Source organism: Lysobacter fragariae (assembly GCF_054779775.1).
Map to the genome: position 1 here is coordinate 1 of NZ_BAAGXP010000011.1, position 57,186 is coordinate 57,186.

48 protein-coding genes and 2 pseudogenes are annotated in these 57,186 nt (G+C 67.2%); 21 read left to right on the plus strand and 29 right to left on the minus strand.

Annotated features, from left to right (window positions below; genetic code table 11):
* Window positions 1–269 precede the first annotated feature (269 nt).
* The gene (tyrS, locus tag ACYVD7_RS10915; RefSeq protein WP_460762901.1) at window positions 270–1,505 is read right to left on the minus strand and encodes a tyrosine--tRNA ligase; all 1,236 of its coding nucleotides are present in this window, start codon (window positions 1,503–1,505) and stop codon (window positions 270–272) included.
* Window positions 1,506–1,770: 265 nt separating this feature from the next.
* Here tyrS and ACYVD7_RS10920 point away from each other — a divergent pair, with 265 nt between their 5' ends.
* Both ACYVD7_RS10920 and ACYVD7_RS10925 read left to right on the plus strand, forming a co-directional pair.
* The gene (locus ACYVD7_RS10920) at window positions 1,771–3,207 is read left to right on the plus strand and encodes a peptidoglycan DD-metalloendopeptidase family protein (RefSeq protein ID WP_460762903.1); all 1,437 of its coding nucleotides are present in this window, start codon (window positions 1,771–1,773) and stop codon (window positions 3,205–3,207) included.
* 155 nt (window positions 3,208–3,362) lie between these two features.
* The gene (locus ACYVD7_RS10925) at window positions 3,363–4,490 is read left to right on the plus strand and encodes an anhydro-N-acetylmuramic acid kinase (RefSeq protein WP_460762906.1); all 1,128 of its coding nucleotides are present in this window, start codon (window positions 3,363–3,365) and stop codon (window positions 4,488–4,490) included.
* Window positions 4,491–4,585: 95 nt separating this feature from the next.
* Here ACYVD7_RS10925 and ACYVD7_RS10930 read toward each other — a convergent pair.
* From ACYVD7_RS10930 to ACYVD7_RS10940, 3 genes and pseudogenes are all read right to left on the minus strand, one after another.
* Window positions 4,586–4,798 (minus strand): annotated as a pseudogene (locus ACYVD7_RS10930) (hypothetical protein); the annotation flags it as partial.
* Window positions 4,799–4,888: 90 nt separating this feature from the next.
* Window positions 4,889–6,190: an AmpG family muropeptide MFS transporter gene (locus ACYVD7_RS10935; protein WP_460762909.1), complete on the minus strand. Its 1,302-nt coding sequence runs from the start codon at window positions 6,188–6,190 to the stop codon at window positions 4,889–4,891.
* Window positions 6,183–6,959 (minus strand): exodeoxyribonuclease III, encoded by a 777-nt coding sequence (locus ACYVD7_RS10940; protein WP_460762911.1) that lies wholly within the window; start codon window positions 6,957–6,959, stop codon window positions 6,183–6,185. Before ACYVD7_RS10940 ends, ACYVD7_RS10935 begins: the two co-directional genes overlap by 8 nt.
* Window positions 6,960–7,150: 191 nt before the next feature.
* Between ACYVD7_RS10940 and pyrE the strand changes: the two genes are divergently transcribed.
* Both pyrE and ACYVD7_RS10950 read left to right on the plus strand, forming a co-directional pair.
* On the plus strand, window positions 7,151–7,822 hold the full coding sequence (pyrE, locus tag ACYVD7_RS10945) for an orotate phosphoribosyltransferase (protein ID WP_460762914.1): 672 nt from the start codon (window positions 7,151–7,153) through the stop codon (window positions 7,820–7,822).
* A 134-nt stretch (window positions 7,823–7,956) separates the two neighbouring features.
* On the plus strand, window positions 7,957–8,616 hold the full coding sequence (locus ACYVD7_RS10950) for a hypothetical protein (RefSeq protein ID WP_460762916.1): 660 nt from the start codon (window positions 7,957–7,959) through the stop codon (window positions 8,614–8,616).
* Window positions 8,617–8,873: 257 nt separating this feature from the next.
* On the opposite strand, the gene ACYVD7_RS10955 is transcribed toward ACYVD7_RS10950, so the two are convergent.
* From ACYVD7_RS10955 to coaBC, 3 genes and pseudogenes are all read right to left on the minus strand, one after another.
* Window positions 8,874–11,174: a phosphomannomutase/phosphoglucomutase gene (locus ACYVD7_RS10955; RefSeq protein ID WP_460762919.1), complete on the minus strand. Its 2,301-nt coding sequence runs from the start codon at window positions 11,172–11,174 to the stop codon at window positions 8,874–8,876.
* 27 nt (window positions 11,175–11,201) lie between these two features.
* Window positions 11,202–11,660, minus strand: a complete 459-nt coding sequence (gene dut, locus ACYVD7_RS10960) for a dUTP diphosphatase (protein ID WP_460763407.1) — start codon at window positions 11,658–11,660, stop codon at window positions 11,202–11,204.
* 53 nt (window positions 11,661–11,713) lie between these two features.
* A pseudogene (coaBC, locus tag ACYVD7_RS10965) lies at window positions 11,714–12,972 on the minus strand (bifunctional phosphopantothenoylcysteine decarboxylase/phosphopantothenate--cysteine ligase CoaBC).
* A gap of 200 nt (window positions 12,973–13,172) precedes the next feature.
* On the opposite strand from coaBC, the gene radC reads away from it, so the two are divergent.
* From radC to ACYVD7_RS10990, 5 genes are all read left to right on the plus strand, one after another.
* Window positions 13,173–13,847, plus strand: a complete 675-nt coding sequence (gene radC, locus ACYVD7_RS10970; RefSeq protein WP_460762921.1) for a RadC family protein — start codon at window positions 13,173–13,175, stop codon at window positions 13,845–13,847.
* Between the two features lie 49 nt (window positions 13,848–13,896).
* On the plus strand, window positions 13,897–14,232 hold the full coding sequence (locus tag ACYVD7_RS10975; protein WP_460762923.1) for a GIY-YIG nuclease family protein: 336 nt from the start codon (window positions 13,897–13,899) through the stop codon (window positions 14,230–14,232).
* 64 nt (window positions 14,233–14,296) lie between these two features.
* Window positions 14,297–16,000: an arginine--tRNA ligase gene (argS, locus tag ACYVD7_RS10980; RefSeq protein WP_460762926.1), complete on the plus strand. Its 1,704-nt coding sequence runs from the start codon at window positions 14,297–14,299 to the stop codon at window positions 15,998–16,000.
* Between the two features lie 110 nt (window positions 16,001–16,110).
* Entirely contained in the window at window positions 16,111–16,947 is an 837-nt protein-coding gene (locus tag ACYVD7_RS10985) for an SPOR domain-containing protein (protein WP_460762928.1), read from the plus strand.
* 247 nt (window positions 16,948–17,194) lie between these two features.
* The gene (locus ACYVD7_RS10990; protein WP_460762930.1) at window positions 17,195–17,947 is read left to right on the plus strand and encodes an SDR family NAD(P)-dependent oxidoreductase; all 753 of its coding nucleotides are present in this window, start codon (window positions 17,195–17,197) and stop codon (window positions 17,945–17,947) included.
* Window positions 17,948–18,048: 101 nt separating this feature from the next.
* Here the strand turns inward: ACYVD7_RS10990 and ACYVD7_RS10995 are convergent, their stop codons facing one another.
* The 3 genes from ACYVD7_RS10995 to speA all read right to left on the minus strand — a co-directional run bounded on the left by ACYVD7_RS10995 (window position 18,049) and on the right by speA (window position 21,439).
* Window positions 18,049–19,164 (minus strand): acyltransferase family protein, encoded by a 1,116-nt coding sequence (locus tag ACYVD7_RS10995; RefSeq protein ID WP_460762933.1) that lies wholly within the window; start codon window positions 19,162–19,164, stop codon window positions 18,049–18,051.
* Between the two features lie 110 nt (window positions 19,165–19,274).
* Entirely contained in the window at window positions 19,275–19,553 is a 279-nt protein-coding gene (locus ACYVD7_RS11000) for a YciI family protein (protein WP_460762936.1), read from the minus strand.
* Window positions 19,550–21,439: an arginine decarboxylase gene (speA, locus tag ACYVD7_RS11005; protein ID WP_460762939.1), complete on the minus strand. Its 1,890-nt coding sequence runs from the start codon at window positions 21,437–21,439 to the stop codon at window positions 19,550–19,552. The genes ACYVD7_RS11000 and speA overlap by 4 nt, the downstream gene beginning before the upstream one ends.
* 259 nt (window positions 21,440–21,698) lie before the next feature.
* Here speA and speE point away from each other — a divergent pair, with 259 nt between their 5' ends.
* Together speE and ACYVD7_RS11015 are read left to right on the plus strand one after the other, a co-directional pair.
* Entirely contained in the window at window positions 21,699–22,547 is an 849-nt protein-coding gene (gene speE / locus ACYVD7_RS11010) for a polyamine aminopropyltransferase (protein ID WP_460762942.1), read from the plus strand.
* Window positions 22,548–22,800: 253 nt separating this feature from the next.
* A complete protein-coding gene (locus tag ACYVD7_RS11015; RefSeq protein WP_460762945.1) occupies window positions 22,801–24,666 on the plus strand; it encodes a diguanylate cyclase in 1,866 nt (621 codons plus the stop codon).
* 228 nt (window positions 24,667–24,894) lie between these two features.
* Here the strand turns inward: ACYVD7_RS11015 and ACYVD7_RS11020 are convergent, their stop codons facing one another.
* Window positions 24,895–25,233: a P-II family nitrogen regulator gene (locus tag ACYVD7_RS11020; protein WP_460762948.1), complete on the minus strand. Its 339-nt coding sequence runs from the start codon at window positions 25,231–25,233 to the stop codon at window positions 24,895–24,897.
* 338 nt (window positions 25,234–25,571) lie between these two features.
* Between ACYVD7_RS11020 and ubiK the strand changes: the two genes are divergently transcribed.
* Both ubiK and ACYVD7_RS11030 read left to right on the plus strand, forming a co-directional pair.
* Complete coding sequence (gene ubiK / locus ACYVD7_RS11025; RefSeq protein ID WP_460762951.1) at window positions 25,572–25,853, plus strand: ubiquinone biosynthesis accessory factor UbiK; 282 nt, start codon at window positions 25,572–25,574, stop codon at window positions 25,851–25,853.
* Between the two features lie 10 nt (window positions 25,854–25,863).
* Complete coding sequence (locus tag ACYVD7_RS11030; protein WP_460762954.1) at window positions 25,864–27,372, plus strand: YifB family Mg chelatase-like AAA ATPase; 1,509 nt, start codon at window positions 25,864–25,866, stop codon at window positions 27,370–27,372.
* Window positions 27,373–27,760: 388 nt separating this feature from the next.
* Here ACYVD7_RS11030 and ACYVD7_RS11035 read toward each other — a convergent pair whose 3' ends face one another.
* The gene (locus ACYVD7_RS11035; RefSeq protein WP_460762959.1) at window positions 27,761–28,948 is read right to left on the minus strand and encodes a putative peptide maturation dehydrogenase; all 1,188 of its coding nucleotides are present in this window, start codon (window positions 28,946–28,948) and stop codon (window positions 27,761–27,763) included.
* Window positions 28,949–29,075: 127 nt separating this feature from the next.
* On the opposite strand from ACYVD7_RS11035, the gene ACYVD7_RS11040 reads away from it, so the two are divergent.
* On the plus strand, window positions 29,076–29,426 hold the full coding sequence (locus ACYVD7_RS11040; protein WP_460762962.1) for an NHLP-related RiPP peptide: 351 nt from the start codon (window positions 29,076–29,078) through the stop codon (window positions 29,424–29,426).
* Window positions 29,427–29,589: 163 nt separating this feature from the next.
* On the plus strand, window positions 29,590–29,937 hold the full coding sequence (locus tag ACYVD7_RS11045; RefSeq protein WP_460762964.1) for an NHLP-related RiPP peptide: 348 nt from the start codon (window positions 29,590–29,592) through the stop codon (window positions 29,935–29,937).
* Here ACYVD7_RS11045 and ACYVD7_RS11050 read toward each other — a convergent pair.
* From ACYVD7_RS11050 to aceB, 5 genes are all read right to left on the minus strand, one after another.
* Entirely contained in the window at window positions 29,880–32,540 is a 2,661-nt protein-coding gene (locus tag ACYVD7_RS11050; RefSeq protein ID WP_460762967.1) for a putative peptide modification system cyclase, read from the minus strand. The genes ACYVD7_RS11045 and ACYVD7_RS11050 overlap by 58 nt on opposite strands.
* Window positions 32,541–32,557: 17 nt before the next feature.
* Window positions 32,558–33,625, minus strand: a complete 1,068-nt coding sequence (locus ACYVD7_RS11055) for a diguanylate cyclase domain-containing protein (protein WP_460762970.1) — start codon at window positions 33,623–33,625, stop codon at window positions 32,558–32,560.
* Between the two features lie 142 nt (window positions 33,626–33,767).
* On the minus strand, window positions 33,768–34,172 hold the full coding sequence (locus tag ACYVD7_RS11060; protein WP_460762972.1) for a hypothetical protein: 405 nt from the start codon (window positions 34,170–34,172) through the stop codon (window positions 33,768–33,770).
* Window positions 34,173–34,374: 202 nt separating this feature from the next.
* On the minus strand, window positions 34,375–35,664 hold the full coding sequence (gene aceA, locus ACYVD7_RS11065) for an isocitrate lyase (RefSeq protein WP_460762974.1): 1,290 nt from the start codon (window positions 35,662–35,664) through the stop codon (window positions 34,375–34,377).
* Between the two features lie 83 nt (window positions 35,665–35,747).
* Window positions 35,748–37,433, minus strand: coding sequence for a malate synthase A (gene aceB / locus ACYVD7_RS11070; RefSeq protein ID WP_460762976.1), 1,686 nt, complete (start codon window positions 37,431–37,433; stop codon window positions 35,748–35,750).
* A gap of 106 nt (window positions 37,434–37,539) precedes the next feature.
* Here aceB and ACYVD7_RS11075 point away from each other — a divergent pair, with 106 nt between their 5' ends.
* A complete protein-coding gene (locus tag ACYVD7_RS11075) occupies window positions 37,540–38,508 on the plus strand; it encodes a LysR family transcriptional regulator (protein WP_460762979.1) in 969 nt (322 codons plus the stop codon).
* 93 nt (window positions 38,509–38,601) lie between these two features.
* Here the strand turns inward: ACYVD7_RS11075 and ACYVD7_RS11080 are convergent, their stop codons facing one another.
* From ACYVD7_RS11080 to ACYVD7_RS11090, 3 genes are all read right to left on the minus strand, one after another.
* Window positions 38,602–39,210, minus strand: coding sequence for a lysophospholipid acyltransferase family protein (locus tag ACYVD7_RS11080; protein ID WP_460762981.1), 609 nt, complete (start codon window positions 39,208–39,210; stop codon window positions 38,602–38,604).
* A gap of 158 nt (window positions 39,211–39,368) precedes the next feature.
* Window positions 39,369–39,788 carry an alternative ribosome rescue aminoacyl-tRNA hydrolase ArfB gene (arfB, locus tag ACYVD7_RS11085; protein WP_460762984.1) on the minus strand — a complete coding sequence of 140 codons (420 nt, stop codon included), beginning with the start codon at window positions 39,786–39,788 and terminating at the stop codon, window positions 39,369–39,371.
* A 177-nt stretch (window positions 39,789–39,965) separates the two neighbouring features.
* A complete protein-coding gene (locus ACYVD7_RS11090) occupies window positions 39,966–40,703 on the minus strand; it encodes a pseudouridine synthase (RefSeq protein ID WP_460762987.1) in 738 nt (245 codons plus the stop codon).
* Between the two features lie 254 nt (window positions 40,704–40,957).
* Between ACYVD7_RS11090 and ACYVD7_RS11095 the strand changes: the two genes are divergently transcribed.
* The 3 genes from ACYVD7_RS11095 to ACYVD7_RS11105 all read left to right on the plus strand — a co-directional run bounded on the left by ACYVD7_RS11095 (window position 40,958) and on the right by ACYVD7_RS11105 (window position 43,803).
* Entirely contained in the window at window positions 40,958–43,039 is a 2,082-nt protein-coding gene (locus ACYVD7_RS11095) for a hypothetical protein (protein WP_460762989.1), read from the plus strand.
* A 190-nt stretch (window positions 43,040–43,229) separates the two neighbouring features.
* Entirely contained in the window at window positions 43,230–43,550 is a 321-nt protein-coding gene (locus ACYVD7_RS11100) for a DUF1360 domain-containing protein (RefSeq protein WP_460762991.1), read from the plus strand.
* A 1-nt stretch (window position 43,551) separates the two neighbouring features.
* Window positions 43,552–43,803, plus strand: coding sequence for a hypothetical protein (locus ACYVD7_RS11105; RefSeq protein WP_460762994.1), 252 nt, complete (start codon window positions 43,552–43,554; stop codon window positions 43,801–43,803).
* A gap of 22 nt (window positions 43,804–43,825) precedes the next feature.
* Here the strand turns inward: ACYVD7_RS11105 and ubiB are convergent, their stop codons facing one another.
* The 5 genes from ubiB to oleC all read right to left on the minus strand — a co-directional run bounded on the left by ubiB (window position 43,826) and on the right by oleC (window position 49,421).
* Window positions 43,826–45,502, minus strand: coding sequence for a ubiquinone biosynthesis regulatory protein kinase UbiB (gene ubiB, locus ACYVD7_RS11110; RefSeq protein WP_460762997.1), 1,677 nt, complete (start codon window positions 45,500–45,502; stop codon window positions 43,826–43,828).
* On the minus strand, window positions 45,499–46,155 hold the full coding sequence (locus ACYVD7_RS11115) for a ubiquinone biosynthesis accessory factor UbiJ (RefSeq protein ID WP_460763000.1): 657 nt from the start codon (window positions 46,153–46,155) through the stop codon (window positions 45,499–45,501). Before ACYVD7_RS11115 ends, ubiB begins: the two co-directional genes overlap by 4 nt.
* Window positions 46,156–46,255: 100 nt before the next feature.
* Window positions 46,256–47,248, minus strand: a complete 993-nt coding sequence (oleD, locus tag ACYVD7_RS11120; protein ID WP_460763003.1) for a 2-alkyl-3-oxoalkanoate reductase — start codon at window positions 47,246–47,248, stop codon at window positions 46,256–46,258.
* Entirely contained in the window at window positions 47,245–47,721 is a 477-nt protein-coding gene (locus tag ACYVD7_RS11125) for an endonuclease domain-containing protein (RefSeq protein WP_460763005.1), read from the minus strand. Before ACYVD7_RS11125 ends, oleD begins: the two co-directional genes overlap by 4 nt.
* A gap of 50 nt (window positions 47,722–47,771) precedes the next feature.
* Window positions 47,772–49,421: an olefin beta-lactone synthetase gene (gene oleC / locus ACYVD7_RS11130; RefSeq protein WP_460763008.1), complete on the minus strand. Its 1,650-nt coding sequence runs from the start codon at window positions 49,419–49,421 to the stop codon at window positions 47,772–47,774.
* Window positions 49,422–49,579: 158 nt separating this feature from the next.
* Between oleC and ACYVD7_RS11135 the strand changes: the two genes are divergently transcribed.
* Window positions 49,580–49,924: a YkgJ family cysteine cluster protein gene (locus tag ACYVD7_RS11135; RefSeq protein ID WP_460763011.1), complete on the plus strand. Its 345-nt coding sequence runs from the start codon at window positions 49,580–49,582 to the stop codon at window positions 49,922–49,924.
* 26 nt (window positions 49,925–49,950) lie between these two features.
* Here the strand turns inward: ACYVD7_RS11135 and ACYVD7_RS11140 are convergent, their stop codons facing one another.
* Window positions 49,951–50,856: an alpha/beta fold hydrolase gene (locus ACYVD7_RS11140; RefSeq protein WP_460763013.1), complete on the minus strand. Its 906-nt coding sequence runs from the start codon at window positions 50,854–50,856 to the stop codon at window positions 49,951–49,953.
* Between the two features lie 264 nt (window positions 50,857–51,120).
* Between ACYVD7_RS11140 and ACYVD7_RS11145 the strand changes: the two genes are divergently transcribed.
* On the plus strand, window positions 51,121–51,906 hold the full coding sequence (locus ACYVD7_RS11145; protein ID WP_460763016.1) for a DUF3050 domain-containing protein: 786 nt from the start codon (window positions 51,121–51,123) through the stop codon (window positions 51,904–51,906).
* A 106-nt stretch (window positions 51,907–52,012) separates the two neighbouring features.
* On the opposite strand, the gene ACYVD7_RS11150 is transcribed toward ACYVD7_RS11145, so the two are convergent.
* The 3 genes from ACYVD7_RS11150 to ACYVD7_RS11160 form a co-directional block, all read right to left on the minus strand.
* The gene (locus ACYVD7_RS11150; protein WP_460763019.1) at window positions 52,013–53,029 is read right to left on the minus strand and encodes a 3-oxoacyl-ACP synthase III; all 1,017 of its coding nucleotides are present in this window, start codon (window positions 53,027–53,029) and stop codon (window positions 52,013–52,015) included.
* Between the two features lie 273 nt (window positions 53,030–53,302).
* Window positions 53,303–53,623: a DUF4156 domain-containing protein gene (locus ACYVD7_RS11155; RefSeq protein ID WP_460763021.1), complete on the minus strand. Its 321-nt coding sequence runs from the start codon at window positions 53,621–53,623 to the stop codon at window positions 53,303–53,305.
* Window positions 53,624–54,069: 446 nt separating this feature from the next.
* Complete coding sequence (locus tag ACYVD7_RS11160; RefSeq protein ID WP_460763024.1) at window positions 54,070–56,943, minus strand: M16 family metallopeptidase; 2,874 nt, start codon at window positions 56,941–56,943, stop codon at window positions 54,070–54,072.
* Window positions 56,944–57,186 lie beyond the last annotated feature (243 nt).

Sequence of the window (57,186 nt, forward strand, 5' to 3'; positions counted from 1 at the left end):
GCACATCATACAGCGAATTTCCGGGCCGTCAACACCTCACCGCACCCTTTTTTCGCCTCCCCTGCCTCGCCGTTCTGCCCCAAAGAGCGTCCCGGTTGGCGGGGCGCGCATTGTGCACAGCTCCGCACAAATTGGGAAGGGGAAAAGCAAATTTTTTTGTGTGCCTGCTGATTTGCAAGGCAGTGATTGCATTTAGTCGCACTCATCCACCCTGCGGACTCCGTCTCCCGCCTGCTCTATCGCTTGCGGGGGAACGGAAGAGTCTCCGATCAGGCCGTAATCAGTCGAACGCGCGCGAACGTACGCTTGCCCACTGCGAGCACACCCTCAAAGCCCGGCGCGAACACGCGCTGCGCGTCCTCGAAGATTTCATTGTCCACGCGCACCGCACGCTCCTTGAGCTTGCGATTGGCTTCCGAGTTGCTCGGCATCAGGCCCGCAGCCGTGAGTAGTGCGGCGATACGCAGGCCTTCGGCCGGCACCACGACATCAGTGAGCGGCAGCGAAGCAATATCGCCCTCGCCACGCACGACGGCATTCCAGCCCGCCACAGCCGTTTCCGCTGCAGCTGCGCCATGGAAGCGCGCCGCCAGCTCACGCGCCAGGCGCAGCTTCAGATCGCGGGGATTCAGCACGCCGCCTTCGATATCACGCTTGAGCGAAGCCGCTTCGTCCATGGAAATCTCGAAGCTGAGCAGCTCGATCCACCGCCACATCAGCGCGTCGTCGATCTTCATCGTCTTGGTGACGATGTCGATTGCCGGCTCGTTGATGCCGATGTAGTTGCCGAGCGACTTCGACATCTTGTTGACGCCGTCGAGGCCTTCCAGCAACGGCATGGTCAGCACGATCTGCGGCGGCTGGCCGAAGTGCTCCTGCAGACCGCGCCCCATCAGCAGGTTGAACTTCTGGTCGGTGCCGCCGAGCTCGACGTCCGCCTTCAGCGCGACCGAATCGTAGCCCTGCACCAGTGGATACAGGAATTCGTGGATCGCGATCGACTGCTGCGCGGCATAGCGCTTGGCGAAGTCATCGCGCTCAAGCATGCGCGCGACGGTGTGCTGTCCGGCGAGCTTGATCATGTCGGCCGCCGACATCTGCCCGAACCATTCCGAATTGAAGCGGACTTCGGTCTTGTCGCGATCGAGCACCTTGAATACCTGCTCGGCGTAGGTCTGCGCGTTGGCGAGCACGTCCTCGCGGGTGAGCGGCTTGCGGGTGACGTTCTTGCCGGTCGGGTCGCCGATCATTCCGGTGAAGTCGCCGATCAGGAAGATCACCTGGTGGCCGAGGTCCTGGAACTGCCGCATCTTGTTGAGCAGCACGGTGTGGCCGATGTGCAGGTCGGGCGCGGTCGGGTCGAAGCCCGCCTTGATCCGCAGCGGACGGCCACCCGCTTTCATGGACGCCCTGAGTCGGGTTTCGAGCTCCTCGCGCTTGAGGATTTCGTCGGCACCGCGGGCGATCAGGCCCAAAGCGGCCTCGATTGAAGGTTGTTCAGACACGATTCAGATTCCAGAGGGCCTTGGAGCGGTCTGAATGCGACCGCTGGCGTGAATTTCGTTAGGTCGAAGTTAACACAGTGTTAAACCGCGCCGCGCGTCGAAAATCCTTTATCCGTCAATGATTTGACGCATACAGCTCACGTGTCTATGGTACGGCCTCAACACGTATCTCACGTGCGAAAAACGCTTTGTTTCCGCGGATTTGACGGCATGGAGGCCGATCCGGTCCAGCGGCAGGTCATGATCTTTTGGGGGATGACATTCCATGAGCAAGTCCGGAATCGGTGCGGAACGCCGTTTGCGCCTCGCGGCGCTGCGTGAAGCCGCCCTGCATCGCCCCGTGCTGGCCCGCCATCTGTCCGACGGCTTCAACGGCCGCTGGTCGCGTCGCCAGTGGGTCCAGGCGAGCCTGTTCGCCACCATCGGCATGCTCGTTGCGGCGATCGTACCGGGCTTTGGCCCGACCAACGACACGCCGGCCGCGACGCCGTTCCATTCCATGTCGCTGGCGCTGCCGCCGTTGCCGCTGGCGCGCCTGCGTGGCGAAACCGGCGACAGCTGGCAGGTCGTCCACGTGCAGCGCGGGCAGACCCTGGGCGCGCTGTTCCGGCAGTACGACATTCCCGCCTCCACGCTGGCCCGGATCCTCAAGCATCCGGGTGCGAAGGACGCGCTGACCCGCCTCAAGCCCGGCACCGAACTGGCGATCGACCTTCCGGTCGGCGGCCAGCTGCGTGCCTTCCGCTTCGATCGCGACGCCGATCACCGCGTGGAACTCACCCTGTCCGACGACAGCATCGCCGAGAAGGTGATCGAGCGCGCGACCCAGGCCCGCACGGTTGTGCTCAGCGGGAAGGTCGGGCGTTCGCTGTTCCGCTCGGCGCGCAAGGTCGGCCTGACCGCGGCCAACGTGAACACGCTGACCGACGACATCTTCAAGTACGACATCGACTTCAACGAGGACGTTGGTGCCAACGACCGCTTCAGCGTCGTGGTCGAGCAGTTCTGGCGCGATGGCGAGCTGGTGAGCACCGGTCCTGTGCTCGCGGCGACCTTCACCACCGGCGACAAGCTGCACACCGGCTTCCGCTTCGAGCGCAACGGCAAGTCCGAGTACTTCACCGGCGACGGCCGTCCGCTGAAGAAGACCTTCATCCGCATGCCGATTCCCTATGCGCGCCTGTCGTCGGGCTTCGGCAACCGCTTCCACCCGGTGCTGGGCCGCATGCGCATGCACAAGGGCGTCGACTACGCCGCCGGCACCGGCACCCCCATCCAGGCGGCAGGCGACGCGCGCGTGGCCTTCGTCGGCAAGCAGAACGGTTACGGCAACGTGGTGATCCTCGATCACGGCCGCGGTTACACCACGCTGTACGGGCACATGTCGCGCTTCGGCAAGGAGCGCGTAGGCCAGCGCATCGCGCAGGGCACGGTGATCGGCTACGTCGGCAGCACCGGCCTGGCTACCGGTCCGCACCTGCACTACGAATTCCGAATCAACGGCGTTCACCGCAACCCGCTGTCGATCACGATGCCGCCGCCGGAGCCGCTCAGCGGCGTGGCCCTGGCGCAGTTCCGCCAGCAGACCAACGTTGCGCTGACGCGCATCCGCAAGGTCGAGAACATCATCTACGCCGACGTGTCGCCCGAGCCGAAGAAGCAGGTCGCACTGGCTTCGGGCAAGTCCGGCAAGAAGGGCTGATACACCCGCCGGGTCTGCCGGCAACCCAGACACAAGCGCGTCGGCCTGGCCGGCGCGCTTTTTTGTTGGTCGGCTTTTGAGGGGCGCACTTGTTGGGCGAGCTTCGGGCGCGCCTTGTCGGGCAAAGCAATCGAGGCCGACACTACAATCGGCGCATGCCCAATGAATCGAAGCTGTTCCTCGGCCTGATCTCCGGCACCAGCGCGGACGGTATCGATGCCGCACTGGTGCGCTTTGGCGATGTCCACTGCGAACTCGTCCATGGCCACACCTGCGCGTGGCCCGACGACCTGCGTGTGCGGCTGGTCGCGCTGGGACAGGGTGGCGCGGCGGATTCTATCGACGAGATCGGCACGCTGGACGTTCGCATCGGCGAACACTTCGCGCAGGCCGCGCTGCAGCTGATCGCCGATGCCGGCATTAGCCGCGAGCAGGTTCGCGCGATCGGCTCGCACGGACAGACCGTGCGGCACCGGCCGGCGGGCGCGGCATTCGATGGTGCGCATCCCTTCACGATGCAGCTCGGCGATGCGCACGTGATCGCCGAGCGCTGCGGCATCGACACGGTGGCGGATTTCCGTCGCCGCGACGTCGCCGCCGGCGGCCACGGCGCGCCGCTGCTGCCGGCGCTGCACAACGCCCTGCTGCACAGCGCCGACGAGGATCGTGCGGTGCTCAACCTGGGCGGCATCGCCAATTTCACGCTGCTGCCGCGAACGGGCGACGTGCGCGGCTTCGACACCGGGCCGGCAAACGCACTGATGGACGCGTGGTGCGCGTTGCACACCGGGCGTGCGTTCGACGCCGGTGGTGAATTCGCGGCGCAGGGCCGCGTGGACGAGGCGTTGCTGGCGCGGCTGCTGGCCGAGCCGTGGTTCGCGACACCACCGCCCAAAAGCACCGGGCGCGAGATCTTCCAATTGGCATGGGTGCGTTCGCGCCTGAGTGGTGATGAAGCCGCGGCCGATGTGCAGGCGACGCTGCTGGAACTGACTGCGCGCACCGTCGCCGATGCGTTGCGCATGACCCAGCCCGGAACCCAGCGGGTCATGGCCTGCGGGGGCGGTGTCCACAACGCCGGACTGCTGCGCGCGATTGCCGCGAACCTGCCGGGCGTGGTGGTCGAATCCACGGCCGCGCACGGCGTGGACCCGGACTTCGTCGAGGCGATGGGTTTCGCGTGGCTGGCGCGGCAGGCGCTGGCAGGTTTGCCGGGCAACCTGCCCAGCGTCAGCGGCGCGCGCGGACCGCGCGTGCTCGGCGTGCTTTACCCGGGTTCCTGACCCGGGAAGTTGATCGTCGCGAAGCTCATGTCGAGCTTGGGTTCGTCCAGGTCCTTCGGGCGCTCGACCCGGCCGATCATGGCGAAGCCCGGGTCGCTGGGGACGCCTTCCAGCGCGGCGATCGCGGCCTTGAGTGCGTCGTTGTCGTTATCGCTGAAGCGGACATTGATATCGGCTTCGACCACGAACAGGCCCTGCTCGAGCAGGTGCTGCAACGTTTGCGGAAGGGTCCAGCGACGCGCGTCGGCGACCCGGCGGATGCGGTCCGCCAGGACGGGGTCGATGTCGCGAAGGACGATTTCTGTCATCTGCCTGATGCTGGCACGGGTTGTCGGTGGCGCCAATACCCCGGGATATTACCGCCCCGACGGTTGCGGCGCCGGTCAGGTGGCGTCCGCTCAGCCCGCGGATCGGGTGGCCTCGTCGGCGCCGCGGAAGCGCGGCCACAGGTAGACGAACAGCAGCGTCGCCGGCAGCACCGCGAGCGTGGCGATGATGAAGTAGCTGCCGTACCCGGTGGCCTCGACTATCCCGCCGGCGAACACGCCCAGCACCTTGCCGGGCAGGTTCACCATCGAGCTCAACAAGGCGTACTGGGTCGCGGTGTGCTGGCGGTTGACCAGCGACGACAGGAACGCGACCGCCGCGGTACCGAGGAACCCCAGGCTGAGGTTCTCCGCCGAAATCACCAGGGTCAGCGCGGCGATATCGCCATGGTGGCCGGTCAACCATACGTACAGCAGGTTGCAGCTGGCGCACAGCACGATCGAGCTGATCAGCGGGCGGCGCACGCCCCAGCGCGCAATCGCCGCGCCCGCAAGGAATACGCCGAGGATGCCCATGCCGATGCCATATCCCTTGGTCACCGTACCAATCACGCTCTTGGTGAAGCCCATGTCGATGTAGAACGGACTCATGATCCCACCGACCAGCGCCTGCTCGGGGATCTTGAACAGCAGGATGAACAGCAGCGTCAGCGTCGCGGTCTGCCAGCCGTAGCGGCGGAAGAAGTCGGTGAACGGTTCGGCCACGCTCTCGTGCATCCACTGCGACCAGCTGGAAGGACGGGTGCGGATGACATCGGGCTCACGCGCGACCAGGGTGACGGCGACCGGCAGCAGCATCAGCAACGCCATCAGCTGGTACACGCCGCTCCAGGACATGTGGTCGGCCATGATCAGCGCGACCATGCCGGTCACGATCAGCGCGATGCGGTAGCCCAGCGAATAGGTCGCCACCAGCGCGCCCTGCGACGACGGCGGGGCGATCTCGATGCGGTAGGCATCCACCGCGATGTCCTGGGTCGCGCCGGCAAACGCCACCAGCAATGTGAAGGCGACAAACGCACCCAGTTGCGCGGGCGTCACCAGCGCCATCAGCAGCAATCCGACCACGACGCCAATCTGCGCCAGCAACAACCAGCTGCGGCGCTGCCCCAGCCGCGCCAACAGCGGCAGGCGCGTGTGGTCGAGCAGCGGCGCCCACAGGAACTTGAGCGCGTACGCCATGCCCGCACTGGCGATGACGGTGATTTCCTTCAGCTCGATGCCGTGGTCCTTGAGCCAGTACGCCAGCGTGCCGGCGACCAGCAGGAAGGGCAGCCCGGAGGCGAAGCCGAAGAAGAACATCGTCCATGCGGCCGGCTGGGTGAAGGCCTTCCACACCGATGGCTTGGCCGGCTTGCTGGCGGCGTCATTCATGCAGGTAATCCACGGCAAATGGGGCGTGATCGGAGAATCGCGGCGCGGGATGGACGGCGCAAGCCTTCAGCCGATCGCGCAGCGACGGGGTGACGAACTGATAGTCGATGCGCCAACCGACATTGTTGGCGCGCGCGGCGCCGCGGTTGCTCCACCAGGTGTAGTCCTCACCGGTCTCGTGCAGGTGGCGGTAGGCGTCGACCCAGCCAGCGTCGGGGGCGCACAGGCCGTTGAGCCAGTCGCGTTCGGCGGGCAGGCAACCGGAATTCTTCTGGTTGCTGCTCCAGTTCCTGATATCCAGGCGGCTGCGCACGATGTTCCAGTCGCCGCACAGCACGTAGTCGCGGCCGGAAGCCAGCCACTCGCGCAGGATCGGCGCCAGCCAGTCCATTACTTCGAACTTGAACCCCTGGCGCTCCTCTCCGGAGGAGCCCGACGGAATGTAGAAGGACACCACACTGAGGTTGCCGAAACGCGCCTCGATGTAGCGGCCCTCGTCGTCGAAGGGCGCCCAGCCCATCGCGGTGCGGACCTCGTCGGGCTCGCGGCGCGAATAGATCGCCACGCCGCTGTAGCCTTTCTTCGTGCTGGCGTCCTTGAAGAACGCGCGGTAGCCGTCGGGGCGGAAAGTGGGATCGGCCAACTGGTGCTCCTGCGCCTTGGTTTCCTGCAGGCACAGCACGTCAGCATCCTGTTGGGCGAACCAGTCGAAGAAGCCCTTGGTCGCGGCCGAACGCAGGCCGTTGGCGTTGAAACTGATGATGCGCATGGGCGATCGGAAATCGGGAAGGGAATGAGACTAACCGATCCCCATGCGGGCATCCCGTGCCCATCGTGCGAAACAGCCGTGGCTGAGTCGATGGCCGCACGACAGCGCCACCGCATGTGTGGCGTACGAATGCATCGTGAGCGATCGCGTTCTGCCTTACGATTTCCCCACGCCCCTCCCGGTTCCCCACCTTGAACGACCATCGCACCCGCTTCCTGCAACTCGCCCTGCGCGCCGACGCGCTGCGCTTTGGCGACTTCACCCTCAAGTCCGGGCGCCAGAGCCCATACTTCTTCAACGCCGGGCTGTTCAATTCCGGCGCGCTGATGGCGGAACTGGCGACGTGCTACGCCGATGCGATCGACGCGCACGGCGTTGCCGGCTCGATTGGGGATTTCGACCTGGTCTTCGGCCCGGCCTACAAGGGCATCCCGCTCGCCACCGCGCTGGCATGCGAGTACGCCCGGCGCGGCCGCGACCTGCCCGTCGCCTTCAACCGCAAGGAAGCCAAGGCGCATGGCGAGGGCGGCACCCTGATCGGCGCGCCCCTGACCGGCCGGCGCGTGCTGATCGTCGACGACGTCATCACCGCGGGCACCGCGATCCGCGAGGCGCTGGGCATCATCGGCAACGCCGGCGGCACCGTGGCGGGGATAGTGATAGCCCTGGATCGCCAGGAAGCGGTTGACCCCAGCGTATCGCGACGCTCCGCGGCACAAACTGTCGCGGACGAACAAGGTCTGCCGGTGATTCCGGTCGCCACGCTGGGCGACCTGCTCGCATTCGCCGGCGACCGTGCGGAACTGGCCACGCAGCGCGATCGGCTGCTTGCCTATCGCGCCCAATACGGCTGCATCGGATAGGGAGCGAGCGAGGCAGCCGACGCCCAGGTCGCCCGTCGATCCGTCCGTCGCAATCGCCTTGCATGGGCGGAAAGGCGATGGCCTGATACTTGCAAGCTGCCATCCAAGCCGCCGAAAAGCGGCAGGGAGCTGAAATGAACAAGTTGCAGGTTTCCGTCGCGATGGCGTTGCTGGCCATGACCGCCGCAACCCCGACCGTCGCCCAGGAAAAGGGCAAGAAGCTGTATTGCTGGAACGAAGGCGGCCGCAAGGTCTGCGGCGACGCCCTTCCGGCCAATGCGGCCGACGCCGCGCGCACCGAGATCAGCGCCAAGAGCGGGCTGGCCACTGCCACCGTTAGCCGCGCATTGACACCCGAGGAGCGCGCTGCCGCTGCGCAGCAGGCCAAGACCGCCGAGCAGGAGCAGCTGGCCATTGCCGCCCAGCGCATGCGTGAACATGCGATGGCCGAGTCCTATAACACCGAGGACGACCTGCGCCGCGCGTTCGGCGAGCGCATCGCACTGCTCGACGACTCGATCCGTGCGTCGCAGTTGAGCATTGGCGGCCTGCGCCAGAGCCTGCTCAGCCTGCTGCGCCAGGCCGGCGAGGCTGAACTGGCCCGCAAGCCGGTATCGGCTGCGATAGCCGGGAACATCCAGAAGCAGCACGCCGAGCTGATGCGCCAGCAGGCCATGCTGGTCACCCACCGCCAGAATCGCAGCGAGATCGACGTCGAACTCGAGCACGCGCTGCAGACCTATCGTGAGCTGAAGGCGCCCAAGGGTCCGGCACCGACGTCGACGCAAGGCTGAGTGGATGCACAGGGTGCGCCGCGACCGGCGCACTCATGCGCCGTGCTGTTGAACGCGTGCCGGGCGGATCTCGGCACTACGGGAGCTACTGCAGCCCGGCACCCCCGCCTCCGCGGCCGTGAAAGCGCTGGCCGACTCCCCTCAAGCCGTGAGTGCCGAGCTCTGCCCGGCACCGCATGCCCCCACAGCGAACGCTGTCGAACAATCACGGCATCGATCAATGCGTCCCGCACGCAATCGCATGCGGGACATTCGACTCAGAACGGCAGCATCAGGTCGGGCTTGAGCGCGAGCAGCTGCTCGCGGAAGGCCGCCTGGATACGCTGCAGGGCCGCCTGGCTGTCGGCATCGAAGCGCATCACCAGCACCGGCGTTGTGTTGGACGCGCGCACCAGGCCCCAGCCGTCGGGGAAGTCCACGCGCAAGCCATCGATGGTGGACAGTCGCGCGCCTTCGAACTTCGCCGCGCCGCGGAAGCGCTCGACGAAGCTGTGCGGATCGCCGTCGGGCGCATCGACCTTGATCTCCGGCGTGGAGATGCCATTGGGCAGCGCGTTGAGCGTGCTGGTCGGCGAATCCGGTTGCACCGCCAGGATCTCGAGCAGGCGCGCGGCGGCGTAGATGCCGTCATCGAAACCGTACCAGCGTTCCTTGAAGAAGAAGTGGCCACTCATCTCGCCGGCCAGTTCCGCACCGGTTTCGCGCATCTTCGCCTTGATGAGGGAATGGCCGGTCTTCCACATCAGCGGACTGCCGCCGTAGCGCAGGACGTGGCCCGGCAGGCGGCCCGTGCACTTCACGTCGAAGATGATCTGTGCGCCGGGGTTGCGCTCCAGCACGTCGCTGGCGAACAGCATCAACAGGCGGTCGGGGAAGATGTTCTGGCCGTCGCGCGTAACCACGCCAAGGCGATCGCCGTCGCCGTCGAACGCGATGCCCATGTCCGCGTCCAGGCGCTCGACCATGCGGATCAGGTCGGTCAGGTTTTGCGGCTCACTCGGGTCGGGATGGTGGTTGGGGAAGGTGCCGTCGATCTCGCAGTACAGCGGGGTCACGTCGGCGCCGATCGCGGCCAGCACGCGCGGCCCCAGGTCGCCGGCCACGCCATTACCGGCATCGACGACCACCCTCAGCGGGCGGTCGATCTGCACGTCGCCGGCGATACGCTGGACGTAGTCCTCGCCGATGTCCTGGAAGCGCACGTTGCCTGAAGCATCCGCCTTGTACAGGCGGTCCTCGGCGATGCGCTCGTAGAGGTCGGTGATGGCGTCGCCGGAGAGCGTCTCACCGCCCACGACTATCTTGAAGCCGTTGTAATCGGGCGGATTGTGGCTGCCCGTCACCGAAACGCAGGACCCGGCACGCAGGTGGTACGCGCCGAAATACACCACCGGCGTGGGGGCCATGCCGATGTCGATGACGTTGCGGCCGGCCTTGCGCAGACCGTTGATCAGACCTTCGGTGAGCTCCGGGCCGGACAGGCGTCCGTCGCGGCCGACCACGATGTCCAGCAGGCCCTGCTGCTGCATCACCGAACCGATCGACTGGCCCAACAGCTCGGCGATGCCCACGTCAAGGCTCTTGCCGACCACGCCGCGCACGTCGTAGGCGCGGAAGATGCCCTTGTCGATGACGACTGTGGGCTTTTCCGCCGGCTTCTCCGGCACCGGCGGGGGCGCCTGCGCCACGAGGGCCGGGCCCATCTGGCCTAGGGTCTGTTCGTCATCCATCAGTTCCACGGACGCCGCTTGGCGGTGGCCCAGCTTCGGGAAGAACCAGGCCAGCGCCGCCAGCAGGCCCAGCACCACCATCGCGATCGCGCAGGCCAGCCAGCCCAGGCCGAATGGCCCGCCGGCGATGTCCGACACGGCCGCCGCCACGCGCAGGTCGCTGCCCGGGACCTTGACGGCCATGGACTCGGCGCCGCCCGACAGCGAGGTGTCACCGACTTCGACGAGGGTGGACCCGCCCTGGCGCAGGGCCAGGTAGGTATCGCCAGGCACCGCGGCGTGTTCGATGCGCTCACTGACCTTGATCATCGGCAGGCGCACGCTGGCTACGCCGATCACCTTGCCGGCCAGGGTCACCGGCGCCGCCAGCGCCAGGCGGTTGTTGCCGCCCGGATCGCGGACTACCCACGACACCGGCTTGTCGGTGGCCAGGGCGGCCTCCATCGAAGCGAGGCGACCGAACCCGGTCTTCGGCAGCCCGGCGTACGCAGGGTCGAGGTCAGGTGGCAGCACTTCGCCGTCACTGGCACCGCCCCAGCCAGCGGTCAGCTGTTCGCCTGCCTGGAAGAAATCATTCGCCGCCAGCGCCGACTGCACCGCCGGCAGCGCGAGCTGGGCCGCGAACTGCTTCTCCTCCGCGGCCAGGACCTGCTGCGCAGCCTGCACGGCCGCGTCGCGCGCCTGCGCCACCGAGTCCCGGCGCATGCTGTCGCGGTATTGCACGTAGGCGCTCCAGCCGAACCACAGCGCCAGTACCGCCAGCACCGCCGCGGCGATCATGCCCAGCAGCCTGGTCTGCGCCGCGGAGAGGGATTTCTTGTCGGTCATCATCGTTTCCTGTCGTCGCCGTCGCGCTCAGCGCACGCCGGTATGCCCGAAGCCACCGGCACCGCGTGCGCTGGCTTCGAATTCGTCCACCACCTGCAACCGCGCCCGCACGATCGGCAGCACTACCAGCTGCGCGATGCGGTCCCCGGGCTGCATCGTAAAAGCCTCGCGACCGCGATTCCACACGCTGATCATCAGCGGGCCCTGGTAATCGGCATCGATCAGCCCGGTGCCATTGCCCAGCACGATGCCGTGCTTGTGACCCAGTCCCGAGCGCGGAAGGATCACCGCGCACATCGCCGGGTCGCCGACATGGATGGCCAGTCCGGAGGGCACCAGCGCGGCATCGCCGGGCGCCAGCGTCAGCGCCTGCTCCAGCGCCGCGCGCAGGTCCAGGCCCGCGCTTGCCGGCGTGGCGTAATCGGGCAGCGGCCATTGCGTGCCGAATCGCGCGTCGAGGATTTTCAGTTCCAGCGTGTGGTGCATTGGCGCCTGTCGTTTGAGGTTGTTGTCGCCGGGCATTGCCCCGACGGTCGGATTCAGGACACCAGTCGCGCCGCAATCAAAGCTAGCAAGTTGTCTGCCAGCTCGGTTTTCGGCGCCGGTCCCAGGGCGCGTTCGAAGCCGCCGGGGCCGTAGACCACCAGCGCGTTGTCGTCGGATTCGAAGCCGCTGCCCGCCATGCCGACGCGATTGGCGGCAATCAGGTCCAGTCGCTTCTTCTCCAGCTTGCCGCGCGCGTATTGCTCCACGTGGTCGGTTTCAGCGGCGAACCCGACCACCAGCCGGGGCCGGCGCGGGTGGCGGGCGACGTCGGCCAGGATGTCGGGCGTGCGCACCAGCTCCAGCGTCAGCGTGTCCATGCCGGCCTGTTTCTTGATCTTGCCGGGCGCCATGTGCCGCGGGGTGAAGTCGGCCACCGCGGCAGCGCCGATATAGATGTCGCAGGAGGGCGCCGCCGTTGTCGCGCCCAGTTCGCCGATCACCGCCGCATGCATCTGCGCGGCGCTGCGCACGTCGATGCGGTTGACCCCGGCTGGGGTCGACAGGGACACCGGCCCGGCCACCAGCACCACGTCCGCGCCACCGCGCGCCGCCGCGTCGGCGATGGCGAATCCCATCTTGCCGCTGCTGCGGTTGCCGATGAACCGGACCGGATCGATATCCTCGAAGGTGGGCCCGGCGCTGACCAGGATGCGCAGTCCTGCCAGGCTCATCGCTTCGTCCCGGACTGCGCTTCGACGATTGCCCCGACGATTGCCTCAACAATCGCCTCCGGCTCACTCAACCGGCCCGGGCCCGATTCGCCTTCGGCGAGGGGACCGTCTTCCGGTCCCACCACCTGCACGCCGCGCGAACGCAGCGTGGCCATGTTGTCCTGGGTCGCCGGATGCAGCCACATGCGATGGTTCATCGCCGGGCATACGGTCAACGGCGCAGTGGTCGCCAGGCACAACGTGGTGACCAGGTCGTCGGCGAACCCGTGCGTCAGCTTGGCCAACGTGTTGGCGGTGGCAGGCGCGATCACGATCCGATCGGCCCAGCGCGCCAGTTCGATATGCCCCATCGCGGCTTCCGCCGCTGCGTCCCACAACGACGTGCGGACCGGAAAGCCCGACAGCGCCTGGAAGGTCGGCGTGCCGACGAAGCGGGTCGCTTCCTCCGTCATCGCCACCTGCACCGTCGCCCCGGCGTCGCGCAGGCGGCGGACCAGCTCGGCAGCCTTGTAGGCCGCGATGCCGCCGCATACGCACAGCAGGATCCGTTGGCCGGCAAGGCGGGTGGGGTGGTCGGCCATCGGGTCAGGAAATTCCTACGGCGAATCGGGCGTTTAGCTTAACCGAAGCCGGGAATCCGCCCGATCCTCCTAAAGGCGTCGCATCTGCACGATGGACACGTCATCCCGGCGCGGCACACCCCTCCTGTCCGGTGCCCATCCCCGTCGCGCCGGGATGGCGCTGGTCTTTCCTCATCGCCCCCTCCTCCTCGACGGTTCCCATGCACATCCGCGACTGGCCCGCCGCCGAACGCCCCCGCGAAAAACTGCTGTCACGCGGTGCAGGCGCCCTCTCGGACGCGGAACTGATCGCGATCTTCCTGGGGTCGGGCGTGCGCGGGCTCGACGCGGTCGCCACCGCGCGCGAGCTGCTGGCCACCCACGGCCCCCTTCGCGCGCTGCTGGAACGCCCGCCCAAAGAATTGCGGAAGCTGCGCGGACTCGGCGCCGCTCGCGCTTGTGCGCTGGCTGCAGCGCTGGAACTGGGCCAACGGATGCTCCACGCCGAGCTGGAACGCGGTGCCGCCCTGGGCGATCCGCAATCGGCCGGCCGCTACTTCGCCCAGCGTCTGCGTGGTTTTCCGCACGAAGTATTCGCGGCGCTGTTCCTGGACACCCGCCATCGCGTCATCGCGTTCGAGGAACTGTTCCAGGGCACGCTGGACGGCGCCGAGGTTCACCCACGCGAGGTGGTCCGGCGCGCACTGGGCCACAACGCTGCCGCGGTGATCGTGGCGCACAACCACCCCAGCGGGAATCCGGAACCCTCGGCCGCCGATCGAGCGGTGACGGCACGGCTCAAGCAGGCGCTGGCGCTGGTCGACCTGCGGCTGCTGGACCACTTCGTGATCGGCGACGGCCCGCCGGTGTCGCTGGCGGCGCGCGGCTGGGTGTGAACCCTGTCGTTCCGAACGAAGTGAGGGACCTGCTTTGCAGCGTCGGCTCATGACCAGAACCTACTACGTCTACCTTCTGGCAAGCCGCTCCCGCGCGCTCTACAGCGGCGTCACGAGCGACCTGATGCGCCGGGTCTTCGAGCACCGCCAGCACCTCGTGCCGGGCCACACCGCCCTATATCGCATTGATCGACTCGTCCACTTCGAGGCGACGGACGATGTCCACACGGCCATTGCCCGGGAAAAACAACTCAAAGGCTGGCGGCGGGACAAGAAGATCGCGCTGATCGAGAGCGGCAACCCTAAGTGGGTCGACCTCGCGGCCGAATGGTTTGCGGGGCCAGCTAACAGCAGGTCCCTCACTGCGTTCGGGACGACAGGCTGAGGCGAGGTAGGCCCCTCCCACCCTCGCGTACAATGCCCGACCCGCTCTACCGCTAGAAATCCCTGTGAAATCCACCCTCCGCGACCTCGTTGCGGCCGCCATCGATTCCCTGCGCGCCGCCGGCACCCTTCCGGCCGATCTGGCCACGCCCGATTTCGTCATCGAGCGCCCGAAGAGCCGCGCCCAGGGCGACTTCTCCAGCAACGCCGCGATGCTGCTGGCGAAGCCGGCCAAGTCGAACCCGCGCGCTATCGCGCAAGCACTCGTCGACGCACTGCCGGTGAACGATGCGATCGCCAAGGTCGAGATCGCCGGCCCCGGCTTCATCAATTTCTTCGTCGCCGAGAGCGCGTGGCGTGCACGGGTCGGCGAGGTACTCGCGCAGGGCGCGCGCTACGGCCGCAACGAATCCGGCAAAGGCCACTGCGCCGGTGTCGAATACGTTTCCGCCAACCCGACCGGCCCGCTGCATGTCGGCCACGGCCGCGCCGCGGTGATCGGCGACTGCATCGCGCGCGTGCTCGATGCCAACGGCTGGGACGTGAAGCGCGAGTTCTACTACAACGACGCCGGCGCGCAGATCAACAACCTCGCCATCTCGGTGCAGGCGCGTGCGCAGGGTCGCGGCCCCGACGACGCCGGCTGGCCGGAAGACGGGTACCGCGGCGACTACATCGTCGATGTCGCCAATGCCTACCTGCGCGGCGACAGCGTGGAAGTCGAAGGCCACACCGTGGTCGGCGCGAAGGATCCGGACGACCTCGATGCGAACAATCTCGACAAAATCCGCCAGTTCGCCGTCGCCTACCTGCGTCGCGAGCAGAACGGCGACCTGGCCGCCTACGGCGTCGGCTTCGACGTGTACTTCCTCGAAAGCTCGCTCTACACCAGCGACAAGGTCGAGGAGACCGTGCGCGAGCTGATCAAGCACGGCCACACCTACGAGGAAGGCGGTGCGCTGTGGCTGCGCACCACCGATTTCGGTGACGACAAGGACCGCGTGATGCGCAAGTCCGACGGCACCTATACCTACTTCGTGCCGGACGTCGCCTACCACCTGTCGAAGTGGCAGCGCGGCTACGAGCGCGCGATCACCGAACTCGGCGCCGACCACCACGGTTCACTGAACCGCGTGCTTGCCGGCCTGCAGGCGCTCGACTGCGGCATCCCCAAGGGCTGGCCGGAGTACGTGCTGCACCAGATGGTCACGGTGATGCGCGGTGGCGAGGAAGTGAAGCTGTCCAAGCGCGCCGGCAGTTACCTCACGCTGCGCGACCTGGTTGAGGAAGCCGGCCGCGACGCGGTGCGCTGGTTCCTGATCGCGCGCAAGCCCGATTCGCAGCTCACCTTCGACATCGACCTCGCACGCAGCCAGTCGATGGACAACCCGGTGTACTACGTGCAGGTCTCGCACGCGCGCATGCATGGCCTCACCCGCCAGCTCAGGGAGCGCGGCCTGGCATTCGACCAGGCCAATGGCCTGGCGCAACCGCTGGCCGTGGACGACGACAGCGCCCACGAACTGGTGACGACGCTGCTGCGCTATCCCGACGTGGTCGAGATGGCCGGCCGCGATCTGGAACCGCACCAGATCGCCGTCTACCTGCTGGAACTCGCGCAGACCTTCCAGACGTATTACAACGACCACCAGTTCCTCGTCGACGACGCCAACCTGCGCGACGCCCGCCTCGTGCTGGCGCTGGCGACGCGACAGGTGCTGGCGAACGGGCTGGAACTGCTGGGTGTGAGCGCGCCGGAAGTCATGTGAGTGGCGTGACGCCATTGACGGCGTGATCTGAGCAGCATTCTGTAGCCGCGTCCGCGGACGCAGATGCCAACAATTTTCAACGGGCGACAACGCCCTGGGGCAGGACGAAAGTGGCAGCAAAGCGTGGCAAGTCGCAGGCGCGACGCAACAACGGCGGTGGCGGCAACGGCAGCATTCCCGCGTGGGCGTGGATGGTGCTCGGCGGCCTGCTCGTGGTGGTGGTGATCCTGGTCGCGCCGAAGTACCTCAAGGCCGGCGGCGGCGACGGCTTCTTCCGTCCGCAGCCCAATCCCGACGCGCAGCCGGTGCCGGTGGCCTCCGACGAGGACGCCGTGGCGCCCGAAGGCAGCGTGCCCACCGCAAAGCCCGACAAGTCCGGCAAGGACAAGGGCGACGCCAAGGACGAAGGCCCCGAATACGACTTCTACACCCTGCTCCCCGGCAAGGAAGTGCCGCTGAGCGACGCCGAACTGGCTGCCACCGAGCACGCCGAAGCCCAGCGCCAAGCCGCGCAGGCCAAGCGCGACGCCGCCGCCGACAAGGCGGACACCACTGCGCACCCGGATGCGGCCGACGCCGCCCTGCCCAAGCCGGTCGACAGCGGCGCCGACACGCCGCACACCGCGCCGACGCCAACCCAGGTCGCCGATGCCACGCCGTCGCGCGCTTCTTCTGCGACCACGACGGCCGCCAAGCCCGACAGCGTCGATGCCAACGTCCGCTACCTGCTCCAGGCCGGCGCGTTCCAGGCATCCAGCCAGGCCGAGGAACTGAAAGCGAAAATCGCCCTGCTCGGTCTCGGCGCCCGCGTCGAATCCGCGCAGATCAGCGGCAAGACCGTGTACCGCGTGCGCATGGGGCCGTACGGCACTGCCAGTGATCTCGCCGAAGCCAAGCGCAAGCTCTCGTCCGGTGGACTGCCGGCGATGGCGATCAAGGTGAAGTAACAAGGCGTCGCGTCGACGGCGCCGTTGTCGCCGACCCGGTACTTAAGTCACACGTTTCAATCGTCCGGCTTGAATTGGCCAGTTTCGATCGGGAAGGCCTGAACAACCCTAGTCCTGTCATCCCGAGCGTAGCGAGGGATCTGTTTTCCCCAGCAAGGCAGCAGATCCCGCGCTACGCCCGGGATGACATTTGAGTTGTTCAGAGGTTCCTTAGCTAGTTTCAATCAGGCACTTCAGGAGCACGACGTTGACCCAGACCGCCTTGATCACCGGTGCGACTTCCGGCTTCGGCGCCGCCACGGCGCGGCGCTTCGTCCAGTCGGGATGGCGGGTCGTCGTCACCGGTCGGCGCGCCGATCGCCTGCAGGCACTGGTCGACGAGCTGGGTAGCGCGAACGCGCATGCCGCCGTCTTCGACGTGCGCGATGCCGATGCGATGAACGCCGCGATCGATGCGTTGCCGGATGCCTTCCGCGGCATCGACCTGCTGGTCAACAACGCCGGTCTCGCCCAGGGCACGCTGCCGGCGCAGAAGGCCGACCTCAGCGACTGGCAGACGATGATCGACACCAACATCACCGCGCTGGTCACGCTGACACGGCGCGTGCTGCCGACGCTGATCGAGCGCCGCGGCGCCATCGTCAACATCAGCTCGACCGCAGCGACTTATCCCTACACCGGCGGCAACGTCTACGGCGGCACCAAGGCCTTCGTCAGCCAGTTCTCGCTGGGGCTGCGCAGCGACCTGCACGGCACCGGTGTGCGCGTGACCACGCTGGAACCGGGCATGGCCGAAACCGAGTTCACCCTGGTCCGCACGCACGGCGACCAGGCCGCGTCCGACGCGCTGTACAAGGGCGCGCAACCGATGACCGCGCAGGACATCGCCGACACGATCCACTGGATCGCCACCCTGCCGCCGCACCTCAACATCAACCGCCTGGAAATGATGCCGGTGAGCCAGTCGTTCGCCGGCTTCCAGGTCGCGCGCGAGGCGTAGGACAAGGTCTCGACCCGCCGGTTAGCAGTCGCGACGGCGTGGTCTAGATCAATCTCCGTGCTTCCCGGCAGCCACGATGGCGGGTCGAGACCCGCCCTACGTCAGGCCGCGTCCACCGCCGCACCCGCGGGGAGCGGTTTCCGGTCCAACAGCCAACCACGCAGCTTCAACCCCGGTCGTTCGACCGCGTAATGCACGATCGCACCGCCCAGCAGGCTTGCCGCCGCAAACACCGCGAACGCCAACAGCCCCTTGCCGTCCAGCGCTTCGCCGAACTGCAGGTCGACCAGGTGGAACACCGCCTTGTGGACCAGGTACAAGCTGTACGAAATCGCCGCCAGCCAGCCCGCGCCCGGCACGCGCCAGCGCCCGATCCAGCCCGTGCGCTGTGCGCCGGCGAACACCAGCATCGCCAGGCCCAGCGACAGGACCGGCCAGCCGATCGCATTGCCCATCAGGCCCGTGCGTTCGCGGAACAGCCACATCGCCAGCGCGACCACTGCCAGCCCCGCCAGCAGCACGCCGTTCGCCCGGGTCGCCCAGCGCTGCCATGCGTGCGGGCGGTAGACCTTGAACAGCGCGAGCATCACGCCCGCCAGCAGTCCATCGAGGCGACACCAGGTCGGGTAGTAAATGTCCTCCACGAACCAGTTGCGCGCCGGCGCCAGCGCGTCGTCGTGCAGCCACACGCTCGTGCGGATCGCGATCCCGGCCAGCACCACGCCTGCGCACGCGATCCACACCTTGCGCGATGAAGGCCGTCGCGCCAGCCACCAGGCCAGCAACGGGAACAGCAGGTAGAAATGCTCCTCCACGCACAGCGACCACGCGTGCGAGAACGCCTGGTTGCTGGTGTAGTCGATCGTCAGGTTGAGGGTGAAGGTGGCGAACTTCCACCACGGTTCCAGCCCCGGCGCCTCGCGGAAATCCGCGACCGCGACGTACAGCAGCAGCACGACCAGGAACGCCGGCAGGATGCGGAACGCGCGGCGCAGGTAGAAGTCGCCGAACTGCAGTTTTTCGCCGCGCGCGAGCGGCGCCAGCACCTGCCCGCCGATCAGGAACCCGCTGAGCACGAAGAACAGGTCCACGCCCATCCAGCCGAAGCGCGACAGCCACTGCCAGTGCTCGCCCAGGCCGCCGACGAGGAAGGAGTGGAACAGCATCACCCAGACGATCGCGAGCGCGCGTAGCAGGTCGAGTCCGGGCAGTCGCATTGCATTTCGTCCGTGATGAAGGGGCGCCATCGTGCCAAAAACCGCGGCGCTTGTGCGCGCTTTCCTGCGCTCGTTGCGTGCCTCGCTCATGGCCAGCGCGGAAAATCGCGCTACTTCGCGTGCCACTCGTAGACGGTGACCTGCGACGCTCCGGTGGTGTGCACCGGGTCGTCGAAGGCGATCGCCGTGGCTTCGTCGAGGTCATGGGCCCGCACGATGTACGCGCCGCCGCTCTTGTCGCCGAACGGTCCCGCCAGCTCGAGCCGCCCGCGTTCGCGCAGCCGGTCCAGGTGCGCGTAGTGCGGCGCGATCACGCCGGGATCGAACCGCGGCGTGCGCAGGGTCAGGACCAGGTAACGCTTCAGGCCCGCGTCGTCCGCCGCGGTCACGCCAGCGGTTCGTCACTGAGGTAGGTGTACGCGGTCAGCCCGGCTTCCAGCGCGGCATCCATCCGCGCGGCTTCGTCCGCCGCGAGGTGCGCCGCTGCGACCTTGCCGCGGTACGCCGCGCGCAGGTCGGCGAGCTTGTAGCCAACGTAGTCCAGCATCACGTCGGTGGTGTCGCCGCGACGCTGCTGGCTCATCGCATAGCCGTCGCCGTCGATGTGGACTTCAACCGCGTCCGTGTCGCCGAACAGGTTGTGGATGTCGCCGAGGATTTCCTGGTACGCGCCCACCAGGAAGAACGCCAGCCGATACGACTCGCCATGCCTGAGCGCATGCAGCGGCAACGAGGTGTCCAGGCCTTCGGTCTCGACGTAGGTGTCGATCTTGCCGTCGGAATCGCAGGTCATGTCGGCGATCACGCCGCGCCGCGTCGGCTGCTCGTCCAGGCGGTCGATCGGCGCGATCGGGAACACCTGGTCGATCGCCCACACGTCGGGCATCGATTCGAACACGCTGAAGTTGACGAAGTACTTGTCGACCAGGCGATCGTTGAGTTCGTCGAGCAGGTCGCGGTGGCTCTTTTCCTCGAAGCTGAGGCGCGCGCGCACGGCATGGGCGATCGCGTAGAACAGATCGTCGATGCGGGCGCGGTGGGTCAGGTCGATCTGGCCCAGCGCATAGAGGGACAGGCCTTCGCTGTGGTGGTGCTGCGCTTCGTGGAACAGCTCGACGGCCGGACGCGAGTCGAGCTCGCCGTGGATCTCGCGCAGGTGGCGGATCACCGCCGGCTCGTCGTCGTGCTCGTCGGGCACGCGGCCTTCCGGGGCCTGTTCGACTTCGGACACGTTCGCGACCAGCACCGCGTGGTGCGCGGTCATCGCGCGGCCGCATTCGGTGATCACGCGCGGCGGCGCCAGGCCGTATTCCTCGCAGGCTTCGGCCAGCGGCTGGACGATGCTGGAGGCGTACTGGTTCACGCCGTAGTTGATCGAGCAGTAGCTGCGCGAACGCGTGCCTTCGTAATCGATACCCAGGCCGCCACCGACGTCCATGTAGCGCACTTTCGCGCCGAGCACGGACAGTTCGACGAAGTAGCGCGTCGCCTCGCGCATGCCGTTGGCGATGTCGCGGACGTTGGAGATCTGCGAGCCCATGTGGAAGTGCAGCAGGCCAAGGCAGTCTTCCATGCCGTTGTCGCGCAGCTCCTTCCACAGGTCGAGCACCTGGCGCGGCGAGAGCCCGAACTTGGCCTTGTCGCCACCGCTGTTCTGCCACTTGCCCGCGCCGAGCGAGGCCAGGCGCATGCGCACTCCCAAGCCGGGCTTCACGCCCAGTTCGCGTGCTTCCTCGATGATCAGCGGCAGCTCGGACGGCTTCTCGACGACGATGTAGGTCTCGAGCCCGAGCTTGCGGCCGATCAGGGCCAGGCGGATGTATTCGCGGTCCTTGTAGCCGTTGCAGACGATCAGCCCGCCGGGACGGCTCAGGGCGAGCACCGCCATCAGTTCCGGCTTGCTGCCGGCCTCCAGGCCGAAGCCCTCGCCGTGGTGCGACGCCAGCGTGCCGGCAACGCCCTGGTGCTGGTTGACCTTGATCGGATAGACCGCGGTGTAGCCGCCGGCGTAGTCCCAGTCGGTCATCGCCTGGGCGAAGGCACCCTGCAGCTTGCGCAGGCGGTCACCGAGGATGTCCGGGAAGCGGACGAGCAAGGGCAGCTTGGCGCCCTGCGCGCGGGCCTTGTCGATGACCTCGGGCAGCGGGATCTGCGGCCCCTGCGGCCCGCGCGGTGCCACGGTGATGCGGCCGGCCGCATCGACGTCGTAATAACCCTCCGACCAGTGCGGGATCGAATAGGTCTTGCGGGCTTGGTCGAGCGACCAGGCGGTCATCGGCGTGCTTCCTTCGGCGAACAGAGGGGAAAACCGGGATTTCCGGGGCGAACAGGCGCGCATTGTAGGGCCGCCCGCGGGTGATCCACAGTGCTGGCACTGCGGGGGCCGCGTGCGCGGCCTGGACAGAAGGGCCACTGCGTCTTGTTGTTGGATCCCGGGGTACGGTCGCCGTGCCCACCACCGACCGTGTTCCCCGCATTCGCTACAACGCATTCGCTACAATCCGCGCCCCACTTCGCCCCACGGAAGCACGCCCATGACCGCCCCCACCTGGCACTACGAGAACTTCGAGCGCGCCGGCTCGGCCATCGGCTACCGGATCACCAAGAAGCTGGACGAGGTGCAGTCGCCGTTCCAGTTCATCGAGATCTTTGAATCCACCGACTGGGGCAACCTGATGCTCATCGACGGCGCGATGATGCTGACCACGCGCGACAACTTCCTCTACCACGAGATGATGTCGCACCCGGCGCTGTTCACCCATGCCAATCCGCGGAACGTGGTGATCATCGGCGGCGGCGACTGCGGCACGCTGCGCGAGGTGCTCAAGCACCCGGGCGTCGAGAAGGCGGTCCAGTGCGACATCGACGAGCAGGTCACGCGCATGGCCGAGAAGTGGTTCCCGGAACTGTGCGATTCCAACAACGATCCGCGCGCCGAACTGATGTTCGACGACGGCATCGCCTACATGGCCAATTGCGCGCCCGGCAGCGTCGACATCGTGATCGTCGATTCCACCGACCCGGTCGGCCCGGCCGAGGGCCTGTTCAACAAGTCTTTCTACGAATCCTGCTTCCGCGCGCTCAAGGACGACGGCATCCTGGTGCAGCAGTCGGAGTCGCCGCTGGTCCTGCTCGACCTGATCAAGGAAATGCGCGGCGAGATGGGCAAGGCCGGCTTCACCACCTTCAAGACCCTGCCGTTCCCGCAGCCGTGCTACCCGACCGGCTGGTGGAGCGCGACGCTGGCGAAGAAGTCCGGCGGCTTCGAGTTCCGCGAAGCCGATGCCCGCGCCAAGCTGTTCGACAGCAAGTACTACAGCGCCGACATCCATCGCGGTGCGTTGGTGGCGCCGCCGTTCGTGGCCGCCGCTCTGGGCGAGTAAGCCCCGCCGGCCGTCTGTCCCGGGCGGCGCTGTTGCTGGATCGATCGCCGTCCGTCCGCGGAAGGCCCCGCTGCTGGCGGATCGCTGCCCGCCGATCCCGGTGGGCGCCATCGCGCCTCCAGACTGCTGAAACCGTCTCATTGCCGCGCTGGACCCCTGTGTTACGTTGCCGGGCGGACGATCGTGCTGTCACGGTCGCCTGCGCTCGATCCGGGGGGATGTCTTGCGCGCACGGGGGTTGCTGCCGCTACTGATGACCTTGGGCTGGCTTGCGTCCGCGGACGTGCCGGCCCAGGTGGCATTGGCAGCCGGGCCCGACCCCAAGCAGTTCGACAAGCTGGTCGAGGACGTCGAACGCGGCGACGTGGTGGTCACCAGCACCCCGGAAATCCGCGACATCATCTCCCGCATCGACGCGCTGCGACCGAAGGACGACCCGCCGCGCGAGCTGCGCCTGCGCGCCTTCCGCTGCGACTACGACGACCTGGGCCCGCCCAGCGCCGGACTGGCCTACGCGCGCGCCGGCATGGCCGACGCGGTGCGGGCGCACGACGTCGGCAACCAGATCCGGTTCGGCCTGTGCGAGGCCAGCTACATCGACGGCACCGGCCAGATGAGCCAGTCGCTGGTCCCGGTGGAGGCCGCCCTGACCCTGGCCCGCAGACACAACGAACCGCGCCTGCTGGCGCAGGCCCTCACCCACCGCGGCAGCCTGCGCTCGTTGCGCGGCGAACAGGCGGCGGCACTCGTGGACATGCTGGAGGCCCAGCGCGTCTACGCCCACGCCGGCCTGGACAAGGAAGCCGAGTCCACCCTGCAGGACATCGCCGTCGCCTATCGCCGCATGGGCGACTACGACAAGGCGATGGACTACCTGCGCCAGAGCATCGCCTTCGCCGAACGCGAAGGGGTCTGGAGTTCGTTGACGGTATCGCTGCTGCAGACCGCCTTCCTGCACCAGGACCGCGGCCAGCAGGACGAAGCCCTGGCCGTGCTCCGGCGCGTGCTGGAAATCTCGGCCGAGCACAGCATCGACTACGACGCCGCGGCCGCGCAGCTGGCCATGGCGCAATCGCTGGTCAAGAAGGGCGAATTCGACCAGGCGTTGCTGGCGCTGTCGGCGGCGCGGCACGGCTTCGACCTCAAGGGCGACCGCTCCAACGACGGCATGCTGCACCTGGTGCAGGGACAGCTGCTCGCCGGCCAGGGCGACCACGCCACTGCGCTGACCCACTACGACGAATCCGCCCGCGCGTTCAGCGCCGACACCAACCTGCGTTACCTGGTCGAGCTGTACGAAGCGCGCGCCCAAAGCCACGAGGCGCTGGGCAACTACCGCGCGGCGATGGATGACCTGAAGCTCGAACGCACCGGACGGCAGAAGCTCAACGACGACAGCCGCACCCAGCAGTCATTGCTGCTGCAGTACCAGTTCGACACCGCCCGCCGCGACCTGCAGAACGCCCAGCTCCAGGCCGACAGCCGGGCCCAGCGGCAACGCCTGGACGCGATCGAACGCGCCAGCCATTGGCAGTTGGCAGCGCTGATCAGCAGCGCGCTGCTGCTGGCCCTGCTGCTGGGCCTGCTGTGGCGGCAGCTGCGGCGCATGCGTCGCATCAACGCGCTGGCCCTCACCGATGCACTGACCGGCGTGGCCAATCGCCGCCACATCGAAGTCGCTTCCCGCGAAGCCGTCGCCTACGCCCGCGCCAACAACACGCCGCTGGCGGTGCTCACCTTCGACCTGGACTGGTTCAAGCGCATCAATGACAGCCACGGCCACGCCGCCGGCGACCTGGTGCTTGTGCGCGTCACCCGCGCCTGCGAAGCGGTGCTGCGCCAGAACGACCTGCTCGGCCGCATTGGCGGCGAGGAGTTCGTCACCCTGCTGCCGAACACACCCGTGGAGGCGGCCACTCACGTCGCCGAACGCCTGCGCGACGCCGTCGCCGGGCTGGACCTGTCGGACATTGCCGCCGACCTGTCCGTGACCATCAGTGTCGGCCTGGCGATGCTGCGCCCCGGCGACGACGGCGTGCACGACGTCATCGACCGCGCGGACATCGCGCTGTACCGCGCGAAGGAAGGCGGCCGCAACCGGGTGGACTCGGAAGTCTGAGTGTTTTGCCGCGACGTCGGCATCAGGCACCCGCAACCACTGCGGCATGCGCGCCGCCACCTGGGCCGGACTCCGCGGACAAACGCAATCGGTGCAGCGGCTGCCGTCGGGGCGATCCGAAATCGCCAGTACGAATGCAATCGACGCGACCGGACGCCGGTCCGAACGGATTGCTACCGCCTCGACCGTGATCCACGGCTGGCGCGCCTGTTGCGCGCCACGACGCGACTACAACGCGTCGCCGTCCATCTCGCCGGTGCGGATCCGCACTACGCGATCGAGCTCCCAGACGAAGATCTTGCCGTCGCCGATCTTGCCGGTGCCCGCGGCTTTCATGATCGACTCGACGACCACGTCGACCTGGTCGTCGGTGACGGCGACTTCCAGCTTGATCTTCGGCAGGAAGTCCACGACGTACTCGGCACCGCGATAGAGCTCGGTGTGGCCCTTCTGGCGCCCGAAGCCCTTGACCTCGGTGGCGGTGATGCCGGCGACGCCGGCTTCGGCCAGCGCTTCGCGCACGTCGTCGAGCTTGAACGGCTTGATCACCGCCATGACCATCTTCATCGCAACTATCTCCTGTTACTGCGGCGAGGATAAGCCGCGCGGGCAGGATCGGCGAGCGCGGGAGGCGTTCGCAGCTTGGCCGCGGCATGCCGTCTCGTCGTGATCATTCCCCTACCAACGGCGTAGGGCGGGTCTCGACCCGCCATCCGCCATCCCGCAACTCCATCGCCACGCACGAATGCGAATGGACCGACCGTTCCGTCGCCGTCGGAACGGCAGGTCGAGACCCGCCCTACAATGGCCATCAGGTTTTTCCTACCCGGCAGCGCGGCGACCGCCGACTGCGCGGCCCCGACCCGGGGTCCGAAGCTGGGCGCAACCAAAAGGAGCCCGCGCCAATGATCGACCTCAACCCGCTCGACGACCTCGCCCGCCGCCTCAGCGCGCTGGTGCCGCCTGGCCTGCGCGAAGGCCAGGAAGAGCTGCAACAGAACTTCAAGGCCGTGCTGCAAACCGGCCTGGGCAAACTCGACCTGGTTACGCGCGAGGAATTCGAAGTCCAGCGCGCCGTGCTGCTGCGCACCCGCGAGAAGCTCGAAGAACTGCAGCGCACCGTCGCCGAACTCGAAGCACAGCTGTCCGGCGCGACCGCCGGCAACACCGACACGCCGCGCCACTGAGCGCACCGCCATGAACCTCGCACTCGTGCACGGGCGTGCGCGAACGGGCGTGCGTGCGCCCGAGGTCCGGGTGGAGGTGCACCTCTCCGGTGGCCTGCCGCGCATGTCGATCGTCGGCCTGCCCGAGGCCGCCGTCCGCGAAGCCAAGGACCGCGTGCGCGCCGCGATCACCTGCGCGCAGTACGAATTCCCCGCCCGCGTGATCACCGTGAACCTGGCGCCCGCCGACCTGCCCAAGGACGGCGGTCGCTTCGACCTGCCCATCGCGCTGGGCATCCTGGCGGCCAGCGGACAGATCCCGCTGGAGGCGCTGGGCGACTACGAATTCCTCGGCGAACTCGGCCTCACCGGCGAGTTGCGCGCGATCGACGGCGTGCTGCCCGCGGCGCTCGCTGCCGCACAGGCGGGGCGCAAGCTGGTCGTGCCCGCGGGCAATGGCGCGGAAGCCGCGCTCGCCTCGCAGGTCGAAGTCAGCACCGCACGCACCTTGCTGGAAGTGTGCGCGATGCTCGACGGGCGCAAGTCGCTGCCGCGCGCACAAGCGCAGCCCACGGTGCGCAACATGGGCGTGGACATGAGCGACGTGCGTGGCCAGACGCACGCGCGTCGCGCGCTGGAGATCGCGGCCGCCGGCGGCCATCACCTGCTGCTGATCGGGCCACCAGGGTGTGGCAAGACATTGCTGGCCTCGCGCCTGCCGGGCGTACTGCCGGAAGCGAGCGAGGACGAAGCGCTGGAAACCGCGGCGATCGCCTCGGTCAGCGGCCGTGGCCTCGACCCGACACGCTGGCGCGAACGCCCGTATCGCGCGCCCCACCACACCACCAGCGCCGTCGCGCTTGTCGGTGGCGGCGCGCAGCCGCGTCCCGGTGAAATCTCGCTGGCGCACAACGGAATTCTTTTTCTCGATGAACTTCCCGAATGGGATCGCCGCGCGCTCGAAGTCCTGCGCGAGCCGCTTGAATCCGGCACGGTGACCATCTCGCGCGCGGCACGACAAAGCGAATTTCCCGCCCGCTTCCAACTGGTTGCGGCGATGAACCCATGTCCGTGTGGTTGGGCCGGCGATGGCAGCGGTCGCTGCCGTTGCAGCCCGGACAACATCCGTCGCTATCGCGCGCGCATTTCCGGACCACTGCTGGATCGCATCGACCTGCACGTCGACGTCCCGCGCCTGCCGCCGACGCAATTGCGACCCGACGCACCCAGCGGCGAAAGCAGCGCCGACATCCGCGCCCGCGTTGTGCAGGCACGCGCGCTGCAACACCAACGCGCCGGTGTTGCCAACGCGCGGCTCAGCCAGTCGGAAACCAACACCGCCTGTCGCCTGGCCGACCGCGACCATGCCCTGTTGGAACGCGCGGTCGACGCCCTGCAACTGTCGGCGCGCTCGATCCATCGCATCCTGCGCGTAGCCCGCACCATCGCTGACCTGGCGGAGAGTCCGCAGATCCAGACAGCGCACCTGACCGAAGCGCTGGGATATCGCCGCGCGGATCGGGGTACCGACGCGGCGTAAGACCGCGCGAACATGTCGCTGACGGCGCTGCTGGATGCTGGTTGCGGCGTCGAGCTACCTTGGTAGCTGCGAGCGCGCTGCTGGCGTGGACGTCAGTCGACCCCTGCCGGCCGCGCCGGGGATCATGGGGTCGATCGGATCCAGTGCCTCCTCGTGCCGACGAACGGAACAAGTCCTGATAACAAACGACGCTGGATCCCCGCCTTCGCGGGGATGACGGTGCGGAAGCTGGACTCCACTGAACGCCTCAGCCGAAGCGGAAGCCTGCCTGGTGCCGAGCTTGCCAGGCACTGCACTCGCAAATGGCTTCTGTAGTGACACGCTCCGCACAATCGGCCCTTCATGCATGGCAGCGCCGAGCAAAAGTTCGGCGATGCAAGTGCGCGGCCTATTCGTCCAGCCGCCAGACCTCGCCCACCGGATCGAGTTCCGCCGTCACCATTTCCTCGCCACGCCAGCCGAAGCCGCAGATCGCCAGCGTGCCTTGGCTCAGGTGATCCAGGCCAAACGCTTCTTCCAGTACCAGGTCGTTGATGCCACCGGTGATGAACGCGCCCAGTCCCAGGTCCGTCGCCGACAGGTACAGTGTCTGCGAGAAGTGTCCCGCTTCCAGCGTGACCACGCGGACACCCTTGGCGTGCTGGCGGTATTTCCAGAACATGCGATCGAAGCGCGGCGACAGCAGCACCAGTGTGTGCGCGTCAGCGAACCAGTGCTGCTGCGCCACCGCGCGCATGATCAGTTCGCGCAGCGGGCCTTCCGGCGTCGGCAGCGGTTCCAGCGCATGGTCGCGGGCCTGGTAGTGGTACAGGCCGGGTGCGACGCCCTCGACGTTCTGCACGATCAGGTAGGCCTCGATCGGATGCAGGCCACCGCCGGACGGACTGGTCTTCTTGAAGAACGCCATGTCCTCGCAGGTGCGCACCTCGCCCTGTGCGGAAAACACGCGTTCGAGCATCTGCGCGAACAGCGCATGCGACAACGGCCGCTCGGTGTCCCAGTTGCGGCAGGTGGCGCGGCGCGCGAGCAGCGCGTCGAATTCGTTGCGCGGCGCGCGCGGCAACGGCAGCGCCCGGGCGGGATCCACGCGCCGCACCGACTCGGTCGGCGGTATGCCCAGGGTTTCACGCATGTCGCGGGCGGTGCGGGTGTGGCTGTCGTCCATGTTCTTGACGGCATCGACGTCGCGCCAGCGGGAGAAGGCGTTCTGCACGGCGGTCAGCGGATGCCAATAAGTGGCGCGCATCGCCTCATCGCGTTCACGCCAGGTTGCCTGAGCGTCGTCGTCCGCCACCTCGACGTCGGAAATCAGCAGGCCTTCGTGCAGCAGGCGTTCGACGGCAGCGACCGGATGCGCGCCAAGTTCGGCGACGTTTATCCAGCGGCTGGGACTGAGCGCACCGAGCAGTTCGCGCTCGGCTACATCGATCTCGACCTCTTCGCCACGATGCGGCGCCAGGGCGAGCCAGCGCAGTTCACGACACAGGCCGTTGCCGCCACTGAGCAGCTCGTTGAGATCGAAGCCGACTTCCTCGCGCGGTTCCACGAACACGGTGTTGCAACGGCGGACCTGCATTTCCCACTCCCATCCCGACGATTCGAGGTCCGGCATTGTGCTTGCGCCCCCCCCCCGGACGAGAAGTAGGGTGCGGAGCCGGCGCGGCCGCGCTGGCCACGCATTCTCCACCACGCAAGGGACCGTCATGCAAACCATCGCAATGGATACGAACCGGACTTCACCGGCGCTGGCCGCCCGGCCGCGCAGCGCCCCCATCGACCCGCAGGTTGCTGATCGCCTGCTGGACCGTCTCGCCAGCGACGACGACTTTCGCGCGCTGTTCATGCGCAGCCCCGGCCAGGCGTTGGCGCAGGTGGGGTTCGTCAACGCGACCGACTCGCCTTCGCCCGAGGGCTGCTTCTGGGGGATTGAACTGGCTTCGAAGCAGGAGATTGCACGGGCGCGGGAGGAGATTCGGTACATGCTGACTCAGGGACTCAGCCAAACCTCGCCACAACTGGACGCCAGCATCGCTGGCGCGTATCACCGGAAGTGAAATGTGGTTTCCCAGATTGTCAGAAGCCGCCCTCGGGCGGCTTCTTTTGTCTCTGAATCAGGTGCGCGGCTTGAGTCCCTTGGCTTTCGGGTTGTTCACCTGACCCAACGGCGCTAGATTCCCCCAGCATTAGCCCGTGTCGGGCCTAACCAGGGGATGAGCAATGGCTAACAAGATCCAATCCGCACCGCTGAGCCCGGAAGTCGCGGACCGCCTGCTGGACTTGCTCAGCACCGACGATGCGTACCGCGCCCGCTTCCAGGCGGATCCCGGCTCAGCACTTTACGAGGTCGGTTACCAGAAGCCGGCGCCGGCGCAGATGACAGCATGCGGCACGATGCCGGTGGCGATGCCTGAGGCGCTGATCGACTGCAAGGTTCAGAACCTTGCATCCAAGGAAGTCATTTCGGCCGCCCGTGCTGAGATTCGGGCAATGTTAACCAAAGGCCTTGCTCAAAGCTCACCGAGCTTGGACGCGGCAATTACCGCGGAACGTCGATCCCTCAAGTAGTCGGGAAGGGCTTTGGCAGGCCAGTGCCTGTCAAAGCCTCTCAAGGCGATTTTGACCGTCTCCGTGCCTTGCTCCGTCAGAGCAAGGAGCTCAGCTTCCCTCAGTGCAGCAATGTTGCTATCCGCAACGTTCAGTGCCTGCAAGCAGTAGCCGCACTCGAACTCGGCATAGGCAAGTCCCCGTCGCCGTTGCAGCCAACGGGCATTCTCAAGTGCCGCCTCATGCTGCCCTACGGCAGCCAATGACTCCATAAGTACAACGCGTGTCTGATAGCGCTCATGTCCCGTGATGAGGGGGCGCAACGCATCGAGAGCTTTCTCTGGTCTCCCGGACACGCGACTCTCTTCCGCGCCAAGCACCAGGAAAAGCTCCGAGAGAACTGGCGTTCTCATAAGCTCAGGTTGACGTGCCAGTGCCTCCCTTACTTCGGCGGCAGTCTGGCGATCCCCCATGCGCAACGCTAGCAGGCCAGCCGACATAGCGAGCGCCGCATCATCTTTCCTGTCCGCATCTTCCGGCTGTGCCAAGGATTGGAGCGCTTGGTGTGCTGCGCTCTGCGCGGCTCCTAACGCCTCATCCTTCCTGCCAGCGAACCAGTCCGCAGTCGCCGCAGAGAGCAGGAGGGATCGATGATCGAAGCCAGTACCCGCAGCCAGGGCCAACGCTTCCTTGGAATCTTCCTGCGCCTGATGCCATTTTGCCTGGTCGATCGCGAGGCTAGTTAGCTCAATCCGAGAATGCCGGTCGTTCGCGGGCAATTTGCGCGCGATGCGTCGCGCCGCCATGAAGTCGCGCTTGGCGGCTTCAACCGCAACGCGTCGTCGCAGGCTGCTACTAAACCCCAGCGACATCGCCCTATCGAATGCATGCGCAGCCGATTCGAAGTCCTCGCTTCCCAGCAATATGCGGCCGAGAGCATCATGATCTTTCGGCGCCAGCTCGTTCTGAGGAACCGCTGCCGCCCGAGCATGCGGAATGGCTTCAGCGAAGCGATTCTCTTCATACAACCAGAACGCGGCGTTGCCCTGTGCAGGGAAATAGCCTGGATACAGCTTCGCCAGCTCGATCCATCTCGAAGTGGCCTCTGCGGGATGATCGAACTCTGCCGCCCAAGCATCCAAATACATCGCGTCACGTGGTGGCAAGTGGTCGCGAAGCGATTGCGCTTTCCTCAATGGTGCTATCGCCGCCGGCGAGTTGACCTGCGCGTACTTTGCCCGCATCTGCCCCAACCACGCCAGCGCGAAGGTCGGATCCAGGGCTGTCGCACGTTCGAACAGCTGCGATGCTTCCCCGTAGGCGTTGCGTGCATAGGCTTTCTGACCGAGTGCATAAGCCCGCAACGCATCCAGATTCTTCGTCGTCACCTCCGGCAAGGGCTCCGAATCCTTCTCGATCGACTTCACCGCCTCGCCCAGCTTGCCGCGCAGCGATGCGGTGACCTGGTCGATGGAACCCAACACCGACTCCACGCCCTTGCCATCGACTGACTCGGCGTACACCGTCGCCTGGGTGTGCGGATCGATCACTTCCGCACTCACACGGACGCGACCGCCGACTTCGGCCACGGTCGGCAGGATCACCGCGCGCGCACCGTCGCGCAGGGCGATCTCGGAAGCGATGGCGCGGTCGAGCACGGTGTCATCGGGGCGCTGCATGCGGGTCAGCGTGTCGCGCGCCTTGAGGTCGCTGAGCACGTTGACGTAGCGCGACTGCTCCAGGCTGATGCGGAAGGCCTGTTCCAGCGAATCGTCCAGCGCGCTCTGGCCGGTGAGGTTGCGCAGGTCGCCGACGACGACCCAGTCGCGCTGGTTGAAGGCGATGGCGGGCGCGGGCTGGGTGATGAACCACACGCCGATCGCGCCGCCGACGAGCAGCGCTATTTCGGCGGCGAGGGCGGCGGGGCGACGCCACAGCGGAATGTCGCGCCAGGCCTTCGGGGAGCTGATCGGGACGCGGATCGGCGCGACGCCGGGTTCGCCGACTTCAAAGATTTCCTGCGTCTCGGGCACGCCCTTGAAGCGCCAGCGGCCCCAGGATTTCCAGACCAGATGCTGGCCGCGGTCGCCCAGTTCGCGCGCGGCGCGGTGGGCCAGCGGTTCGGCCACGGCCGAGAGCAGGATCTGGCCCGGGCGCGCCATCGCCATCAGGCGGGCAGCCATGGGCTTGGCCAGACCTTCGACTTCCAGCGGCTTGGCACCGACGTTGACGGCTTCGTCGCTGTTGCGCCAGGTGAGGACTTCGCCGACGTGCAGGCCGGCGCGGGCCTGCAGTTTCAGCTTGTTGTCCGTGCCCAGGGTTTCCAGACCGCGCGCGTAATCGAGCGCGAAGCCGAGGCCGTCGATGGGGCGTTCAAACAGCAGCAGCAGGCCGTCGGACCGGTCGATCAGGCGGCCGCGCCATTGCTGCTGCAGTTGCAGGACCAGGCGGTCGTGGGCGCGGAACAGGTCGCTGGCCGGGCCATCGCCGAGGCGTTCGACCAGGCTGGTCGAGTCGACCAGGTCGGTCAGCAGCAGGGTGCGTAGCTGTGGGGCGTTGACCCCGGCGCGCGGCGCGGGCTCAGGCAGGGGCTCGGGCGAAGTCTGTGCGTAACCGGTATCCATGGTCCCTTCTGCCGGCTTCATGCCGGCGCGTAAGCGTCGTCCTGCCATTCCACGCGATTGCCACCCAGGCGCTTGGCGCGGTACAGCGCCATGTCAGCCTGGGCGTACCAGTCATTCCAGTCGCGGTCGGCATCCACCAGGCAGGCCCCCAGGCTGAGCGTGCAGATCAGCGGGACCTGGCCGGGCTCGTTGTGGCGCGGCACCTGCAGGAGGCCGCGGGTGGTGGTGGTGACGAAGTCGGCGAAGCCCAGCACCGCGTCGCGGCTGTCGGCCTTCACCAGCAGGCAGAACTCGTCGCCACCCAGGCGGCAGGCGATGTCGCCTTCGGCCACCACCGAACGCAGGATGCTGGCGACGCTCTGCAGCACGCGGTCGCCGATGAGGTGGCCGTGCTCGTCGTTGACTTCCTTGAAACGGTCGCAATCGATCAGGAGCAGGCCCAATCCGCTCAACGCGCCGTTGCGGCGGCGATCGGCCAGGTGCTGGGCGAGACCACGGCGGTTGTGCAGGCCGGTGAGCTCGTCGGTGCGGATCAGTTCTTCGGTCTGGTTGAGCTGGTGTGCGGTGGCGCGCAGGGAATCCAGCGCGGACTGCAGGTCCTGGTTGCGGCGACGCAGGCGGCGGATCAGGCCCTGTTCGTTCAGGACTACGCGCATGATCGCGCGGCGCAGGAAATGGGAGACCAGGCCGGGGTTGCGGTCGACCAGGCGCTGGAATTCCTCGTGTCGCAGCTCGATCAGCTCGCCGTCGGTGGCGGCCACGGCGTCGGCGCTGCGGGCGTGGTCGCCGATCAGCAGGCCCAGTTCGCCGAAGAACTCGAACCTGCCCAAGCGCTTGGAGATCAGGTCGTCGCCGAAGTCCAGGTCGATCGCGCCAGTGGCGATGACGAACATCGTGGTGCCCAGGTCGCCGCGGCGGAACAGGACCTCGCCGCCATAGCAGCGGCGGACGCGGCCGACTTCGGCGAACAGGGCGTATTCGGCAGCCGTCAGCGTGGCGGTCGCCGCATCGGACGCCACCGCATCGGCGCTCGCTGCCGCGGGCGCATCGCTTCGCGGCATCACAGCCGCGTTATCACGCTTCATCCACACGTCCCCGGCCCTGCGGAGGTGGGTCAGGATAGCACCCGCTTGTTGGCGTCAACGCAAGAGGATGACGCCTGCGGCCACCCCCAGGGCGGTGCCAGCGTCTTGAAGGCTGGCACGCACCGGGTTTTCCCGCTCCGGATCAGCCGCCGTTCTGGCAGCCGTTGCCCGAGCAACGACCGAGGTCGTCGATCATCTGCCTCGCGTTGTCGCGCGCTGCGTCCATCTCGCGAACCGAGCGGCACACGCGGGTGGTGAGGTTGCTACCGGGCTTCTTGCGCGATTCGCAGACCACGCGGTCCTGCTCGGCTTCGGTCACCGCGGCGTTGATCCACTCCATGGCGTTGAAGGCGTCGGTCTTTTCCGTGGCGCTCAGGTCTTCATCCCAGTTCTGCTTGCCGTCCAGGATGGTCAGCAGCTGGGTCTGTTTCTGCTCGAACTCGTAACGCTTGCGTTCGGGCATCTTCTTGAACACGCCCTTGCGCTGTTCCAGTTCGCCGCGGATCTGCTGCTGGTTCGCCACGATATCGGCGATGTTGGGAGGCATCCGTGCCGGGCCGAACGCAGCAACCGCACAGGATACGAAAGCAAGTACGAGAAACGTCAACGCACGCATGGTCTTGGCTCCTAGGATCGCCGGCCCCCATACCCCGGCGTGGGGCTCTCGAACATAGCCCCACGGCGAAGCGCTGTCATGTGCCGCATTTGGCGCCAGGGTGGGCCGGCTTTGTGACAGACCTGCCGCCCGCTCAGGCAGCACGCTGCTCGAACTGCTCCTCCTCGGTGGAGCCCTTGAGCGCGACGGTGGACGACTGGCCGTTCTGGATGGTCTGGGTCACGGCATCGAAGTAGCCGGTACCGACTTCGCGCTGGTGCTTGACCGCGGTGAAGCCGCGCTCGGCGGCGGCGAACTCGGCTTCCTGCAGCTCCACGAAGGCGCTCATCTGGCGGCGTGCGTAGCCGTGCGCCAGGTTGAACATGCCGTAGTTGAGGCTGTGGAACCCGGCCAGGGTGATGAACTGGAACTTGTAGCCGTAGGTCGCGATTTCCTTCTGGAACTTCGCGATCGTGGCGTCGTCGAGATTCTTCTTCCAGTTGAACGACGGCGAGCAGTTGTAGGCCAGCAGCTTGCCCGGGAACTTCGCGTGGATGGCCTCAGCGAACTTGCGGGCGAACTCCAGGTCCGGCTTGCCGGTTTCGCACCACACCAGGTCGGCGTACGGCGCGTAGGCCAGGCCGCGGCTGATCGCCTGATCGAGACCGTTGTTCGTCTTGTAGAAGCCTTCGACCGTGCGCTCGCCGGTGGTGAACGGCTGGTCGTTGGGATCGATGTCGGCGGTGAGCAGGTCGGCGGCTTCGGCGTCGGTGCGGGCGACGATCAGCGTCGGCACGCCCATCACGTCGGCGGCCAGGCGCGCGGCGACCAGCTTCTCAACCGCTTCGCGGGTGGGCACCAGCACCTTGCCGCCCATGTGGCCGCACTTCTTGACCGAGGCGAGCTGGTCTTCGAAATGCACGCCGGACGCGCCGGCTTCGATCATGCCCTTCATCAGTTCGAACGCGTTGAGCACGCCGCCGAAGCCGGCCTCCGCATCGGCGACGATCGGCTGCAGGAAGTCGACGTCGCCGCCACCTTCCGCGCACTGGATCTGGTCGGCGCGCAGCAGCGTGTTGTTGATGCGACGCACGACCATCGGCACCGAGTTGGCCGGGTACAGCGACTGGTCCGGGTACATCTCGCCGGCGATGTTCGCGTCCGCCGCGACCTGCCAGCCGGACAGATAGATCGCCTTGAGGCCCGCCTTGACCTGCTGCATCGCCTGGTTGCCGGTCAGCGCGCCGAGCGCGTTGACGAAGTCCTCGCGGTGCAGCGAGTTCCACAGCTTCTGCGCGCCGAGCTTGGCGATCGAATGTTCGACCGGCACGGTGCCGCGCAGGCGGACCACGTCCTCGGCGCTGTACGGGCGGGTGATGCCGGCCCAGCGCGGGTTGGTTTGCCAGTCGTGGCGGAGTTGGTCGGCGGTGGGGAGCTTGGTCATGGTGGCGGGCCTTGTGGTCGTGTTCCGAACGCGATGCCGTTCGTGTGGGGTGGTTGCGGGTGTTTGCGAAATAGGGGAGCAGGTCAGTCCAGCCGCGCGTAGGCCGGCAGGGTCAGGAACTCTTCGAGCGTGTCGGCGTGGGTGAGGCGATCGAGCATTCCGATCGCTTCGGCAATGCGGCTGCCGCCGGGCAGCTTGGTGCGATCACCCAGCTTCGTCGGCAGGTTGATCAGCGCGCGTTCGAACAGGGCGAAGTCGACCTCGCTGCCGTCGTCCAGGTGCAGGCTGGCTCCCTGCGGGTGTGCTCCGCGCGGCGCCGGGTCGCGCAGATCGGCGTGGTGCAGCCACTGCCACAACTGCGTGCGAGCGATTTCTGCCGTCGCGGCGTCTTCCATCAAGTGATGGATCGGCACGCAGCCGTTGCCGTCGAGCCACGCGGCGAGGTAGCGCACGCAGACTTCAACGTTGCCCTCGAAGCCGGCGCGGGTGATCGTGCCCAGCGACGGCTTGATCAGGTCGTCGCGGGTGACGATGACTTCCTCGCGACGCACGCCGTGCTGGTTTGCGGCCGGCATGCGTTCGTCGAAGATCCGCTTCGCCAGCGGAATCAGCGCTGGATGCGCGACCCAGGTGCCGTCGTGGCCGGCGGTGACTTCGCGCAGCTTGTCGGCGCGGACTTTCGCCATTGCGGTTTCGTTGGCGGCGTCGTCGCCACTGATCGGGATCTGCGCAGCCATGCCGCCCATCGCGTGCGCGCCGCGCTTGTGGCAGGTCTGGATCAGCAGCTCGCAGTACGCGCGCAGGAACGGCTGCGTCATCGTCACCTGGCCGCGCTCGGGCAGCACCTTGTCGCGGTGCGCGCGGAAGGTCTTGATGTACGAGAACACGTAGTCCCAGCGGCCGCAGTTGAGGCCGGCGATGCGGCCGCGCAGCGCGTGCAGGATCTCGTCCATCTCGAATGCCGCCGGCAGCGTCTCGATCAGCACGGTGACCTTGATCTGGCCGTTGGGCAGGCCGAGTTCGGCTTCGATGTGGTCGAGGACGTCGTTCCACAGCTGCGCCTCTTCCATCGATTGCAGCTTGGGCAGGTAGAAGTACGGGCCGCGGTCGTCGGCGGCGAGCAGGCCGGCGTTGAGGAAGGCGAACAGGCCCAGGTCAAACAGTGAGGCCGACATCGGCGCGCCATCGACCCGCACGTGCTTCTCGTCCAGGTGCCAGCCGCGCGGGCGCACCAGCAGCACCGCCTGCTCGGCGAATGGGCGCAAGGTGTAGTGCTTGCCGAAGACGCCGTTGATCGTGGGCGCGGTGTACTCCAGCGAGCCGGCGACGGCTTCGCGCAGCGCGCGCTGGCCGGCGATCAGGTTGGCCCAGGTCGGCGCGGTGGAATCCTCGAAGTCGGCCATGTAGCAGCTGGCGCCGGAGTTGAGCGCGTTGATGACCATCTTCGGGTCGGTCGGGCCGGTGATCTCGACCCGGCGGTCCAGCAGTGCCGCCGGCAACGGGGCGACGCGCCAGCCGCCGGCGCGGATGGCGGCGGTGTCGGCACGAAAGTCGGGCAGGCCGCCGGCGTCGAAGAACGCCTGGCGCTCGCGGCGGGCGGCCAGGCGGGCCTGGCGGGCGGGTTCGAAACGGCGGTGCAGGCCGGCCAGGAAGTCCTGGGCCTGCGGGCAGAGCAGTTGCTCCTGGCCCTCAACGTAGGCGGTGAGGGTCAGGCCGGGCGTTCCGGACTCGGGAGCGGTGGGGGTGCTTTCTTTGATGACGGCCGACATGGTGGGAGTCCCTGCGTACTGGACTCAGACCATGCGACTCAGTCTTGTATAAGACAATCAAGTTTTAACAATACGATTCATTTGGAAAACTAATATCGTCATAGAAATGGCCAGAAAACCGACCTCCACTTTGCGCTTCGCCTACAAGGGCGACCGCCTCAAACCGCTACGGGCGTTCTGCCAGACCGCTCGCCTGGGGTCGGTAACGCGCGCGGCCGAGGCGCTGTACCTGAGCCAGCCGGCGGTGACCCTGCAGCTGCAGGCGCTGGAGCGCGAATACGGCGTGCGCCTGCTGGAGCGCAGCGGCCGCCGGATCACCCTGACCCGCGAGGGCCAGGAGCTGTACGAACTGGCCCGACCGCTGGTTGAGGGCCTGGACGGGCTGGACGCCGCGTTCCGCCATCGCGTGGGTGGCCTGGACGCGGGCGAACTCCACGTCGCCGCCGGCAGCTCGACGATCCTGTACCTGCTGCCGAAGATCGTCGAAGCCTTCAAGGCCCGCTATCCGGACATCCGCCTGAGCCTGCACAACGTCACCGGCGCCGGCGGCCTGGAGCTGCTGCGGTCGGACACGGTCGACATGGCGGTGGGCTCGATGCTGGACGTGCCCGCCGACCTGGACTACGCGCCGGTGTACCGCTTCGACCCGATGCTGATCACCCCGCGTGACCACCCGCTCGCGGGCAAGGCCAACCTCACCCTGCAGGACCTGTCGCCGTACGGCCTGATCCTGCCTCCCCAGCGCCTGACCACGTACCGCCTGGTCGACCTGGTGTTCCAGCAGAACCGCGTGCCCTACACCGTGGCGCTGGAAGTCGGCGGCTGGGAGGTGATCAAGCAGTACGTGGCGATGGGGATGGGCATCAGCATCGTCACCGCGATCTGCCTCACCGATGCCGATCGCGAGCGGCTGGCGGCGCGCTCGCTGGGCAAGTACTTCCCGGCGCGCAGCTATGGCGTGGTAGTGCGCAAGGGCAAGTTCCTGTCGCCACAGGCGCGGGCCTTCACCGAGCTGATCAAGCCGGCACTGTTCGAGCGCGGCGATTACTACGCGACGGGGCAATCGGAGCGGTAGGGCGGGTCTCGACCCGCCACATGCGGGGCCGGGATGCGGCAGCAGAGCCGCACGACGAAAACACCCACGCGGCGATGGCGGGCGAGACCCGCCCTACACGTCGTGATGCCTGCCCTTCGACACACCGCGATACCAGCCGCGGATGCGCTCCACGTCGGCGGCCATGTCATCGCCCAGATCGAAAGTCGGGCCGATGCCGATGATCCGGCGACCGTAGTGGAAATACGCCGGCAACACCGGCACGCCGGCGGCCTTGGCGATCTTCCAGAAGCCGGTCTTCCAGCGCTCCACCGGTTTGCGCGTGCCTTCCGGCGCCAGCCCGTACCAGGACCGCTCCGCGCGCCGCATCATCTCCGCGGACTGTTGGACCACACCATGCGCGGCGCGGCGATCGACCGGGACCGCGCCCAGCTGGCGCAGCACGAACCCCATCACCGGCACCTTGAACAGCGAGTCCTTGCCGAGGATCGTGATGTCCAGGCCCAACGCCATCTTGGCGGCCATGCCCCAGATCCCGTCCCAGTTGGACGAATGCGGCGCGCCGATCAGCACCAGCTTGGGAAGGTCGGGAAATTCGCCGACCACGCGCCAGCCGCCAAGACGCAGCGCGGTACGGCCGACCCAGCGCGAAAACGCCCCGCCGCGCACGCGCGGGGCGCTGGGCGGCAACGACGGCAGTAGGGGCTCAGGGGTGTCGGACATGCGGTCCTCACGGCGCGATTCCGCCGATTGTGTCCGATTGTCCGGTTCAATGCGTACCTTTGCGTATGGCCGGCGGGCAGCCGCGATCAGCGGCGGGGGACAAGGCTTCCGGCGATCCAGGCGCCGGAAAGCGCAGCCTCGCACGCCCGCTGCGGCCATCAATCCCAGTCGCGCCCCGTCCGTCCCTGCTTGATCGTGCTGCGCTCGCGCTTGGCGGTCAGCCGGCGCTGCTTCGACGCCCGCGTCGGCCTGGTCGCAATGCGCGGCACCGGCGCCTTCAACCCTGTCTCGATGAAGGCAGCCAGGCGCTCACGCGCGTCCTCGCGATTGCGCTCCTGGGTACGGAAGCGCTGCGCGTTGAGCACCAGCACACCGTCGTCGGTGACGCGCCGATCGCGCCTGGCCAGCAGCCGCTCGCGGACGGGCTCGCTCAGCGATGGCGACTGCGCGATGTCGAAGCGCAGTTCCACCGCAGTCGCCACCTTGTTGACGTTCTGTCCGCCCGGACCGGACGAACGCACGAAGCGTTCGACCAGTTCGTCGTCGGGGATGGTCACGGTGTCGGAGATCTGCAGCATGCGGGGATTGTAGGGCGGGTCTTGACCCGCCACGGAATCGCCGAGCAACTTTCTTTCACGTATCGCAATCACGCGCGCTCACGCAAGCATCGCCCGCACGACATCGAGCGATTGCATTGCCATCGTCCGGCGCCGCAACCAGGTTCGCGGCAGGGCGATGGCGGGCCAAGGCCCGCCCTACGCTTCGTAGCCGAACAACGCCAGCGCCTTTGCGAACTCCGCGTCCACCGGCGCCTCGACGCTGATACGCGCACCCGTATGCGGATGGGTGAACGCCAGTCGCCGCGCGTGCAGCAGCATGCGATGCACGCCGAGCATGCGGAAGTTGCGATTGTGGCGCCCGTCGCCGTGGCTGGTGTCGCCGATCAGATGGTGGAAGGCGTGCTTGAGATGACGACGGATCTGGCGGAAACGCCCGGTTTCCGGCTGCGCGCACAACAGCGCGTAACGTGAGGTCTCGAATCCCTGTGACGGCATCGCCAGCTCGCATGTCGCCAGTCGGGTGAAACGCGTGATTGCCGGCTTCTTCGCGGGCTTTCCCGGCCCGCCATCGAGCAGGTGGTCGATGACGAAATGCTGCTCCTCCGGCCAGCCGCGACACACCGCCCAGTAGTCCTTCTCCACTTCGCGCGACATCACCACCTGTCCCAGCTGCGAAGCGGTGTCGCGATCGAACGCCAGCAGCAGGCAGCCGCTGGTCGCGCGATCGAGTCGATGCACGAGGAAGATCGGTCGCCCGAACTGTTCGCGCAGCCGATCGGCGAGGAAGTCGGTTTCGCCGCCCGCCAGCTTGCTGTCGTGGACCATCAGTCCCGCGGGCTTGTTCACCACCGCGAGCCAGTCGTCGGCATACAGAACGGGTTGCGCGGAATCGATCGACATGTGCACGGAAGTGATGAAGTAATGGCTGCGCATTATGCGGCCACGCACCTTGTCCTCCGCGCGCGGTTACGCGTTTTTCCATCGCACGCGGCCATTGCTTTGCATGCATGCCCATTCAGTTTCCATCGACATGAACGGCAATCGCAGCGCGACGTGCAACACTGTCCTTATCGCAAACGCGGCCGCGTTTGCAAGTGTGTGAGGCCCGGATGGCCCACCTGAAGGGACTCACGAGATCGCGACTCATGACGAGCGCGGCCATTGACGGCACTGCCAAGGATCTGCACATGACCTCCACCAGCAAGAAACCGGCCCGGGACGTCGCCCCCGACCAGCGCAAACTCACCTCCCTCCAGGCACAACGCCTTGCCGCAATGAGCGACCTCGATGCGAGGGAGCTCACCGGCCTCACCACCGTAGAGATCGGCGAGAAGTTCCGCTTCCGCATCGACCCGATGCTGCTGCTGTTCCGCCGGGTCTGCGGTCGCGTCGTGAAGAAGGATCCCGCCACCGGCATGGAATATCCGGTGCCCTATGCCACCGTGCATGTCGAAGACACCGACTGTTCGCTGCTGGGCTACTTCCCCGTGGTCTCGAAGTGGGCGTGGTACTTCCCGTTCCGCTGCCACCGCGAAGTCATCGCCACCGCGAAGACCGACGAATGCGGCAACTTCTGCGTATGGATCCCGCGCTGGGACATCGACTGGGTGCTGCGCTGGCGCCACGAACGCATCTGCCTGCCGATCGCGTTTGAACGCCCGTCGATCCGCGACATCCTCGACGACCTGATTCCTCGCGAACCCATCCCGCCCATCCCGCAACCCGGCCCGGATCCGGCACCGTTCGTCCGCCTGGATCGCGGCGTACTGATCCGGCGCATCGAGGACCACATCGGCCGCGACGCTGCGCGTTCGATCGCGCGCGCCGATGCCGCCGCGGGGTTCGGCGACAGTCGTGTCGCGCTCGATGCGGCGCTCGATGCCGCCGCGTTTCCGCAACCGATCCCGCCGCCGCTACCGAAGGAAATGCAGGTCCGGCCGCGCGGTAAAGGCGACGAAGTCGTGCAGTACGACGCGGCGCGCGATTCACTGGCCGCGCGCCTGCAGCTCAACGACGAGGTCCTGCGCGATTTCGACCTGCGCCGCTACATCGGCCCGTTCAAGCGTTGCTTCGACATCCTGGTCCCGGAATGGAAGGCGATCTTCGACGTGCCCGACATCAGCTTCCGCGTCACCCAGGACACCGATGGGGATGGCGACGAGGAAACGATCTACGCCGAGGGCCATTTCCAGGTGCGCTGGAACGCCGGCGCGATCGGTCCGCTCACCCTGCATGCCGGTCCCAACGCACGCGCCGGGCTGGCCTGTGGCGACCTCGACGGCGTGCCGTGCGCGAACGATCCGGCGATCGTCTTGGCCGGTCGCGTGCCGGTCGCGAACGAGCCCACGCTCTACAACGCGGCCGAAGGCTACATGCTGCGTTCCAACCGCCCGCATCCTTCGGGCCTGATCAGCGATCCGCTGCCCAATCCCGATGCGACCACGCCGTTCTACGGCGTCGTCACCCTGCTCGGCTGCAACAAGACGAACGCAAAAGCCACGCAGTACCGGGTGATGTTCAAGTACAGCAACGACAACGGCGCCACGTTCACGTCGTACGCGCCATTCGTCGGCCTGACCTGGCCACTGTTCCGCCTCGACGGCAGCGGCAATCCGCAATGGCACTACCCGGCGTCCGACGCGCAGGGCTGGTATCCGATCGCGTTGCCGGCGGGCCCCAACCCGTTCCTGCCGCAGGACATCCTGCTCGACTGGCCGACGGGTTCGTTCGCCAACGGGCGCTATGTGCTGAAGGTCGAAGTCGGCAGTGGCGGTACGGTGATGGACAGCTCGGCGGAGATCGCGTTCAACGTCGACAACAGCGCGCCCAGCGGCCCGATGACGGTGGAATGGCGCAAGGTCGGCGGCGGTGCGTTCCAGCTGCTCGATGGCAACTGCCCGGTGGTGAAACGCGGCGTGGTGCCGGCGGACCTGGAGTTCCGCGTCACCCTGTCCGCGTCGGCGCGCCATCTGCGTTCGGCCACGCTTACCGCGGCCGGATGCGGCAACGGTAACTTCGCGCTGCAGAGCGGCACGACCGAGCACTGGTACACCACCGCCAGCGACAACAGCGAGACGCTGCAGGCGATCTACCGCCTGTCCGCGGCTGCGGCGCAAGGGACGTACTCCTTCGCCGGCCATGTGGTGAGCCGTGCCATCAGTCCGAGCGGCTACGACGGTGGCCACCTCGCAATGCCGGCGTGGGAATACGACCGCGGCGACATCCACATCGACCCGAACTTCTCGTTCTCGGTCGTGGACATGAACTGACGTAGCAGGAACTGATGTAGCAGGGGAGTCCGGCGCAGTGGAGAAGGTCCGCTGCGCCGGAACTTCGAGGTAACAGCCTGGCCATGCTCGATGTTTCGAGTTGCACCGATTCGTTTCGCGCGTGACGTTCCGCGCAACCCGTTCCTCAACACCACCCGCCCAATCGCCCCACGCAAAGGGAACATGCGCGATGAATCCCACCCACTGGCCCGCCGCAACCACGCTACTGATCGCCGTACTCGCCACCTGGCGCGTCGCGCACCTGTTCGCGCGCGAGGACGGCCCTTTCGACCTGATCGTCCGCCTGCGCGTGGCATTGGGCGACGGCATGCTGGGTCGCGCCATGGATTGCGTCTACTGCCTGAGCCTGTGGCTCGCAATCCCGTTCGCGTTCCTTCTGGCAAACGACGTCGCGCGCTGGATCGCCGCATGGCTGGCGATTTCCGGCGGCGCCGCGCTGCTGGAACGGCTCAGCGAATGCGCAACTTCACCTGACCGGGGAGCGAACTGACATGTCCTGTTGCGGACGAAAGCGCGCAGCGCTCAGCACGGCTTCCATCGCGCGCGGTGCGCCAGTGGTGCCCGCGCCCTCACCCGCTCCCGACGCGAGCGAAACCCGCCTGCGTTGCGCCACGCGCCCCCGCCTGTTCCTGCGCGGACCGCACAGTGGCCGCGCCTATGGCTTCACTCTGGAGGGCGACACCCCGGTCGACCCGCGCGACGTCGATGCGTTGCTGCGTACGGGGCTGCTGGTTCGTTGCTGACGCGCGGCGTCGATGCAGCGCGTCAGCTACGCCGCGGCCACGACGCCCGCAGCGCCCACAAGCCGCCCAACGCCGCGATCCACGCCGATGCCGGCACGTCGAACAGGCGCGGACCGCCCGCCTCCAGCGCATACAGCAGGCATGCAACCACCAGCAGGCCGGTGCCGAAGATCGCCGCGATCGTGCGTCGCTGCGCGGAGCGGATCGCGTTGGTGAGTTCGCGCACGTCGGACGATTGCATGTTCAGCGCATGCCGGCCTTCCACCTGCTGTTGCAGCCACGCATGCAGCAGGCGCGGCATCTCCGGCGCATGGGTGACGAACTCGGGCAGGCGCTTGCGGAATTCGGCGGCGAGGCGCTGCGGACTGTAACGATCCACCAGGATCCTCGAAAGCACCGGTTGCGCGACGGCCCAGATGTCGATCTTCGGGTCGAGCTGGCGACCGACGCCCTCGATGTTGAGCAGGGTCTTTTGCAGCAGGATCAGCTGCGGCTGCAACGTGAGTTCGTAGCGTTGCGCGGTACGGAACAGCTTGACCAGCACTTCCGCCAGCGAGATCTCACTCAGTGGCCGGGTGAAGTAGGGCTCGCACACGGCGCGCGCGGCGGCTTCCAGCTCGTCGATGCGTGTATGCGCCGGCATCCAGCCTGCCTGCACGTGCAGTTCGGCGATCCGGCGGTAGTCGCGGCCGAAGATCGCCATGAAGTTCTCGGCGAGGTAGTACTGATCCTCGTCGGAGAGCTGGCCCATGATGCCGAAGTCGAGCGCGATGAAGCGCGGGTTCGCCTTTCGCGCCGGGTCGACGTCGACCCAGATGTTGCCGGCGTGCGCATCGGCGTGGAAGAAGTTGTCGCGGAACACCTGCGTGTAGAACACGCGTACGCCCTTGGCGGCCAGCGCGTGGCGGTCGATGCCGGCGGCGTCGAGGGCAGCGATGTCGTCCGACGGGATGCCATACACACGTTCCAGTGTCAGCACGCAGTCGGCGGTGTGCGACCAGATCACCTCGGGGACGTAGAGGTCGTCGCTGTCGGTCCAGAAGCGACGCAACACACTGGCGTTGCCGCCTTCGCGCTGCAGGTCGAGCTCGGCGGCGAGCGTGTTCTGGATCTCGGCCACGATCTCGCGCGGGCGGATCTTGTCGGCATTGGGATGCGTGCGTTCGACCAGCGCCGCCACCGAGTTGAGCAGGGCGATGTCGGCGGCAATCTGCTTCTCGATCTGCGGGCGCAACACCTTGACCACGACTTCGCGTGGTTTGGTGTCGCCCTGCGCGTGCAGCGTGGCCGCATGCACCTGTGCGATCGAAGCCGACGCCAGCGGCGTGGTGTCGAAGCTGGCGAAGGCGACGTCGATGTCGCGCCCAAGCGCGAGCTCGACCAGGTTGCGCGCCATTTCGCCGTCGAACGGCGCGACCCGGTCCTGCAGCAGCGTGAGCTCGTCGGAGATGTCAGTCGGCACCAGGTCGCGGCGCGTGGACAGGATCTGTCCGAACTTGACGAAGATCGGCCCCAGCTCCTGCAGCGCCAGACGCAGCCGCGCGCCACGCGGCATCTGCGCCACGCTGGGTGCGATGCCGGGCACGAACGGCCGCGCGATTTTCAGCCAGCGCTCCAGCGGCGTGCCGTCGAGCAGGTCGTCGAGGCGGTACTTCAACAGCACGCGGCCAATGCGCCAGGCGCGGAACACCGGGGTCATGCGCGCACGCTCCCGTGCGGACCAGCGGCAATGAGGCGAGTCACGCGTGCGGCAACGCGATCGACGTCGTCGCGCAACGTGTCGACGTCGTCATGGAACGCGTTGAGTTCATCGCGACCAACCACGTCGCGGGATTCCTCGGTGACGTATTCGGCGGCGTTGGTGGCGAATGCGCCGGCAGCGTCGCGCGCGTGCGCCAGTGCCGCCTTGAGCGCGTTGGCGATCTGCACGCCCACGACATCGCCGAACACCGCGGCGAAGGGCTTCTGCCAGTCGGGATCGAAGCGTTCGGCGAGTCGCTGCAGCCGGCGGGCGAGATCGGCGTCGCCTTCGATGCGCAGCTTGCCCACCGGCGGCGCGTTGTCGTTGCGGAAGAACGGAAGCTGAGAGATCAGACCGCCCAGCGTGCTGCGTACCAACAGGTCGGCTTCGCCGGTTTCGGGCGCCGGACCGACTTCCAGTCGTTCGCCGCTTACGCGCACCTGCATCGCCAGCTTCGGCGCGGCCAGGTGCAGGGCGATGCTGCGACCGTCCAGCGCCCGCAGCGCATCGCGGGTGTCCGGGTCCAGTGCGAGCGCCTGGTTGAGTGCGGTTTCCAGCGCGCGGCCGGCGAGCGGCTTGAGCGAATCCAGGGGCGAGGCGCGTTCGGTCATGGGCGCATTGTAGCCGCGCCACCGCGCCGCCGGACTTCTCACGCGTCGATTCATTACAACGCGCCGCAGCGCGCAGGGAGACTGAAATGCAGGCTCTTACTTAACCCCGATAAGCCGCCGCCAACCGCGCCATCCCCTCGGCGATCGTCACCTTCGGCACGTAGCCGAAGTCGTGTCGCGCCGGGCCCATGTCGTACCAGTGCGTCGTGCTCAACTGCTCCGCAAGGAAGCGCGTCATCGGCGGCTCGCCCTTGAGCGGCAACGCATGCCACAGACCTTCGCAAACCACGCCGGCGGCGTAGGCGACGCCGAAGGGAATCGTCTTGTCGACCGTCGGCGCGCCCGCGGCCTGCAACAGCCCGTTGACGATCTCGCGCACGGTTTTCGGCTCGCCGTTGCTGATGAAGTACGCGCGGCCGGCGCAGGCGGCGCCGCTGGCCAGGCGCTCGAAGGCGTCGAAGTGCGCCTGCGCCGCGTTTTCGACGTAGGTGGTGTCGATGCGATTGTGGCCATCGCCGACGAAGCGCAGGCGACCGGCCTTCGCGCGTTCGACCAGTCGCGGCAACAGCTGGTTGTCGCCCACGCCCCAGATCAGGCGCGGACGCAGGGCGACGGTCGCGAGCGCGGTGTCGTTCGCGGCCAGCACGAGTTTTTCCGCGATCAGTTTGGTCGCGGCGTACGGCGCCTTGAGATGCTCGCCGTAGGGCACGGTGTCGGCGGTGCCGCCTTCGACCGGATGCGTCGCGCGATGGGTGACGCTGGGCGTGGAGGTGTAGACCAGCCTGGAGACACCGTGCGCGCGGCAGGCGTCGATGACGTTCTGGGTGCCCGCGACATTCGCATCAAAGTAACTGCGGTAGCTTCCCCACGCGCCCGCCTTGGCCGCGTTGTGGAAGATCGCGTCGCAGCCGTGCGCGGCGGCGATCACGGCGTCGCGCGAGGCCAGATCGCCCTGCACCTGTGCCACGCCGATCGCATCGAGCGCATCGTAGCGGCCGCGGTTGAAGCTGACGACGTCATGCCCGCGTTCGCGCAGGCCGCGACACAGCGCCTGCCCGAGGAAACCGCCGCCGCCGGTAACGAGGATCTTCATTCGTAGCTGCCTTCGTCGTTACTTTGAACCCCCTCCCTTTCGCGCAGCGAAGGGGAGGGTTGGGGAGGGGTGCTTTTGCCATTACCGTCAAACACACTTGCGGCATTCATCGCCATCAAATGCCGATGAATATCGTCTGTCACCGCGTCCCGTTGCAACAGCACATCATCGTTCCAATAGCGCAGCACGCGATAGCCCAGAACCGAAAGTGCCGCCGTCCGGGCCTGGTCGTACGGAACCTGCTCCGCATGCTGGCCGCCGTCCAGCTCCACAATCAGCTTCAATCGTGGGCACAGGAAGTCAGCGATGTAGCCACCGACGGGAACCTGGCGGCGGAAGCGAAAGCCTTCCAGCTGTTTGCCGCGCAACACGCGCCACAAAGCGCGCTCTGCGTCCGTCGGGCTGTTGCGCAGATTCCGTGCCCTGGATCGCAACGTGTCCATATCGCGCAGCTCCTTGAGATCAAAAAGCACCCCTCCCCAGCCCTCCCCTTCGCCTGCGGCGAAAGGGAGGGAGCCAAAAGCTACGCGCGCCCCCTCGCCCACGCCGCGAGCTTTTCGCGACCGATCTTGGCGTTATGGCGGATGTCGACCGGGAATTTCGGATGGCGCATGAAGCGGTCGATGCGCGTGGTGTGCGGTCGCGATCCGCCCAGCGCACGCAATTCGCCTTCGATGCGCGGCCATTCGCGCAGGCTGACGCCTTCGTTCAACTCCACGCACAGGACCGGCACCTGCGCGCCCATGGCGCCCACACCGACGAGTGCAGTACGGCGCACGTCGGGATGCGTGTTGAACACCGGCTCGACCTGCTCGGTGTACAGCGGGCCAGCGGCAGTCTCCACGCGATGCGACTTGCGGCCGCAGAACCACAGGCGGCCGTCGGCATCGAAATAGCCGACATCGCCCATGCGGTGGACGACGCGCTCGACGCCGCCACCGTCGCGCTCGCGGATCTTCGCCAGCGTCGTCTGCGCGTCGCGGTTGAAGTAGGTGTCAGTGGCGGTGGGGCCGGCTACGGTGATCTCGCCAACCTCGCCGTCGCGCACGACCAGGTCCTGCGACCACTGCGCGATCGCGGCGTCGCTGATGCGGATGATGCGGACGTCGTTCGGTGGTACGGGACGGCCGACGCAGGTACCGGCGCCGGCCTCGGTCGCATCGCGCGTCGCCTGGAGCTCCCGACCTTCGATTACGGCGACCGGCAGGCATTCGGTTGCGCCGTAGGGCGTCCAGAACTGCGCGTCGGCCGGCAGCAGGTTGCGCATCGTCGCCACCACGTCAGCAGGCACGGGGGCGCCGGCAGAAGTGACGCGCCTGAGCGTCGGCAACGGCGCGCCGTGGCGCGCGAGCACCGCCATCAGCGCCGGTGATCCGAACAGCTGGTCGACGTCGAACCGCGCGATCGCGTCGTGCAGTCGGCGCGGATCGGCCAGCGCCGGCTTGGTCGGATCCATGTCGGGGATGATCGACGTGACGCCCAGCGCAGGATCGAACAACGCAAACGGCGGGAACGTCGGCAGGTCGACGCCGCCCGGCGTGATGCCAAACGCCTCGCCCAGCATCGCGATCTGCGCGACGAAATGACGATGCCGATAGACCACGCCCTTGGGCACGCCGGTGGAGCCGCTGGTGAAGAGGATCGCGGCGACATCCTCGCCGTGCGTGTCCGCCAGTTGCGATGGTGCCTGTGCGCCGTCGCGTTCGACCTGCGCCAGCGTGGCGTCGGCCAACCATGCACGACGACCGGTGGTGATGCGCACGCGCGCCGATTTCGCCCAGCCCAGCAGCACGCGCGCGACCTGTGCGAGCGGGATGCCGATGAAAGCGTCCGGTGCGGCTTCGTCCAGACACTGCTTCAGCGCGCGCTTGTCGATGCCGGGATCGACCAGCACCGGCACCGCGCCCGCCTTGAACAAGGCGAACATCAGCAGGAAGAACTCCGGCGTCGGTCGCACCATCACCACCACCCGGGTGTTGCGGCCGATGCCGCGCTTGGCCAGGCCCGCGGCAATGGCGTCGCTGCGGACGTCCAGCTCGCGATAGGTCAGCGTGCTGTCGTAGCGCGCCAGGCCGTCGCGGCCGCGCGTGCCGGGGCAACGCATGGCGATGCGTTCGGGGAACTGCGCGGCCAGGCGCGGCAGGGAGGCGGCGATGTTGCAGGCTTCGGACATGGCGGTATTGTCGCCGGGATGCGGGACTTTCGCGTGGTGCATGCCCATTCGGCGGTGCGATTCCAGCGAACCGCTAAGGTGGCGGAAGGCGCGACGCGCCTCGCGTCGTGGACGAGCCTTAAAATCCGCCGCGACTTCCCCGCACCGCCCGTTTGACGATGCCGCATCCCTGCCTCACCTGTGGCGCCTGCTGCGCCAGCTTCCGCGTCAGCCTGCACTGGTCGGAAACCGAGCCGACGCTGCAGGGCATAACCCCGGCGGAACTGACCGAACGCATCGACGCCCACCAGGTCGCGATGCGCGGCACGTGGGCGAAGCAACCACGCTGCATCGCACTTCAAGGCGACGTAGGCGTGCACGCGCACTGCCGCATCTACGAACAGCGCCCCAGTCCGTGTCGACAGGTGGAGGCGTCGTGGGAACACGGCGCGCCGGACCGACACTGCGATCGCGCGCGGACGCTGCACGGGCTACGCGCCCTGACACCGGAGGATTGGCGCTAGTCGGATGCCGGGCGCGGGCGCCGGGCTCAGTTGGCGTCCAGGAACTCGCGGATCAACGGCACCAGCACGTCGGCCTTGTCTTCCAGCACGTAGTGGTTGGCGTCCTCGTAGGCGTGCACCTGGGCATTGGGCAGCGCGGCACGGAAGCCGTCGAGGAAGTGCCGGTCGAAGACGAAATCACGCAGGCCCCAGCCGATGAAGGCCGGGCGGTCGGCGTACGCTGGCAGTTGCGCCGCGGACGCCGCCAGCAGCGGCCACGCGCGATCGCCTTCGTGCAGCGGGATGTCCTGCATGAAGCGCAGGGTGGAAATCGCATTGGTCCAGCCGTCGTAGACGCCGGCATAGGCCTTGCGCACGTCGCGCGACAGGTGCGCGGTGGTGCCCATCCACGCGGCGCCGCGTGCGAACAGGTTGAAGCGGCGGATCAGCCAGCCGCCGAAACGCGAATCACGCCCCATCGCCAAGCGCTTCGGGAAGCGCTTGGCCTTCGGCAACGGGAACGCCGCGGTATTGGTGATGACAAGCCGTCGTACGCGCGCGGGATCGCGCAGCGCCCAGCCGAAGCCGATCATGCCGCCCCAATCGTGCACGGCCAGCGTCACCGGTCCGTCGATGCCGAGACGGCGCAGCAACGTGTCCACGTCGTCGATGCGCGATTGCAGCGTGTAGTCGTAACGCGGCAATGCGTCGGCGCCATCGTCGGGCTTGTCGGACAGGCCCATGCCGACGTGGTCGGGCACGATGCAGCGATAGCGATCACTCAATCCCGACACCAGCTTGCGCCAGTAGAAACTCCACGACGGATTGCCGTGCAGCATCACGATCACTTCGCCGTCGCGCGGACCTTCGTCGAGGTACGACACCACGATGCCGGGACGGATCTCGATCCGTTTCGGGGTGAAGGGGTAGTCGGGAAACGACGTCACGGCCATGCGGAATTCCGGTCGGTGCCGCGCGGACGGGATGCGCGGAAAGCCCGCCATTATGCCGGCATGGGCAGGCCATTTCGGGACCAATCCGGCGCCTTTTCCCCGGGTTTTTTCCGATCCGGGCGACCTGTCGCATAGCCACGCCAGCGTGCCGGTAGACCCATAGGCAAAGCCCGCGCCAGGTGCCAACCTGCACGCGGACGCGGATTGCGTCCTGGACACGCCCGGCCCACCGCCGGGCGCTTTTGCCTTCCAAGGAGAACGGTTATGGCAGCAGTAATGGATCTGCAGCAACACAGTGACGACCTGGCCACCCTGGCCGACCTGCGTACCCGGCTGGAATTGCACCCGGTGTTCGAGGCCCTGACCACGCTCGACGACGTCCGCGGCTTCATGCGGGCGCACGTGTTCGCGGTCTGGGATTTCATGAGCCTGCTCAAACGGCTGCAACAGGACCTCACCTGCACGCAGGTGCCGTGGTTGCCGCCGAGGGACAGGATCGCCTCGCACCTGATCAACGAGATCGTACTGGGTGAGGAAAGCGACGTTCGCCCGGATGGCGAACCCGCGAGCCACCTGGACATCTACCTGGACGCGATGCGCGAGGTCGGCGCGGACACCACGCAGTTCGAGCGGTTCATGGAGCTGGTCGCCGGTGGCATGGAAGCCATCGACGCGATGCACACCGTCGGCGCACCGCAGCACGTGCGCCACTTCGTCGCCCACACGCTGCACGTGGCGCGCGAGGACAGCACGCTCGCGGTGATGACGAACTTCTTCCACGGCCGCGAGAACGTGATCCCGCAGATGTTCAACGCGTTGCTGACGCGCTGGAGCATCGACGAGGACCAGGCGCCGATGTTCGTCTTCTACCTCAAGCGCCACATCGAGGTGGACGGCGAGACGCACGGGCCGATGGCGCAGGCGATCATCGAACGCGCGGTGGGCGACGATCCGGCGAAAGAACAGCAGGTCGTGCAGGCGGCGATCGAGGCCGTGCGTGCGCGCATCGCGTTGTGGGATGGCGTGCAGGAATCGCTGGGCCAGGGCTGAACCCCGGCAGGCGTGCAACAAAAAAGGCAGCGGGGAGACCCGCTGCCTTCTGATTTTCCGACTCGCACTGTCGCCGCGAGTCGGACGCGTGATGCAACCGCGGCGTTTACCAGACCACTTCGGCCATCGAGCAGTTCAGGCCCGAACCGATGCCCAGCAGCGCGACGCGGCTGCCCTTCTTCAGGCGGCCCATTTCACGCAGCTTCGAAAGCACGATCGGCACCGAGGCCGGGCCGATGTTGCCGTGCTCGTTGAAGATGGTGAGGACCTTCTTCGGATCGATGCCGAACGCCTTCACGAAGGCGGCGGTGTGCACCTGGCTGACCTGGTGGATGACGAACTCGTCCATCTCCTCGACAACCCAGCCCAGCGCGACCTTGGCCGCGATCCAGGTCTTCTGCGCGAGCTTCAGGCCTTCGATCAGCAGCATGCGGGTGTCGGTGACCATGCGGTCCAGGTTGCCGCGGCACAGCTTGTTCCACTCGGTCGCGGCACGGGTCACGCCGCCCTTGTAGCGCGGCGCGCCCGGGGCGAGCTCGGCGCGGGCCAGCACCATCGCGGCGGCACCGCAACCCAGGGTGAGCGTGGCCATCTCGTTCTTGAATTCTTCTTCGGTGGTGTTGCCGCTCAGCAGACGCTCGATGGTCTTCTCGTAGGCGAGGTTGGCGGTCTCACCGTCGACGATCAGCGCGTATTCGATCTCGCCGCGCTCGATCATGCGGCTGGCGATGTCCATGCCGTTGAGGAACGCGAGGCAGGCATTGGCAACGTCGAAGTTCTGGCAGGTGTCGGGCAGGCCGAGGTTGCCGGACACGATCGAGGCGGTGGACGGCTCGAGGTAATCGCGGCTGACCGAGGTGTTGACCAGCAGGCCGACCTTGTTCGGATCGATGCCGGCATCGGCCAGCGCCTTGACGCCGGCGAGCGTGGCCACGTCGGACGCTTCGACACCTTCATCCCACAGGCGGCGGGCGTGGATGCCAGCGATGTCGCCGAGCACGTCGGACTTGATGCCCAGTCGATCAAGCGTGGGCTTGAGGCGGGCGTTGATCTCATCCGAGCTCAGCCGACGCGGGGCGTCGATATGGGCGAGACCGGCGATGGCGACGTGCTGGAACAACATGGCGGACTACCGTTTGCAGGGAAAACGCGACAGGTTAACGCGTTCTTGACGCCGGCGCATGGCCGGAGGTCGCAAGTCGGGGATCGGAACCAGGCATCAGGCGGGCGTTGAAGTCCGCGAAGCCAGGGATCCTGAATGGGGTTTTCAGCGGCGCTACGGGGCTCGAGCCGCCGTAGCTTGCGCGCCGGCATCCCGGCCTACGGCCTCGTGCCGCCGCGTCCCGGATGAACAGATCCGACGTGGAGCACAACCCCCTCGGCGGGTCGGGACCCGTTATCGGCGGCACCGGTAGGCGGCAAACCGCTGCTCGCTGTCGCGCGGCTCTTCCAGCGGCTGGATCGTATCCGCGCCGAGCCCGGGGCCTTCGTTGCGGGCCAGGGTCTCCAGCTCTTCGCGGACGCGCAGCGGGTTGCGTTCGTAGAAGCCGATCTTGCCCTTCACCGAGACGGCGATCTCGCCGCGCTGTTCGCAACCGGCCGGGGCAGCGCCCGCAGCGACCACCTTCACCGCCGAGGCGCCGGGGGCCATGTGGACCCAGGTGCAGCCGGCCAGCGGCAGCAGGACCAGGGCGAGGACGGCGGGGGCAAGGCGCATGCGGGAGCTCCGGGAAAGGTCACGGCATTGTGGCCGGACGGGGTGAATGGCGGGGGAATGTCCGCATCCGATTTGACGACGAGCACCCCTTTGCGGGTGATGTGCGAGAGACGGCCCTGCCACTCCACTCGTCCCTGCTGCCGGGATTTCTGGCGAAAGACACGGTCCGGATTTCTGACGTGGCCCTTCGACTTCGCACCTGCGGCACTACGCTCAGGGTGAGCGGTGGCGTGGAGCATCGCTCCACCTTCGGATGTCGGGACGCGTGGTGGCGTCGGGGGCCTGGAGACCAGGATCCGCTCACCCTAAGCGATGAAGCCGAAGTGTCCGCCCTACGCTCATCGCGCTGCGAGCCTCAGCCCCAATTCCATTCCGCTCATCCTGAGCGTAGCGAAGCGAAGTCGAAGGACCTCGTCACTCGCTACGCTCACGATGAAGGCGTTGCGTCACTTGCTGACCGGCTTGCCATCCTTGTCGAGCACCTGCACCTCGCCCAGGTTCAGCGCGCGGATCGGTGCCTCGATCTTGCCGAGATCGCCCACCACCACCCAGGTCAGCGCCTTCGGGTCCAGTGTCTTGGCCGCGGCCTGCACCTGCGCCGGGGTCATCGTCTCGTTGCGGGCCTTGAACTGCAGGACGTAGTCGTCCGGACGGCCGTAGCGCAGGTTGCTGGCGACCTGGCCCAGCAGCGCGCCGGCGGTCTCGTAGGCGCCAGGCAGGCTGAGGGTGTTGGTCGAGCGGATCTTGGTCACTTCCGCCGCGGTCACCGGACGGCTGCCGTCGATGAACGATTCGATCTCATGCTTGAGCTCGCCGATCGATTCCACCGTCTTGTCGCTCTGCACGTTGGCCGAAGCAAACCACGGACGCTGGCCCTTGGCATTGCCGGCGTTGCTGTAGGAACCGTAGGCCCAATGCTTGTCTTCGCGCAGGTTCATGTTGAGGCGCGAGGAGAACTCGCCGCCGAGCACGCCGTTGGCGAAGTCGAAATCGATCGTGCCCGCATCACCGGTCGGCGGCACCAGCTCTCCGGCGTAGATGTTGGACTGGATCGCGCCGGGCTGGTCGATCAGGTACACGCGCGACGCCACGGGGCGCTCGACGTGGGTGATCGCGGCCAGCTTCGGTGCGTCCGGTGCGTTCTTCCAGTCGCCGAAGCGTGCTTCCAGCAGCGGCAGGATCTGCTTCAGCGTCGTATCACCGGCAACAACGATCCGGGCCTGCGACGGCTGCAGCCAGTCGTGGTGGAAGGCGACCAGGTCATCGCGGGTCAGCGACTTGATCGATTCGGGCGTGCCGCTGCCGGTGAAGGGAATCGCGTAGGCGTGGCCGGTGCCGTACAGCAGCGGCGGCATCACGCGCATCGCCGAGGAACTCGGGTTGGCCTTCTCCTGCTCGATGCCGGCGAGCCACTGCGCGCGCACGCGTTCGATCTCGGCCGCATCGAAGCGCGGACGGCGGGCGACGTCGGCCAGCAGGTCCAGGGACGGCGCCAGCTTGTCGGTCAGTGCCGACAGCGACAGCGTCACGTTGTCCAGGCCGGCGCCGGCGCCGAGTTCGGCGCCCAGCGCTTCCTTGCGTGCGGCCAGTTCGAGCGCGCCGTAGTTGCCGGCGCCTTCGTCAAGCATCGAAGTGGTGAAGCTGGCGGTGCCGAGCTTCTTGCCGACGTCGGCGCTGTAGCCGCCCGGGAATTCCATGCTCAGCTGCACCACCGGCACTTCGTGGCGTTCGACCAGCACCACCTGCATGCCGTTGGCGAGCGCGCCGTGCTGCAACGTCGGCCAATGCAGCGCCGGGAAGCTGGCCGGCATCGGCACGCCCTTGCTGCGGTCGAGGTCGCTGGCGACGGTCGTGTACTTCGGATCCGCGGCCGGGATGGTGACCGGCGTCGGGGTGACGCTGGGTGCTTCCGGCATGGCCGAGGCCGGCGTGTCGCCCGGCGCCACCACCATGGTGTGCGAGGGCTTGCCCAGCCAGCGGCGTGCGACTTCGACGACGTCCTTCGGCGTGGCGCTGGCGATCAGCGCGAGGTCGTCGCGGAAGCAATCCGGCTTGCCGGTGAACACCGTGCAGTCGGCGAGCACGTCGGACTTGCCACCCCAGCCGCCCACGCTTTCCACGCCGCGCACGAAGCCGGCGCGAGCGGTGGTCTTGGCCTGTTCGAGTTCGGCGGCGGACGGGCCGTCGCGCAGCAGGCGCTGCAGCTCCTCGTTGATGATGCCTTCGACCTTGGCCGGATCGACGTCCTTCTTCACGTCGGCGGTGATCATGAAGGCGCCGGCGATCTCCTGGCCCCACAACGCGGTGCCGGCGCTGTCGACGAGCTTGTCGCCGTGCACCAGGCGCGTATCCAGGCGGGAGGACGCGCTGCCGCCCAGCACCTGGCTGAACAGGTTGAGCAGGGTTGCGTCATGGCTGTTGCCTTCGGCCACCGGCCAGGCGCGGTAGATGCGCACCTGCGGGACACGATCGGAAATCACTTCGTGCGAATCCTTGGCCAGCGCCGGGATGTTGGCCGGCATGTCCGGCAACGTCGCGCTGGCCGGGATGTCGCCGAAGAAACGCGTGGCCTTTTCCTTCGCCGTCGCCAGGTCGATGTCGCCGGCCAGCACCAGCACGGCATTGTTCGGGCCGTACCAGCTCTTGAACCAGCCCTTCACGTCATCGAGCGTGGCGGCGTTGAGATCGGCCATCGAACCGATCGTCGACCAGTGGTAGGGATGGCCGGCCGGGTACAGGGTTTCCATCAGGTGCGTGATGACGCGGCGGCCATAGGGACGGTTCTCGCCCTGGCGCTTCTCGTTCTGGACCACGCCGCGCTGCTCGTCGAGCGTCTTCTGGTCGATCGCGCCAAGCAGGTGGCCCATGCGATCGGATTCCATCCACAACGCGGTATCCAGCGCGGTGGTCGGCACGGTCTCGAAGTAGTTGGTGCGGTCGGAATTGGTGGTGCCGTTCTGGTCGCTGGCGCCGACCAGTTCGAACGGTTCGAAGAACTCGCCGCGATGGTTTTCCGAGCCGTTGAACATCAGGTGCTCGAACAGGTGCGCGAAACCGGTGCGGCCGGGCTGCTCGTTCTTGCTGCCCACGTGGTACCAGATGTTCACCGCCACCACCGGCGCCTTGCGGTCGGTGTGCACGATCACGCGCAGGCCGTTGGCCAGGGTGAATTCCTGGTACGGGATGTCGACGCTGGCGTCCGGGGCCTTGGCCAGGGCGCTGGCCGGCGCCAGGGTCGCGCCACCCAGGGCTGCGGCGATGGCAAGGGCGAGGAAGGCCGCACGCGGACGGCGGGCACGCAGGTTCGACACAGGGGACATTGCAGACTCCGGAAAACGCGGGAAACGCATTGAAGGATGGCGACTGGCCCAAGTCGCCGGGGCGGGCCATCGTACGGTCCGGGGGCCCGTGGGGCATGGGTCACAAGTCCTGCTGGGGATTGGACGAGCGCGCACCTTCCGGGGGCAGCGGCTGGCGGGGCCCGGCAACAACCGTCCTTCAAAGCCCGTGGCCCGCATCAAAGCAGCAGCGCCCTTCGAAAACTGTCATCCCGAGCGCAGCGA

Coding starts and splice junctions, on each gene's coding strand:
- ACYVD7_RS10920 (WP_460762903.1), top strand. CDS start 1,771: ATGAGCAAGTCCGGAATCGGTGCGGAACGCCGTTTGCGCCTCGCGGCG.
- ACYVD7_RS10925 (WP_460762906.1), top strand. CDS start 3,363: ATGCCCAATGAATCGAAGCTGTTCCTCGGCCTGATCTCCGGCACCAGC.
- ACYVD7_RS10935 (WP_460762909.1), bottom strand. CDS start 6,190: ATGAATGACGCCGCCAGCAAGCCGGCCAAGCCATCGGTGTGGAAGGCC.
- ACYVD7_RS10940 (WP_460762911.1), bottom strand. CDS start 6,959: ATGCGCATCATCAGTTTCAACGCCAACGGCCTGCGTTCGGCCGCGACC.
- ACYVD7_RS10950 (WP_460762916.1), top strand. CDS start 7,957: ATGAACAAGTTGCAGGTTTCCGTCGCGATGGCGTTGCTGGCCATGACC.
- ACYVD7_RS10955 (WP_460762919.1), bottom strand. CDS start 11,174: ATGACCGACAAGAAATCCCTCTCCGCGGCGCAGACCAGGCTGCTGGGC.
- dut (WP_460763407.1), bottom strand. CDS start 11,660: ATGCACCACACGCTGGAACTGAAAATCCTCGACGCGCGATTCGGCACG.
- radC (WP_460762921.1), top strand. CDS start 13,173: ATGCACATCCGCGACTGGCCCGCCGCCGAACGCCCCCGCGAAAAACTG.
- ACYVD7_RS10975 (WP_460762923.1), top strand. CDS start 13,897: ATGACCAGAACCTACTACGTCTACCTTCTGGCAAGCCGCTCCCGCGCG.
- ACYVD7_RS10995 (WP_460762933.1), bottom strand. CDS start 19,164: ATGCGACTGCCCGGACTCGACCTGCTACGCGCGCTCGCGATCGTCTGG.
- speA (WP_460762939.1), bottom strand. CDS start 21,439: ATGACCGCCTGGTCGCTCGACCAAGCCCGCAAGACCTATTCGATCCCG.
- speE (WP_460762942.1), top strand. CDS start 21,699: ATGACCGCCCCCACCTGGCACTACGAGAACTTCGAGCGCGCCGGCTCG.
- ACYVD7_RS11015 (WP_460762945.1), top strand. CDS start 22,801: ATGACCTTGGGCTGGCTTGCGTCCGCGGACGTGCCGGCCCAGGTGGCA.
- ACYVD7_RS11020 (WP_460762948.1), bottom strand. CDS start 25,233: ATGAAGATGGTCATGGCGGTGATCAAGCCGTTCAAGCTCGACGACGTG.
- ubiK (WP_460762951.1), top strand. CDS start 25,572: ATGATCGACCTCAACCCGCTCGACGACCTCGCCCGCCGCCTCAGCGCG.
- ACYVD7_RS11030 (WP_460762954.1), top strand. CDS start 25,864: ATGAACCTCGCACTCGTGCACGGGCGTGCGCGAACGGGCGTGCGTGCG.
- ACYVD7_RS11035 (WP_460762959.1), bottom strand. CDS start 28,948: ATGCAGGTCCGCCGTTGCAACACCGTGTTCGTGGAACCGCGCGAGGAA.
- ACYVD7_RS11040 (WP_460762962.1), top strand. CDS start 29,076: ATGCAAACCATCGCAATGGATACGAACCGGACTTCACCGGCGCTGGCC.
- ACYVD7_RS11045 (WP_460762964.1), top strand. CDS start 29,590: ATGGCTAACAAGATCCAATCCGCACCGCTGAGCCCGGAAGTCGCGGAC.
- ACYVD7_RS11050 (WP_460762967.1), bottom strand. CDS start 32,540: ATGGATACCGGTTACGCACAGACTTCGCCCGAGCCCCTGCCTGAGCCC.
- ACYVD7_RS11055 (WP_460762970.1), bottom strand. CDS start 33,625: ATGAAGCGTGATAACGCGGCTGTGATGCCGCGAAGCGATGCGCCCGCG.
- ACYVD7_RS11060 (WP_460762972.1), bottom strand. CDS start 34,172: ATGCCTCCCAACATCGCCGATATCGTGGCGAACCAGCAGCAGATCCGC.
- aceA (WP_460762974.1), bottom strand. CDS start 35,664: ATGACCAAGCTCCCCACCGCCGACCAACTCCGCCACGACTGGCAAACC.
- aceB (WP_460762976.1), bottom strand. CDS start 37,433: ATGTCGGCCGTCATCAAAGAAAGCACCCCCACCGCTCCCGAGTCCGGA.
- ACYVD7_RS11075 (WP_460762979.1), top strand. CDS start 37,540: ATGGCCAGAAAACCGACCTCCACTTTGCGCTTCGCCTACAAGGGCGAC.
- ACYVD7_RS11080 (WP_460762981.1), bottom strand. CDS start 39,210: ATGTCCGACACCCCTGAGCCCCTACTGCCGTCGTTGCCGCCCAGCGCC.
- arfB (WP_460762984.1), bottom strand. CDS start 39,788: ATGCTGCAGATCTCCGACACCGTGACCATCCCCGACGACGAACTGGTC.
- ACYVD7_RS11090 (WP_460762987.1), bottom strand. CDS start 40,703: ATGCGCAGCCATTACTTCATCACTTCCGTGCACATGTCGATCGATTCC.
- ACYVD7_RS11095 (WP_460762989.1), top strand. CDS start 40,958: ATGACCTCCACCAGCAAGAAACCGGCCCGGGACGTCGCCCCCGACCAG.
- ACYVD7_RS11100 (WP_460762991.1), top strand. CDS start 43,230: ATGAATCCCACCCACTGGCCCGCCGCAACCACGCTACTGATCGCCGTA.
- ACYVD7_RS11105 (WP_460762994.1), top strand. CDS start 43,552: ATGTCCTGTTGCGGACGAAAGCGCGCAGCGCTCAGCACGGCTTCCATC.
- ubiB (WP_460762997.1), bottom strand. CDS start 45,502: ATGACCCCGGTGTTCCGCGCCTGGCGCATTGGCCGCGTGCTGTTGAAG.
- ACYVD7_RS11115 (WP_460763000.1), bottom strand. CDS start 46,155: ATGACCGAACGCGCCTCGCCCCTGGATTCGCTCAAGCCGCTCGCCGGC.
- oleD (WP_460763003.1), bottom strand. CDS start 47,248: ATGAAGATCCTCGTTACCGGCGGCGGCGGTTTCCTCGGGCAGGCGCTG.
- oleC (WP_460763008.1), bottom strand. CDS start 49,421: ATGTCCGAAGCCTGCAACATCGCCGCCTCCCTGCCGCGCCTGGCCGCG.
- ACYVD7_RS11135 (WP_460763011.1), top strand. CDS start 49,580: ATGCCGCATCCCTGCCTCACCTGTGGCGCCTGCTGCGCCAGCTTCCGC.
- ACYVD7_RS11140 (WP_460763013.1), bottom strand. CDS start 50,856: ATGGCCGTGACGTCGTTTCCCGACTACCCCTTCACCCCGAAACGGATC.
- ACYVD7_RS11145 (WP_460763016.1), top strand. CDS start 51,121: ATGGCAGCAGTAATGGATCTGCAGCAACACAGTGACGACCTGGCCACC.
- ACYVD7_RS11150 (WP_460763019.1), bottom strand. CDS start 53,029: ATGTTGTTCCAGCACGTCGCCATCGCCGGTCTCGCCCATATCGACGCC.
- ACYVD7_RS11155 (WP_460763021.1), bottom strand. CDS start 53,623: ATGCGCCTTGCCCCCGCCGTCCTCGCCCTGGTCCTGCTGCCGCTGGCC.
- ACYVD7_RS11160 (WP_460763024.1), bottom strand. CDS start 56,943: ATGTCCCCTGTGTCGAACCTGCGTGCCCGCCGTCCGCGTGCGGCCTTC.